Origin of the sequence: Blautia marasmi, assembly GCF_900258535.1 — a bacterium.
Taxonomy (GTDB): domain Bacteria; phylum Bacillota; class Clostridia; order Lachnospirales; family Lachnospiraceae; genus Blautia; species Blautia hominis.
Genome location: NZ_OIWX01000001.1, coordinates 1007501 through 1065171 on the forward strand (window position 1 = coordinate 1007501; position 57671 = coordinate 1065171).

General features: G+C 46.7%; 52 protein-coding genes (2 of these 52 running past the window's edge). 11 read left to right on the forward strand and 41 right to left on the reverse strand.

From position 1 onward, the window contains the following. The 6 genes from tsaD to tsaE form a co-directional block, all read right to left on the reverse strand. Nucleotides 1-756 carry the 5' portion of a tRNA (adenosine(37)-N6)-threonylcarbamoyltransferase complex transferase subunit TsaD gene (gene tsaD / locus C6P39_RS04490; RefSeq protein ID WP_095176161.1) on the reverse strand. The gene continues 276 nt to the left of window position 1, outside the view, so 756 of the gene's 1032 nt are visible here — the first part of the coding sequence; it begins with the start codon at nucleotides 754-756; its stop codon lies beyond the left edge, outside the window. 61 nt (nucleotides 757-817) lie between these two features. Continuing rightward, on the reverse strand, nucleotides 818-1729 hold the full coding sequence (locus C6P39_RS04495) for a ribonuclease Z (protein ID WP_104802960.1): 912 nt from the start codon (nucleotides 1727-1729) through the stop codon (nucleotides 818-820). A gap of 140 nt (nucleotides 1730-1869) precedes the next feature. Next, entirely contained in the window at nucleotides 1870-2118 is a 249-nt protein-coding gene (locus C6P39_RS04500) for a hypothetical protein (RefSeq protein ID WP_104802961.1), read from the reverse strand. A 128-nt stretch (nucleotides 2119-2246) separates the two neighbouring features. Next, nucleotides 2247-2681 (reverse strand): ribosomal protein S18-alanine N-acetyltransferase, encoded by a 435-nt coding sequence (gene rimI, locus C6P39_RS04505; RefSeq protein ID WP_104802962.1) that lies wholly within the window; start codon nucleotides 2679-2681, stop codon nucleotides 2247-2249. Continuing rightward, nucleotides 2668-3396, reverse strand: coding sequence for a tRNA (adenosine(37)-N6)-threonylcarbamoyltransferase complex dimerization subunit type 1 TsaB (tsaB, locus tag C6P39_RS04510; RefSeq protein WP_104802963.1), 729 nt, complete (start codon nucleotides 3394-3396; stop codon nucleotides 2668-2670). The genes rimI and tsaB overlap by 14 nt, the downstream gene beginning before the upstream one ends. A 14-nt stretch (nucleotides 3397-3410) precedes the next feature. Beyond that, on the reverse strand, nucleotides 3411-3845 hold the full coding sequence (gene tsaE / locus C6P39_RS04515) for a tRNA (adenosine(37)-N6)-threonylcarbamoyltransferase complex ATPase subunit type 1 TsaE (protein ID WP_330397483.1): 435 nt from the start codon (nucleotides 3843-3845) through the stop codon (nucleotides 3411-3413). Between the two features lie 540 nt (nucleotides 3846-4385). Between tsaE and C6P39_RS04525 the strand changes: the two genes are divergently transcribed. Beyond that, the gene (locus tag C6P39_RS04525) at nucleotides 4386-4904 is read left to right on the forward strand and encodes a peptidylprolyl isomerase (RefSeq protein ID WP_065540694.1); all 519 of its coding nucleotides are present in this window, start codon (nucleotides 4386-4388) and stop codon (nucleotides 4902-4904) included. A gap of 219 nt (nucleotides 4905-5123) precedes the next feature. On the opposite strand, the gene C6P39_RS04530 is transcribed toward C6P39_RS04525, so the two are convergent. The 11 genes from C6P39_RS04530 to C6P39_RS04580 all read right to left on the reverse strand — a co-directional run bounded on the left by C6P39_RS04530 (nucleotide 5124) and on the right by C6P39_RS04580 (nucleotide 15660). Beyond that, a complete protein-coding gene (locus C6P39_RS04530) occupies nucleotides 5124-5780 on the reverse strand; it encodes a YigZ family protein (RefSeq protein ID WP_104802965.1) in 657 nt (218 codons plus the stop codon). Nucleotides 5781-6030: 250 nt separating this feature from the next. Continuing rightward, the gene (locus C6P39_RS04535; protein WP_104802966.1) at nucleotides 6031-6948 is read right to left on the reverse strand and encodes an RraA family protein; all 918 of its coding nucleotides are present in this window, start codon (nucleotides 6946-6948) and stop codon (nucleotides 6031-6033) included. Nucleotides 6949-6950: 2 nt separating this feature from the next. Continuing rightward, nucleotides 6951-7421: a RidA family protein gene (locus C6P39_RS04540; RefSeq protein ID WP_104802967.1), complete on the reverse strand. Its 471-nt coding sequence runs from the start codon at nucleotides 7419-7421 to the stop codon at nucleotides 6951-6953. A 16-nt stretch (nucleotides 7422-7437) separates the two neighbouring features. Beyond that, nucleotides 7438-7905 carry a RidA family protein gene (locus C6P39_RS04545; protein ID WP_104802968.1) on the reverse strand — a complete coding sequence of 156 codons (468 nt, stop codon included), beginning with the start codon at nucleotides 7903-7905 and terminating at the stop codon, nucleotides 7438-7440. A gap of 68 nt (nucleotides 7906-7973) precedes the next feature. Next, nucleotides 7974-9005 (reverse strand): LacI family DNA-binding transcriptional regulator, encoded by a 1032-nt coding sequence (locus tag C6P39_RS04550; protein WP_104802969.1) that lies wholly within the window; start codon nucleotides 9003-9005, stop codon nucleotides 7974-7976. A 188-nt stretch (nucleotides 9006-9193) separates the two neighbouring features. After that, nucleotides 9194-10336 carry a mandelate racemase/muconate lactonizing enzyme family protein gene (locus C6P39_RS04555; RefSeq protein ID WP_104802970.1) on the reverse strand — a complete coding sequence of 381 codons (1143 nt, stop codon included), beginning with the start codon at nucleotides 10334-10336 and terminating at the stop codon, nucleotides 9194-9196. After that, nucleotides 10333-11451, reverse strand: a complete 1119-nt coding sequence (locus C6P39_RS04560) for a Gfo/Idh/MocA family protein (RefSeq protein ID WP_104802971.1) — start codon at nucleotides 11449-11451, stop codon at nucleotides 10333-10335. Before C6P39_RS04560 ends, C6P39_RS04555 begins: the two co-directional genes overlap by 4 nt. A gap of 30 nt (nucleotides 11452-11481) precedes the next feature. Further along, nucleotides 11482-12348 carry a carbohydrate ABC transporter permease gene (locus tag C6P39_RS04565; protein WP_104802972.1) on the reverse strand — a complete coding sequence of 289 codons (867 nt, stop codon included), beginning with the start codon at nucleotides 12346-12348 and terminating at the stop codon, nucleotides 11482-11484. Next, entirely contained in the window at nucleotides 12345-13220 is an 876-nt protein-coding gene (locus C6P39_RS04570; RefSeq protein WP_242986926.1) for a carbohydrate ABC transporter permease, read from the reverse strand. The genes C6P39_RS04565 and C6P39_RS04570 overlap by 4 nt, the downstream gene beginning before the upstream one ends. An 80-nt stretch (nucleotides 13221-13300) precedes the next feature. After that, on the reverse strand, nucleotides 13301-14632 hold the full coding sequence (locus C6P39_RS04575) for an ABC transporter substrate-binding protein (protein ID WP_104802973.1): 1332 nt from the start codon (nucleotides 14630-14632) through the stop codon (nucleotides 13301-13303). Nucleotides 14633-14646: 14 nt separating this feature from the next. Beyond that, nucleotides 14647-15660 carry a Gfo/Idh/MocA family protein gene (locus C6P39_RS04580; protein ID WP_104802974.1) on the reverse strand — a complete coding sequence of 338 codons (1014 nt, stop codon included), beginning with the start codon at nucleotides 15658-15660 and terminating at the stop codon, nucleotides 14647-14649. A 524-nt stretch (nucleotides 15661-16184) separates the two neighbouring features. Between C6P39_RS04580 and C6P39_RS04585 the strand changes: the two genes are divergently transcribed. Beyond that, entirely contained in the window at nucleotides 16185-18803 is a 2619-nt protein-coding gene (locus C6P39_RS04585; RefSeq protein WP_104802975.1) for a transglycosylase domain-containing protein, read from the forward strand. Between the two features lie 64 nt (nucleotides 18804-18867). Here C6P39_RS04585 and C6P39_RS04590 read toward each other — a convergent pair whose 3' ends face one another. The 4 genes from C6P39_RS04590 to ftsH all read right to left on the reverse strand — a co-directional run bounded on the left by C6P39_RS04590 (nucleotide 18868) and on the right by ftsH (nucleotide 24902). Beyond that, complete coding sequence (locus C6P39_RS04590) at nucleotides 18868-19809, reverse strand: ROK family glucokinase (RefSeq protein ID WP_095176153.1); 942 nt, start codon at nucleotides 19807-19809, stop codon at nucleotides 18868-18870. Further along, nucleotides 19809-20753 (reverse strand): HPr(Ser) kinase/phosphatase, encoded by a 945-nt coding sequence (gene hprK, locus C6P39_RS04595; protein ID WP_065540690.1) that lies wholly within the window; start codon nucleotides 20751-20753, stop codon nucleotides 19809-19811. Before hprK ends, C6P39_RS04590 begins: the two co-directional genes overlap by 1 nt. Nucleotides 20754-20871: 118 nt before the next feature. Continuing rightward, entirely contained in the window at nucleotides 20872-22749 is a 1878-nt protein-coding gene (uvrC, locus tag C6P39_RS04600; RefSeq protein ID WP_104802976.1) for an excinuclease ABC subunit UvrC, read from the reverse strand. A 143-nt stretch (nucleotides 22750-22892) separates the two neighbouring features. Continuing rightward, a complete protein-coding gene (gene ftsH, locus C6P39_RS04605; RefSeq protein WP_104802977.1) occupies nucleotides 22893-24902 on the reverse strand; it encodes an ATP-dependent zinc metalloprotease FtsH in 2010 nt (669 codons plus the stop codon). Between the two features lie 403 nt (nucleotides 24903-25305). Here ftsH and C6P39_RS04610 point away from each other — a divergent pair, with 403 nt between their 5' ends. Beyond that, nucleotides 25306-26781, forward strand: coding sequence for a DUF1846 domain-containing protein (locus C6P39_RS04610; RefSeq protein ID WP_095176151.1), 1476 nt, complete (start codon nucleotides 25306-25308; stop codon nucleotides 26779-26781). 106 nt (nucleotides 26782-26887) lie between these two features. Here the strand turns inward: C6P39_RS04610 and galE are convergent, their stop codons facing one another. The 3 genes from galE to C6P39_RS04625 all read right to left on the reverse strand — a co-directional run bounded on the left by galE (nucleotide 26888) and on the right by C6P39_RS04625 (nucleotide 30045). Next, entirely contained in the window at nucleotides 26888-27904 is a 1017-nt protein-coding gene (gene galE, locus C6P39_RS04615; RefSeq protein WP_095176150.1) for a UDP-glucose 4-epimerase GalE, read from the reverse strand. Nucleotides 27905-28011: 107 nt separating this feature from the next. Then, the gene (locus C6P39_RS04620; protein ID WP_187144058.1) at nucleotides 28012-29118 is read right to left on the reverse strand and encodes a phosphotransferase enzyme family protein; all 1107 of its coding nucleotides are present in this window, start codon (nucleotides 29116-29118) and stop codon (nucleotides 28012-28014) included. Nucleotides 29119-29121: 3 nt separating this feature from the next. Continuing rightward, nucleotides 29122-30045: a nucleotidyltransferase family protein gene (locus tag C6P39_RS04625; protein WP_104802978.1), complete on the reverse strand. Its 924-nt coding sequence runs from the start codon at nucleotides 30043-30045 to the stop codon at nucleotides 29122-29124. A gap of 570 nt (nucleotides 30046-30615) precedes the next feature. Between C6P39_RS04625 and C6P39_RS04630 the strand changes: the two genes are divergently transcribed. Together C6P39_RS04630 and nagB are read left to right on the forward strand one after the other, a co-directional pair. After that, nucleotides 30616-31512: a helix-turn-helix transcriptional regulator gene (locus C6P39_RS04630; protein WP_084043377.1), complete on the forward strand. Its 897-nt coding sequence runs from the start codon at nucleotides 30616-30618 to the stop codon at nucleotides 31510-31512. 108 nt (nucleotides 31513-31620) lie between these two features. After that, nucleotides 31621-32349, forward strand: a complete 729-nt coding sequence (gene nagB / locus C6P39_RS04635; protein ID WP_095176148.1) for a glucosamine-6-phosphate deaminase — start codon at nucleotides 31621-31623, stop codon at nucleotides 32347-32349. A 150-nt stretch (nucleotides 32350-32499) separates the two neighbouring features. Here the strand turns inward: nagB and C6P39_RS04640 are convergent, their stop codons facing one another. From C6P39_RS04640 to C6P39_RS04670, 7 genes are all read right to left on the reverse strand, one after another. Beyond that, a complete protein-coding gene (locus C6P39_RS04640) occupies nucleotides 32500-33783 on the reverse strand; it encodes an ABC transporter permease (RefSeq protein WP_095176147.1) in 1284 nt (427 codons plus the stop codon). Continuing rightward, the gene (locus C6P39_RS04645) at nucleotides 33780-34676 is read right to left on the reverse strand and encodes an ABC transporter ATP-binding protein (RefSeq protein WP_095176146.1); all 897 of its coding nucleotides are present in this window, start codon (nucleotides 34674-34676) and stop codon (nucleotides 33780-33782) included. Before C6P39_RS04645 ends, C6P39_RS04640 begins: the two co-directional genes overlap by 4 nt. 132 nt (nucleotides 34677-34808) lie before the next feature. After that, nucleotides 34809-35555, reverse strand: a complete 747-nt coding sequence (locus C6P39_RS04650; RefSeq protein ID WP_158661458.1) for a DUF3169 family protein — start codon at nucleotides 35553-35555, stop codon at nucleotides 34809-34811. Continuing rightward, nucleotides 35542-35760, reverse strand: coding sequence for a helix-turn-helix transcriptional regulator (locus C6P39_RS04655; protein ID WP_065540626.1), 219 nt, complete (start codon nucleotides 35758-35760; stop codon nucleotides 35542-35544). The genes C6P39_RS04650 and C6P39_RS04655 overlap by 14 nt, the downstream gene beginning before the upstream one ends. Before the next feature lie 186 nt (nucleotides 35761-35946). After that, nucleotides 35947-36780 (reverse strand): CPBP family intramembrane glutamic endopeptidase, encoded by an 834-nt coding sequence (locus C6P39_RS04660; RefSeq protein ID WP_104802979.1) that lies wholly within the window; start codon nucleotides 36778-36780, stop codon nucleotides 35947-35949. A gap of 6 nt (nucleotides 36781-36786) precedes the next feature. Next, entirely contained in the window at nucleotides 36787-38079 is a 1293-nt protein-coding gene (locus tag C6P39_RS04665) for a glutamate-5-semialdehyde dehydrogenase (protein ID WP_095176167.1), read from the reverse strand. 234 nt (nucleotides 38080-38313) lie between these two features. After that, the gene (locus C6P39_RS04670; protein ID WP_095176143.1) at nucleotides 38314-39018 is read right to left on the reverse strand and encodes an ABC transporter ATP-binding protein; all 705 of its coding nucleotides are present in this window, start codon (nucleotides 39016-39018) and stop codon (nucleotides 38314-38316) included. 1420 nt (nucleotides 39019-40438) lie between these two features. On the opposite strand from C6P39_RS04670, the gene C6P39_RS04685 reads away from it, so the two are divergent. Then, nucleotides 40439-42820, forward strand: coding sequence for a heavy metal translocating P-type ATPase (locus tag C6P39_RS04685; RefSeq protein ID WP_104802981.1), 2382 nt, complete (start codon nucleotides 40439-40441; stop codon nucleotides 42818-42820). 78 nt (nucleotides 42821-42898) lie between these two features. On the opposite strand, the gene C6P39_RS04690 is transcribed toward C6P39_RS04685, so the two are convergent. After that, nucleotides 42899-43087 carry a DUF6472 family protein gene (locus tag C6P39_RS04690; protein WP_065544566.1) on the reverse strand — a complete coding sequence of 63 codons (189 nt, stop codon included), beginning with the start codon at nucleotides 43085-43087 and terminating at the stop codon, nucleotides 42899-42901. Between the two features lie 216 nt (nucleotides 43088-43303). On the opposite strand from C6P39_RS04690, the gene trkA reads away from it, so the two are divergent. Both trkA and C6P39_RS04700 read left to right on the forward strand, forming a co-directional pair. Then, nucleotides 43304-44665 carry a Trk system potassium transporter TrkA gene (gene trkA / locus C6P39_RS04695; RefSeq protein ID WP_104802982.1) on the forward strand — a complete coding sequence of 454 codons (1362 nt, stop codon included), beginning with the start codon at nucleotides 43304-43306 and terminating at the stop codon, nucleotides 44663-44665. 15 nt (nucleotides 44666-44680) lie between these two features. Continuing rightward, complete coding sequence (locus C6P39_RS04700; RefSeq protein WP_104802983.1) at nucleotides 44681-46123, forward strand: TrkH family potassium uptake protein; 1443 nt, start codon at nucleotides 44681-44683, stop codon at nucleotides 46121-46123. Nucleotides 46124-46174: 51 nt separating this feature from the next. Here the strand turns inward: C6P39_RS04700 and C6P39_RS04705 are convergent, their stop codons facing one another. Then, a complete protein-coding gene (locus tag C6P39_RS04705) occupies nucleotides 46175-46786 on the reverse strand; it encodes a manganese catalase family protein (protein ID WP_104802984.1) in 612 nt (203 codons plus the stop codon). Next, on the reverse strand, nucleotides 46786-47205 hold the full coding sequence (locus tag C6P39_RS04710) for a spore coat protein CotJB (RefSeq protein ID WP_242986930.1): 420 nt from the start codon (nucleotides 47203-47205) through the stop codon (nucleotides 46786-46788). The genes C6P39_RS04705 and C6P39_RS04710 overlap by 1 nt, the downstream gene beginning before the upstream one ends. Before the next feature lie 179 nt (nucleotides 47206-47384). Between C6P39_RS04710 and C6P39_RS04715 the strand changes: the two genes are divergently transcribed. From C6P39_RS04715 to C6P39_RS04725, 3 genes are read left to right on the forward strand one after another with little or no spacing between them, the layout of a single operon-like run. After that, entirely contained in the window at nucleotides 47385-47738 is a 354-nt protein-coding gene (locus C6P39_RS04715) for a PadR family transcriptional regulator (RefSeq protein ID WP_104802986.1), read from the forward strand. Further along, the gene (locus tag C6P39_RS04720; protein ID WP_095176134.1) at nucleotides 47728-48390 is read left to right on the forward strand and encodes a permease prefix domain 1-containing protein; all 663 of its coding nucleotides are present in this window, start codon (nucleotides 47728-47730) and stop codon (nucleotides 48388-48390) included. The genes C6P39_RS04715 and C6P39_RS04720 overlap by 11 nt, the downstream gene beginning before the upstream one ends. A gap of 6 nt (nucleotides 48391-48396) precedes the next feature. Continuing rightward, nucleotides 48397-49350, forward strand: coding sequence for a DUF4097 family beta strand repeat-containing protein (locus C6P39_RS04725; RefSeq protein WP_104802987.1), 954 nt, complete (start codon nucleotides 48397-48399; stop codon nucleotides 49348-49350). Nucleotides 49351-49619: 269 nt separating this feature from the next. Here C6P39_RS04725 and C6P39_RS04730 read toward each other — a convergent pair whose 3' ends face one another. The 7 genes from C6P39_RS04730 to C6P39_RS04760 form a co-directional block, all read right to left on the reverse strand. Next, a complete protein-coding gene (locus C6P39_RS04730; RefSeq protein ID WP_095176132.1) occupies nucleotides 49620-50948 on the reverse strand; it encodes a sensor histidine kinase in 1329 nt (442 codons plus the stop codon). Beyond that, nucleotides 50945-51619 carry a winged helix-turn-helix domain-containing protein gene (locus tag C6P39_RS04735; RefSeq protein WP_095176131.1) on the reverse strand — a complete coding sequence of 225 codons (675 nt, stop codon included), beginning with the start codon at nucleotides 51617-51619 and terminating at the stop codon, nucleotides 50945-50947. Before C6P39_RS04735 ends, C6P39_RS04730 begins: the two co-directional genes overlap by 4 nt. Nucleotides 51620-51691: 72 nt before the next feature. Then, a complete protein-coding gene (locus C6P39_RS04740) occupies nucleotides 51692-53461 on the reverse strand; it encodes a Na/Pi cotransporter family protein (RefSeq protein WP_104802988.1) in 1770 nt (589 codons plus the stop codon). A 352-nt stretch (nucleotides 53462-53813) separates the two neighbouring features. Next, nucleotides 53814-54560, reverse strand: coding sequence for an N-acetyltransferase (locus C6P39_RS04745; protein WP_095176129.1), 747 nt, complete (start codon nucleotides 54558-54560; stop codon nucleotides 53814-53816). Nucleotides 54561-54800: 240 nt separating this feature from the next. Beyond that, the gene (locus C6P39_RS04750) at nucleotides 54801-55946 is read right to left on the reverse strand and encodes a Gfo/Idh/MocA family protein (RefSeq protein ID WP_104802989.1); all 1146 of its coding nucleotides are present in this window, start codon (nucleotides 55944-55946) and stop codon (nucleotides 54801-54803) included. Nucleotides 55947-55958: 12 nt separating this feature from the next. Further along, on the reverse strand, nucleotides 55959-57518 hold the full coding sequence (locus C6P39_RS04755) for a response regulator (protein ID WP_104802990.1): 1560 nt from the start codon (nucleotides 57516-57518) through the stop codon (nucleotides 55959-55961). Nucleotides 57519-57536: 18 nt separating this feature from the next. Further along, nucleotides 57537-57671 carry the 3' portion of a carbohydrate ABC transporter permease gene (locus C6P39_RS04760; RefSeq protein WP_158661460.1) on the reverse strand. It continues 699 nt past the right edge of the window, so the window shows 135 of its 834 coding nt (coding positions 700-834); its start codon lies beyond the right edge, outside the window; the stop codon is at nucleotides 57537-57539.

Here is a 57671-nt window from a genome sequence, read left to right on the forward strand (position 1 = left end):
AACACAACGCTGAAAAGAGGCCGCAACATCTGCCGCCACAATCTCTTCCCCCTGCATTTTGCATTTGTTTAAATGATTCAAAACCGCTGATTTGACGCCGCTGAAACTAAAATCATATGGCGCTTCGTCCACTTTCGCCTTTGGAAAATCAAACGCATAGGCATTTCCCTCTTTGGAAAGCCTGTCTATTTTGGGTCCTCCCGGATAGCCAAGGCCAATAGCCCTTGCCACTTTATCAAAGGCTTCACCAGCCGCATCATCTCTCGTCCTGCCCAGGATTTCAAACGTACCGTAATCTTTTACGATCACCAGATGGGTATGTCCTCCGGATACTACCAGACAGAGAAACGGCGGTTCCAGATCAGGATGCTCTATATAATTCGCTGAAATATGACCTTCTATATGATGCACTCCCACAAGAGGGATATCTTTTGCAAAGCTGATAGCCTTTGCCTCGGCCACACCCACAAGCAGTGCGCCCACAAGCCCCGGCCCGTAAGTGACACCAATCGCATCTAAGTCATCCAGGGTCACATCCGCCTCTTTCAGGGCTTCCTCAATAACCTGGTTGATTTTTTCAATGTGTTTTCTGGACGCGATCTCAGGAACAACGCCCCCGTATAACTTGTGAAGCTCTATCTGGGACGAAATAATATTAGATAATATAGTCCTGCCGTTTTTTACCACAGAGGCGGCCGTCTCGTCACAGGAGCTTTCAATCGCCAGGACAAGTACATCCTCATTTGTCTTCTCCATCTTACATTCTCCTTTTTTACAGAACTTATTCGGAATCGTTCAGACGACTGAACGATCACACTTATTCTTCCTCAAACTGCAGTTCCACGGACTGTCTGTCCCTGGCTGCAATGGTATTCGGAAATACTTTCGACGCCTCCGGAAGCGCTTCCTCCGGCCGCACAAGGGATGGGCTGTAATGTGTGAGCCATAGCTCTTTTACCTGCGCTTCTTTCGCCAGAAGTGCGGCCTCCCTGAAAGTCATATGTTTGTGCGCTTTAGCCTTTTCCTCTTTGTCCTGCTCTCCGTACATGCCCTCACAGATAAACAGATCAGAGTCTTTTGCATGTTCTGCAATGGATCTTACAGGACGGGTATCTGTGGTATATGTCAGTTTTATGCCTTTTCTGACAGGTCCCAGAACCATATCCGGTGTATATATTCTGCCGCCCGCCTCTATAGTCTGGCCTTTTTGAAGGGGATTCCAGTATTGCAGGGGAATTCCCTGTTCTTTTGCACGGGAAGCGTCAAATTTGCCGCCTCTCTTGATTTCTATTGAGTAACCATAACAGGTCACATTATGGTTTACCCGGAATGCCGTAATATGGTATCCGCAGAGTTCTATCTGCTCCTCCGGCTGTGTCAACTCTATACATTGTATATCAAATGGAAGCTCCGGAGCAATGACACGAAGAGCCTGAACTACCCGAACCAGCCCCTTAGGGCCGATCAGTGTCAGCGTTTCTGTCCGCTCTGCATTCCCCATGGTTAAAAGGAGTCCCGGAAGCCCGCTGATATGGTCTGCGTGATAATGTGTAAAACATATCACATCGATCGGCTTGAAACTCCATCCTTTTTCTTTTACTGCGACTTGTGTGCCTTCGCCGCAGTCTATCATAAAATTACTGCCGTTATAGCGGGTCATAAGTGAGGTGAGTTTCCGCCTTGGGAGCGGCATCATTCCTCCTGTACCCAATAGACAAACATCCAGCATCTGTCATATCCTCATTTCTCTTCCATATTGACTTCGGCAACTGTTCACTACCTGCACAGTACCTGGAGTCTGTTTGAAAATTCATGCAGGATCGCCTTTGGCGAGGACTGCGCTTCTATCTTAGCACACATTTTTTTCCACTACAACAATTCCTTTTCATTTTTCTTATCAACGGGTATGGCAAATCCCCGGATAATCTCATCGTAACAGTCCTCACACAGGTCAAACTGGTGGCGCTGCGTGTCTTTTTTGGAAAAATATCCCCAGGCTATGTCTACAGGAAGAACCCCTTCCATAGCGATACCGTTTTCCACATGCAGTTTCTTTCCGCAGCGGTTGCAGTATAACTCTGTGAGCATGCCCGTTTCCTTTTTTTCGTATTTTCGCATAATCTTTATCCTCCTGCTTTGAGCTTGTACGCCAAACCATATCTGTCTCTTCTCTGTCATTATACAAAAAATATGTGCAGAAACCCAGTGGGAAACAGTTGCAGATATAGAAAAAGATAGCAGCTCTGCTATCTTTTGCACATTACGACGGCGTGTTCCGTGGGAGCCTCGTAGAAGTTTTTTCTTAGTCCTGCCTCTTCAAAACCACAGGAACGGTACAGAGCGATCGCTCTTTTGTTGCTTTGGCGCACTTCCAGAAAGAAGGAGGAGACCCCTGCTTTTCTGCCTGCCTTCACAAGTGCCTCCACAAGCTGACGCCCTATATGTTTTCCCCAGCAGGAGGATCTTACGGAGACATTGGTTATTTCGCCTTCGTCCAGGGCTGTCCACATGCCTGCGTATCCTGTGACAACGCCGTCAAGCTCCGCCACAAAATAAATTGCATGGGCAGAGTGCACAGCGTCCAGAAAACCGGATGCCATCCAGGGGCGTGAAAAATTTTCCGCTTCAATCTGCGCCGCTGCTGTGGTGTCTTCAGGGCGCATATCTCTAATTATCAGCATTTTTTTCTTTTGCAAGACGTTCCGCGCGTTCTCTCTCAGCCTGTGATACTCTCAGATAATCCGGCTGATGCTCTGCGGCGTCTTCCATTTTTCCTTCCTTATAGTAAATCTCGGCAAGGGCAGCAACAGCGGCTGCTCTTTGTTTGTTCACATGAGCCGGGGCAAAGGAATAGGGGACCCGGCATGTCTCCTCTATGAGCTCACGGTAGACAGGGACGCCGTCACCCAGGAAGATAACAGATTTTCCTCTCCGGTTCAGTTCCTCTATCAGGTCGGTCATAGGGAGGGCGTCCTGGGGTCTTAATATTTTCAAGGTATGGTTTTCAAAATAGTATAGGCCTGTGTAAACCTGTTTTCTTCTGGCGTCCATGATGGGGCAGATCAGCGTGTCCGGGGCTGTGTCGTATAGGTTATAGGCAAGGGCATCTACAGTGGGAATACCTATCAGAGGTTTATTCAAGGCAAGTCCCAGGCCTTTAGCTGTTGCGGAACCTATTCTGAGTCCGGTAAAAGAGCCGGGGCCGGCAGCTACTGCTATGGCATCAATGGAATTTAAGTCCAGGGATATGGCTTTTTTCACCTCGTCCAGCATGGGAAGCAGGGTCTGGGAATGGGTTTTCTTGTAGTTCATGGTGTATTCAGCCACCAGTATATCGTCTTCCACTACGGCAACGGATGCTACCAGTCCGGAACTGTCAAGTGCTAAGATTTTCATTTTTTGTCATCTCCTTATTTATTTAGACCTTCTATGGTTATTTTTCGGTAATCAAAGCCTTTGGAGGGGTCTTTTTCTATGTTTATTTTTATGATATCCGGAGGGAGAAGTTCCTCTATAAGCTCTGCCCACTCTATGAGGCAGATGCCTTCACCGAAAAAGTAATCATCGTATCCGATTTCTTCCATCTCTTCTATGTCACCAATGCGGTAAACGTCAAAATGGTAGAAGGGCAGACGGCCGCTTTCATAAATCTGGACTATGGTGAAGGTTGGGCTGTTGACAGGCTCGTCTATGCCCAGACCTTTGGCTACGCCTTGGGTGAAGACGGTTTTGCCGGTGCCCAGGTCACCGTTTAAGGTGTAGATTTGGCCGGGGGTGGCTTTTTGGGCCAGGTGTTGGCCTAGGGCGAAGGTTTCTTGAGGGGTGTTGGTTTCTATTGTCAGCATGTGGGACAGCTCCTTTTTTGGTTGATATGGGGACGGGACGGGTAAGCCGGAGTGGCGGCGGGGCGTGTGTCTGTGGGAGCGAAGCATTTCGCTTGGTCAGAAGCTAACCTGCTCCCAGCCACTAAATTCGTCAGCAGAGGCTTCCTCATTAAGTGTCTGGGGCAGGTGGATCTTCTGCCCGCTCCACTATACATCGCTCCCACAGACACACGCCCCGCCACCACTCCGGCTTACCCTGGTTTTCACAGGCGGTACAATGGCATGCTAAAGTTTAATGGAAATAATATGTGCCTGTTTGGTGCAGTAGTATTGTATGATACATGTATTAAGTGGAATAATGTATGGTTTTATCATTTCATCTGTGATAAATTTAAAAAATAATTTAAAAATATATTTATTCTGTGGATATTTAATTTTGGAGATATCCTAAATTATAATATAAAATTATCTTTTATGCTACAAGTATAAAAAAGAAATTTCTTGCACCTTTTATTTTTAGAGATTATAATAGAGGAAAATGTTTAAAAGGAGATTTTTGATATGGCTAATCCTATTGTTACGATCACTATGGCAGATGGGGGCGTTATTAAGGCGGAATTGTATCCGGATGTTGCGCCGAATACTGTGAATAATTTTATTAGTTTGGTGAAAAATGGATTTTATGACGGACTGGTGTTTCATCGGGTGATCCGTGGTTTTATGATTCAGGGCGGCTGCCCTCAGGGAACCGGAATGGGTGGTCCGGGTTACTCTATTAAAGGTGAATTTAGTGGAAATGGGGTTGAGAATAACCTGAAGCATGATGCCGGAGTTTTGTCTATGGCACGTGCTATGGATCCGAATTCTGCCGGAAGCCAGTTTTTTATCATGCATGAGAATGCACCGCATTTGGACGGGCAGTATGCTGCTTTTGGTAAAGTGACGGAAGGCATGGATGTGGTGAATGCCATCGCTGATGTTCAGACAGATTATAGTGATCGTCCTATGGAGCCACAGACCATCCAGAGTATGACTGTGGAAACTTTTGGTGTGGAGTACGCTGAACCTGAGAAATTTTAATGTGTGAGTACCCTGTCGGCACAGACTGGAGTGTTGTATTTATTTGGCGTAAATAGTGAGTGCTAATTACAGCCAGAGTAATACAGCGCTGAACCGGGTTTTGTGCGGACAGGGTATTTTTTTGTACAAATGCTATTGCTCAATCCGACGGAAACAAGACCGTCAGTGCTGAATATTTTGTCAGTCTGCAAGGCGGAGGAGGGAAGCGGGTATTGCTGGTCAGTCATGGAAAGTCAGGTATTCACCGTCCAGGGCTGCGAAGTAAAGTTCTTTTAAGTCTGTGATGGAGGCACGGCCGTTGGTCGCTTCTGTCACGGCTTTTTTTATGGGATTTTCTTCGGACTTGGGGACGAGGACCTGGAGTTTCACGTTCTCGGTGTATTGAGAATCCGTGATGGGGATGCCGCGCTGGCCGAAAAGATATTGAAGTTTTCCCACACCGTTGTAGTCGGTTCCGATCTCCAGGAGGATACCGTGATGTTTTGTGATTACCCGGCTGCAGGCAAGGCCCTCTTGGACGGCTTTTGAGTAGGCACGGACAAGACCGCCGGTCCCTAAGAGCGTGCCGCCGAAATATCTGGTGACTACCACGGCTGTATCGTAAAGGTCCTCTCCTAAAAGTACATCCAACATGGGTTTACCCGCTGTGCCTGACGGTTCTCCGTCATCACTGCAGCGCATGGTCTCTTTTCTCTGACCTATGACGTAAGCATAACAGTTGTGGGCAGCATTCCAGTGTTTTTTCCGAACCTCTTCTATGAAGCTGAGGGCTTCCTCTTCAGACTTTACCAGCCTTACGGCAGCAATGAAACGTGATTTCTTTTCTGTGATTTCACCTTCGCCGCCCTCGTAGATTGTTTTGTATTGTTCCAGCATGGGAATCCTCCTTTTACTGCTTTTCTCTGTAATCCGGAATACTCAGTAACTATTCAGTAGGTCAGCGCATTCACTGCGCTGACCGTAAGAAAGTGTACCACGACCAAGCAAAAATCCCATCGCCAAAGGCGATTTTGCATGGATTTTTGCCTGTAACTGTAAGGATACTGAACAGTTTACAATTATCATATCACAAATCATAAAATGCGGGTAGTACAAGATATTTTTCCTGTACTCCCGCATTTTGTATTTATTCGAGACACCTTTTCATGATTTCTTTTTCTGCTGCAGGGTCACCGTTTGCTGCCAGTTTTTCCAGATTCCAGTCTAAGGAACGATACTTTTCTCCTCTTTCGTCCTCTTCCAGAAATTTTTCCATATTTTCCAACATGTCCATACTCCAAATGGTGCTGTCCACCTGGGCTGTAGTATAAATCTTCTTTTTCAGCATCTCAAATCCAAATATGTCTTTGGCGTGGGATTTGTTGGCCTCATTAATGACCGTTTCCACCATGTGGGAGGGAATGAACAGCACACCGCTCTCAGTGGCAAATACTACATCTCCTGGCATGCAGACTGCTTTGCCTATTCTGGTTGGACCGTTAAACCCTGTCATAACACATTCCCGGATAGGCGTTGGGTCTATACCCCTGTAGCACACTTGGATATCTTCTATCTCCCGCATCTGCTCCACATCCCGAATCCCGCCCCAAATAACAGCTCCGCCGTTTTTTGTCCTGGCTTTTATGGCAGTGGTGAGATTTCCCCCGATAAAAGTTCCGTTGTAAACTTTATCGTACATATCTGCAACTACCACATCCCCCTTTGTCAGGGAGTCTATGACCCACTGGTTGCAGGTGCCATTCCAGCCTCGGCCTGTTCCGTACTCTTTTACTGTTTCACAGAGATCCGGCCTTGCTGGTACAAAGGTACAGGTCACAGCTCGCCCCACCATTTTCTGCGCCGGGTGCAGCCTTTTTAAATCCCCCTCAAACTGGAAATGGTATCCTTTTATATACAGCGGCAGCCAGACCTCCTCCAGTGTCATTCCTCTCAGGATTTCCAGGTATTTGTCCGGAACACGCGGCCTTCCATCTTCAAACCGCTCCTGGCTCCACTGTCTTGTAAGTCCAATAACCTGCTCCCGTTCATTTAAATTTGTCATCATCTCTATCCCCTTACAGACACTATCACTTCGATTTCTACCGGTATATTATTGTTTGGAAGATTGTGGGTGCCCATAACTGTCCTTGCATGAAATCCCCGCTCTTCCAGCGCCTCAGTCATTACATCTGAAAATCCATTCATGATCCCCTCTAAGTCAGTTTCCGCCCCTTCACAATTCACCATACCGAAAGCTTTTACAATTCCCTCTATGCGCTCAAGACTTCCCAGGGTGTCTTTTAACGCACCTAAAATAATGATCCCGCATTCACGCGCTGCCAGATACCCTTCCTCAGGGGTCAGTTCTTTTCCGATCCTTCCGCTATATAAAGGTACACCTGTGACCTGGTCCTCTGGACCGTGGCCTGAAACAAAAATCAGATTATCTGATCGTCTCAGAAGGATGATCCCCTTTTTCTTTTTGTACTGCGGTTCAATTTCCATATCATTTTGCATGACTTTATTGATTTTATCCATAAACACTGCCCTCCTGTCAGCTGCGAATGCGAACAATAGCCTCCACGGACACCGGAACGTTCAGAGGCAGTGCATACGCTCCCATGGCGCTTCTCGCATGCTGCCCCCTTCTTCCGAAGACCTCCACCATGAGATCTGAAAATCCATTCATCACTGCAGGCTGGCCGGAAAATTCCCCTGTACTGTTCACTAACCCAAGAGCCTTGACTACACACTCCACCCGATCCAGCTCCCCAATATGATCCTTGATAGTTGCCAACATATTGATGCCGCATAGTCTGGCCGCCTGATATGCTGTATCCACGTCAACTTCACCGCCGACTTTTCCCGTATATATTGCTTTCCCCTCATTATCTACGGGCAAGTGCGCGGAAAGAAAAAGCAGGTTTCCGCTTAACACTGCATCCACTGCCCCTGTACCTTTCCGGTTTCTAACAGGAAGACTGATTCCCAAATGTATCATTCTATCTCCGGTTTCTCCCATAAAAATTACCTCCGTCATCCTTCCGCCGCTTCACATAACAGCGGATAATATGTTCTTTCATTTCCACTTCATTTTCCAACTGCCGCAACAGTCTCTTTTTCCACAATCCTGGTCTCGTAAGTCTTTCTCACATTTGTGACAGTCTTCTGGTCCTCCAACTGCTGGCTCAGCAATGCCACACTGTCATATCCGATTTGATGCAAGGGCTGTTCCACAGTTGTGATCCGGGGGCCCCTGTAGCAGTCCGGAAGGATGGTCTGATTATCAAACCCGATGACCGACACATCTTTCGGAACACACAGGCCCATATCTGTGGCAGCTCTGATCGCGTAGCTTGCTATGGCATCATCAGAACAGAAAACAGCGCTTGGCCTGCAGGGCAGCTCCATCATCTCCCGCATTCTTTCATAACCACTTTTATAATCTGTTGATGTGTGTCCAATATAACCATCATGGATCTCCAGTCCTGCCAGTCTCATTTCATTGAGATATCCGTTCAGCCTGTCTATCGTTACTTTCTTATTTGGATTCCCGCAGATATGTGCTATACTGTGGTGTCCTTTATTTTTGAGATATCTTATTGCTGACTGCGCACCCCCGGTATTGTCGATCAGCAGCTTATTGCAGGAAAAATCGGGAATATCATTTTCAATCATGACATATTTCATGGCATCTCTGTCTTTCAGATAGCGGGTCACCGATTCGTCTGTCAGATATGAACCATAAAGGATGATACCGTCCACTACGCCGTTTGTCAGATATTTCAGATACTTTTCCTTGCTCTTGATATCCGAACCGAGAACACTGCAGAAAATCACATTATATTTTGTCTGCTGGGCCCCTGTCTCAAAGCCTCTTATCAAATCATAAAAAAATGGATCATGCAGATTATGTACAACGATACCGATTGCATTTGTCTTATGGCTCACCAGTGCTCTGGCCGCATTATTGGGATTGTATCCAAGGCTCCTTACAGCCTCCATGACTTTCTCTTTTGTTGCTTCACTTACCATATCAGTCCCATTTACAACTCTCGAAACCGTTGCCAGTGAAACACCGGACGCTTTTGCAACATCCTTGATCGTGATTCCATTTCCCATCTTTTTAACTCCTTCAGATATTTAATTCGTAACCACTCAGCACCTTCCCATTTGCGGGCAAAAATCCATACGGAATAGTTACTATGATTCACAGATATTGGGTTCATTATATTCCATATTTCCTTTTTTTTCCATATGGAGACAGTAAAACCCTTTATCTGTTTTTTCCCACGGAGTTTACCAAAGTATCAAAATACAAATCGCAATCTACTGTCATCGCAGCGGTATTCCTGCAAAGCCTCCTCGTTTACCTCCACCCCCAGTCCCGGCCCCTCCGGAACCAAAAAATTTCCATCCGATACAACGAGAGGCCTGGATAAAATATCGCCCCCATGGGCTGTATATGTAGTATCCATTGCCATTTGAAATGCAGGAAGAGCGCTTGTTGCCTGCAGAATGGCTGCTGTTTTAACCCCCATATCCCAAGCACAGTGGTGTGCCAGAGGTATCCCTGCCGCCTCCGCAATGTGTGCCGCTTTCTGCAGTTCCCCTATTCCTCCCAAGGACTCCATATCAACCACTAGCGCATCCGCCGCGCTGCACCGGAGTGCCTCCCATATACCGCCCGGAATATAACTGTCCTCATTGATCGCAAGAGGCGTACTGCTTCTGCTGCGAATCTGGCGGTACTCGCTCAGCATTCTGACTCTCACAGGCTGCTCTACATACTGAAACCTGCACGGTTCCACTGCATTCATATATCTTACAGCCTGATCCATCCGGTATGCCTGGTTCATATCCACACGGATTTCCACATTCTCGCCTGCTGCCTCCCGGAGCCAAAAAGCCCGCCTGATATCCTCTGTCAAAGAGATACCACCTTTTGTCTTTATGGTTTTAAAACCATTTTTACACACTTCTTTTACTTTCTTTATTGTATCCTTTTCATCTAAATATCCAAAAGCATAGGCTGCCGGTATGGTATTCCGTACTTTTCCTCCAAGGAGTCTGCTGATAGGACATCCAAGAACTTTGCCAGTTAAATCCCACAGTGCCATTTCTGCTCCGGACACCAGATGGAGTGTATTGATATCTGGGTTATATAAAGACCGCAGGGATTCCATGATCTGATTTCTATCCCATATCTCTGCTCCTTTGAGGGCTGGTTCCAGCAAATCTTTTATAATGCTCATTGTCATGTTCAGGGAATGGATCATATTCATCTCACCCCATCCCACCAGACCATCCTCTGCCGTGAGCTTATAAATCACCCCTGTGACCCAGGATGTTCCTTTCGCCTCACGGCTTCCGCGGTATGGTGCCACACCACCCTCTGCGAGAGGTTTGATCGGCAGTCTTACAGGATATGCCTCTACTTTTCCAATTCTCACGGCTCCAATATCACTTCCTTGTCCTCTCTTGCGGAATTGAGTATGGCCTCTACCACTGCAACCTGCCGGATACCTTCCTCCAAATCTGTGAAAGGCACTTTACGCTCCCCATTTTCCATAAAGGAATCCGCATAAAGGCAGACTCCCTCATTCCAATCAAAATCATTTTTATCCTGTGCCTTTAGATCGAATCTGTATGCTTTCATTTTTTCACTGTAGGAAAACTTTGCATGTATACCTTCCTGCTCCAGAAGGCCGGCTGCCTCCTCTGCTTTTTCCTTTGGAATTTCCAGATAGATCCTAAGTCCCTGTCCTGCCTCATATCCTGGTGTCTTATTATAGGCAAACCCGCCTTTTTCGGCCGTAAGCTGTACATAATTTTCCACCAGTTCTTCCATGCGCTTTGTCCATTCTGTCTTAAGACGGATGATCATCCCATTGTCAAAGGTTAGCAGGCAGTCCAGAAAATCAAACTCGCTGCCAATCACGCTTCTTTTACCTTTTGCGTATACTCTGGCCACTTTTCCCGGAGCAAAGTAATAATGCAGTAAATCCACCGCATGGCTGAGGAGAAAGAACGCAGGGGAAGAGATCGCTGAGAATTTTTTGCTGTCCTTTCCCCATAAGTTCCTGGGCACATCAATGGAATCATCCATACGCATTTCTCCGAACTGAGGTGTCCCCAGATACCCCTTTCGCAGAAGCAAACGTATACTGCGGTCCAGAGGATAAAAACGATTGGGGAACAACACCTTGATACAGGTTCCTGATTTTTGGGCCGCCTCTCGTATTTCATACGCGTCCGCCAGAGAAGTAGTAAGCGGCTTCTCACTGATGACATAGGGAACGCCTCTTTCACAGGCCCCGAGTATAGGCGCTTTGTGATAAGGGTCCTGGGTCGCAACCACTACCAAATCCAATTCTTCTTTTTCAAGCATCTCTGTAAAATCTTCATACCAGGAACAGGCATGTGCTTCTGCCCAAACCCTTGCTTTCTCTGCCTTCTGGTCACACACTGCTGCCACGGATGTATTTTTGTGACTAAATAGATGGTCTGCGTGCTGGCTCCCCAGAAGCCCCATACCTATGACTGCACATCTCAAATTCTTTTCCATTTATATTACCGCCTTTCTTTTTTCTTCTTGTTACCCTTTGACTGCCCCTGATGTGATTCCCTTAATGAAATACTTGTTGCACAGCAGAAAAATCAGCAGCACCGGGACAGCGATCACAACAGCCGCACTCATCATCCCGCCCCAGTCGATGATAAACTGCCCTTTGAATTCTTTCAGCGCAATGGACAGTGTTTTATATTGTGCAGAATTCGTAAAATTAAAAGCAAATATAAACTCCTCCCAGGTATTTAAAAATGTATAGATACAGACTGTGACGATTCCCGGTGAAATTACCGGTACTAAAATGCGGAATAAAGCTCCGGGACGATTACATCCGTCAATCAGTGCCGCTTCATCAAGCTCCCTGGGCACTCCGGATAAAAATGCAGTCAGTGTCATCACAGCCATTGGTACATTTAACGCGATATTAGAAATAATATTTACTTGATATGTATCAATCAAATGTATCCTGCTGTAAATTTTATAAAGAGGCAGAAGAAGAACAATTGCAGGCATCATCTGCCCAAAGAGCAGTGAAGCAGATAAAGTCCTGCTGCCCTTGAACTCAAACCTGGAAAATCCGAAACCTGCCAGCAGTGAAACCACCAGTGTAAACACGGTCGCTGCCAATGCAACCATCAGACTGTTAAGAAAAGACCTGGGTATAGAAGTCTCAAATAAAACGCGGGCAAAGTTGGAAAATGTAGGGTTGTCTGTAAAAAACCTGGGCGGCGAGATAAATAGCTCAGATGCCGGTTTTATAGATGACAGGACCATCCATACAGCTGGAAACAACGCTGCCAGACAGCAGGCTGCCAGAAATATATAGGCACAGAGAATCCCGGCCGTTTCCAGCGGTTTTGTCCCGGATGTCATTTCTGTCTGCATACTTCTCATGAATTCCTGTCCCTCCTTATCACATACCTGTTATACAATAGCGCAATTGCTGCCGTGACCACGAACAGCACCGAAGCCGCCGCACTTGCTGTTCCGAAACTATAATTCTTAAATGCATCTCTGTATATGTACAGGGATAATATTTCCGACGCATGGGCCGGTCCCCCTTCCGTGAGCAGATAGATAAAGGTAAAAGAATTCATAGTCCAGATACTCAGAAGCAGGATAACCGTATTTACCGATGAACTGATTTCGGGTATTGTAATATGAAAGAACACCTGATACCCTCTGGCCCCATCGACTCTGGCCGCTTCCTTCAGGTCCTGGGAAACACCCTGCAGTGCTGCCTCTGTCATGAGTACCACGAACGGCACCATTTTCCAGACATTAACAATGATCGCAGATAAAAGCGCTGTATTTGCTGAGGATGTCCAATTCAAGCTCTCCGAAATAAGACCGATTCTTTTTAGTATCTCATTGATGATCCCATAATCCGGATGGTAAGACCAGTCCCATACCATAGCACTCACTACACTTGGCAAAACCCAGGGTATCATCAACAGTATTCTGATGATATTTTTCCCCCGTAAACGGCTTGCATTTAATATATTTGCAATAATAAACCCTATCAGAAACTGAAAGACAACACTTCCCACGGTCCAGACAAGTGTATTTTTCAACGCCAGTCGAAAGACGGCATCCTGGAATATGTCCGCAAACTGGGAAATACCCGCAAAAGTTATACTGCCTGTAAAGAGATCTGTCTTAAAAAATCCCATTACCAACGTGTATACAAGAGGCACCAGCATAACTATAAAAACAAATAGCATCGCCGGGGCAATATAAAGATATCCCCAATTCTGTTTCTTCATTATTCTCCTTTTTTTCACCATCTCATATGCCGCCCCTTCCTTTGGGAGCCTGCCTTCCAAACAGGCTCCCAGCTCTTTTGCTAATTCTGCAGTGCTTTGTTTACACTTGCCTCCGCGTCCGCAAGTGCTGTTTTTGCGTCTTTACTGCCGGATAACACTGCCTGCGCTTCATTGTAAAGAATGTCTGTGATCTGATTCATATAAGGGCTGCCCGGAAGCGGGACGCCGTAATTGATAGCTTCTATAAATACTTTCAGCTTTTCATCCGCATATTTTTCATTGTCTACCGCTGACTTACAGGAAGAAAATGTGCTGCTAAAATCCACGGATACTTCCGGTGAAGCCAGGTAACTCATCAGCGCAAAGGCTGCATCCGGATTTTTACAGGTGTCCGACATGCCAAGATTCCATCCTCCCAGCTGTGCGGCACTTGTCTTACCTTCAAATCCGGGACACAGCGCAAATCCCATATTCATATCAGGATTTGCCTCCATAATGGGGTCAATGTCATAACTTCCGGATACGAACATGGCCAGTTTCCCCTCTGCAAACAGGTTTCTGTTGGTGGTATTGTCATTTTCCAGCACACTTTTCGGCACTACATTGTCTTTCAGATAAAGGTTTGACCAAAAAGTAAACGCATCCACCCCATCCTGTGTATTGAATGCGGCGGCTGTCATGTCCTCATTCAGCAGGGATACCCCCTTTGAAAACATCATGCTATAAAACTGGGCTGTAGTATTTCCCGCATTGCTGCCGCACAGACCAAATCCATAGACATCCCCGCTGGTCAGTTTAACCGCGTCCTCCCGCAGTTCCTCCCAGGTAGCAGGTGGTGATTCCGGGTCCAGGCCTGCTGCTTCAAACAAATCCTTATTATAGAACAAACACATAGTTTCGCTTCTGTACGGCAGTGCATAATAACTGCCGTCTTTGTATAAAGTCTCTACCGCACCTTCATAATAATCTGATACATCAATCTGATTTTTCTCTATGTATTCGTCCAGTTTCTGAAGCTTTCCCATAGATGCGTAAGGAATTGTCCAGGCAATGGCCATATCCAGCACGTCAGGGCCCGCGCCTGCCTGAAGCGCGGAGAGATACTTGTCTTCCATACCATCCCAGGGAAGATATTCAAATTTGACTTTGACATCCGGATATTTTTCATAAAACCCCTCCAGCAGCGTATCCATCAGGCCATCATTCCAGGTACCTGTCCACATGGTGATCTCTCCGCTTATGGTATCCTCTGCGCCGCTGCTCTCCCCTGTGTCCTGGCTTTTTTCTGTTACTTCCTTATTTTCTTTGCTACCTGTTTCCGTTTCCTTCTGCTCTCCTCCTGTGCTTCCGCAGCCTGCCAAAGCCGTCATAACCATACACCCGGCCAATAATACAGCAATTCTTCTCTTCATCTGGTAATACCCTCCTATTTCCGCTCATTTGCGTCTCTGCTTTTCCTCCTGCAGCAAATCTTTTTCCCTTGTTCTGCCGATTCCTGTTCCCTCTCCAGTATCCATATGGTATCAGCAGCGCTTTCGGCAGATACCAGGGAAATCACATTTCTTCCTTCTGTTTTTGCCTCAAATTCCTTCAGTTCCCTGATAACCCCCACAATATCTGAAGGGATCCCCATACTTCCCTGTAGATCAACTTCCCTTGCCCCCTCATTTGCAGGGTATTCTTTTACCACTCCTTCCTTGTATTCCAAAACTCCATGCTCAAACACCGCCCTGTATCCCGCCGCAAATTCCAGCGATGAGTCACTCCAGCCTGCCTCCGCCTGCATCACTGCTTCAGCCCCTGCATACAGGTACCTGGTGGAGATATAGCTTAAATGAATCCCCGGTACTTCCCGGCCCACGCTATCCACATAATCAGGGAGACCAAACATACTGTTGATAAAATCCGTATCGTGTATGTGCATTTCAAAACAGGCCATCCTGCACTTTTCCGGATCCATATACCAACTGCCCGCTTCATGCGTACCGTATTGGCGCTGCATCAGTAAATGGCATAATCTGCCGTATTTCTCATTGCTGATAGACTCCTTCAGATACTGGTATTCCGGCCAGAACCGCAGGACTTGCCCAACCTGGATCACACGCCCTCTTCTATCTGCTTCCTTCAGAATCTGTTCTGCTTCAGTCGATGTATGGGCCAACGGCTTTTCACAGAAAATATGCAGATTCCTCGCCAGGCATTTCATAACTGTCTCAAAATGGAGAAATGACGGTAGGCAGATATCTACAGCATCCGGTTCACAGATATCCAGCATGGCATCCATATCAGTAAAAGCCCTACACCCCATTTCTTTTCCTGCATTGGATGCTGCATTGCTGTCAATATCACAGACAGCAATTACTTCCAGCATCGGAATCCTCTGATATGCTTTGAAATGAGATGCAGCCATTCCCCCCGCTCCAATCACAGCAACCCGCATAACAACCTCCTTCTATATTTACGAAAACGTTTACATTTATAATGTATCCTCTATCTTGCTTTTTGTCAATATGTTTTTGTACAATTTGACTTTTTATACAATAATTTTATTTACATTTTGAGCATAAGTTACATATTCTTACATACATTAATTGAAAACATTTTCGTAATATATTTGTAGTTATTTTATTTTTTCTTTTCTTATTATGTAATTAGCCATATATAGAAAATACGCCCCTTATATCTGCAAACGTTTACAGTTTCATAACTGTCTATTCTACTATCAGACAAACCATTTTTCCGCCTTGACAGCCGCCCTGTAAGTTATAACTTTTCTCTTAAATTCCATTAAATTTATAAGTTCTACTTTATTTCGCTATGCCATTTTGCTATAATAGGAACGTATACTGCTTATATTGCCCTCTTATCTTTACCGGAAAACAGGCAAAACCAGGCGCGGACAAGCTGGTCTTCTGTATAGATGGTATGGGTATGGTATATAATCAGGAAAAGGAGGCAAACTACATGAATTTTGGAAAACGTGCGACTGATAAGAAGCGCAATTCGCTTTCCTCCCGCTCTACTATGATGGGGAAGAAGGCACACGTTTCTTTTATACGCATCATTTTCATTTCCCTGATTGCCATAATGGTAATCGGCGGCTGCGTAGGTTTTGGTGCCTTCAAGGGTCTGCTGGATAATGCGCCGGATATTGATGACGTAAATATAATGCCAATTGGCTCAGCAACCTTTGTCTATGATTCTGACGGCAATCAGCTTCAGAAACTGACAGCACCTAACTCAAACCGTATGCCGGTCACTATTGATAAAATTCCTCTTGATCTGCAGCATGCAGTAGTCGCCATTGAGGATGAACGTTTTTATGAACACAACGGTATTGATTTGCGCGGTATTGTCCGTGCAGGGGTAAAAGGCATCACCAGTGGTTTTAAATTTTCAGAAGGCGCCAGTACCATTACCCAGCAGCTTCTGAAAAATAATGTATTCAAAGACTGGACCAATGAGTCTGTAGTAGAACGTTTCAAACGTAAATTCCAGGAACAGTACCTGGCTATCCAGCTGGAAAAACAGCTGAAGGACAAGGATCAGATTCTGGAAAGTTATCTGAATACCATCAACCTGGGCAATGGCAATTATGGTGTTCAGGCAGCCGCGCACGGCTATTTCAATAAGGACGTCAGCGAGCTGACACTATCGGAATCAACCGTTATCGCCGGTATCAGCCAGAACCCCACGCGTTTTAACCCGGCTGTGAACCCGGAAGAGAATGCGAAAAGACGCCAGGATGTCCTGGAGCATATGCTGGACCAGGGTTATATCACAAAGGAACAATATGACGAATGTCTGGCAGACAATGTTTATGACCGTATCCAGGCAGTGGAAGCGGAATCCTCCGAGGAGGACGATACTTATTCCTACTTCATTGACGAGCTGACAAGACAGGTGATTGATGATCTGATGACCCAGAAGGGTTATTCCGAACAGCAGGCCTACAATGCGCTTTACAGCGGTGGTCTGCGCATCTACACCACACAGGATCCTCAAGTCCAGCAGATATGCGATGAGGAGTACGGCAATCCGGAAAACTTCCCTGCCGGTACCCAGGTGGGACTTGATTATGCGCTGACCATCGCGCATCCGGACGGGACAGAAGAAAACTTCAGCAAGGAAATGATGACCACTTATTTCAAAGAAAATGAAGATCCCAATTTCTCTCTTCTCTTTGACAGTCAGGAGCAGGCGCAATCCTATATTGATGCTTTCAAAGCAGCAAAGACGGAGGACGGAAGTACCGTTATCGCGGAACAGGCATATTTTACACCGCAGCCCCAGTCCTCTTTGTGTATCATGGATCAGCACACAGGATATGTAAAAGCAATTGTGGGAGGACGAGGCGAGAAAGCCACCAGTCTATCCCTGAACAGAGCGACCAGAACCGTAAGGCAGCCCGGTTCTACTTTCAAAATTGTATCCACCTATGCACCGGCGCTGAATGAGTGTGACAAGACACTGGCAACCGTTTATGATGATGAACCTTACGAATACGCTAACGGAAAACCTGTAAAGAACTGGCTGACCGGCAGCTATGGCGGTCCTACCACCATCCGGGATGCTATCGTAAATTCTGTCAATGTAGTTGCCGTAAAATGTATTACCGATGTAACACCTCAGCTTGCATACGATTATCTGCTGAAATTCGGTTTTACCTCTATTGTTGATACTCTGACTGTGGACGGAAAGGTCTACTCCGATATCGGACAGCCTACCGCACTTGGCGGTATCACAAGAGGTGTGAGCAACCTGGAACTGACTGCCGCATATGCGGCGATTGCCAACAACGGAACATATATCAAACCAATGTTCTATACCAAGATCCTGGATGAGGATGGCAATGTATTCCTTGATAACACACCCGAAAAGACAAAGGTCATCAAACCCAGCACAGCTTATCTGCTCACCAGTGCTATGGAAGATGTTGTGGACCACGGTACAGGTACCAGACTTCAGCTTGACAACATGCATGTAGCTGGTAAGACAGGTACCACAGAGGGCTACAATGACCTTTGGTTTGCAGGATATACCCCTTATTACACCTGTACGGTGTGGTCAGGATATGATGATAATACAAAACTGCCATCCGGTGATTACCGAACCTATCATCAGGACTTATGGCGTAAAATTATGCAGAGGCTCCACGAAGGCAAGACAGATACTGATTTCAAGATGCCGGCAACTGTGTCAAAAACCACAGTCTGCAGCGAGACGGGCCTGCTTCCAAACTATAACTGCCCAACCATCACAGAGTATTTTGAAACGGATGAGATACCAAAGAAACGGTGTAATGTCCACTCCAACAAAGTATACACGCCTCCGGCTGAGGAAAACAACGAGCCGACTGACACACCTACGGATACACCTACAGACAATCCGGCTAATACGCCGCCGGATAATAACGGCAATACACCAACGGATAATCCCGGTGATACCCCCACGGATACACCCGGAGGCGATACACCAACGGACAATCCTGATACACCCGATACTCCGGACACGCCGGATACGCCCGATACACCGGATACGCCCGACCCGGCTCCCCCTGAAGGCGGCGGAGAGACTGAATAGTTTATAAAAAAGGAGCATTTCCAATCGGTTCAGATTGGAAATGCTCCTTTTAAGTTGTGCCGGATCATTTACTCAAGATCAATTTTGCCGCTCCATAGATCCCGGCATCATTGCCCAGAGTTGCCAGCTTTATTTTTGTATCCTTGCAGGCTGTAAATGCATACTGTCTGAAGTATTTTTCCACACAGTCAATCAGCACTTGTCCCGCTTTGGAGACACCGCCGCCGATCACGATAACATCAGGGTCTGCAACGCAGGAGAAGATTGCCAGGGCATTGCCCAGGTAACGCGCAAATTGATCCACCACTTTGGCTGCCAGTGCGTCCCCATCCTTGTAGGCGTCAAACACGTCCTTTGCTGTCACATTCCGAATTCCCCGCAGTACTGAATCCTCTTCACAGGATGTCATGGCACGCCTTGCCAGTCTGGCGATCCCTGTGGCTGAGGCGTACTGTTCCAGACACCCCTTGTTGCCGCAGTTGCAGGCTTCCTCCTCGTCCATCTCCACAGAGGCATGTCCGATCTCGCCGCCGGCTCCGTGGGCACCTGTCACCATTTTTTCATTGACAATAATACCACCGCCTACACCGGTTCCCAGCGTGACCAGGATCAGGTTTTTAGACCCCTGGCCGCCGCCCTTCCACATCTCACCGAGGGCTGCCACATTGGCATCATTTCCGGCTTTTACCACAAGACCGGTCAACTCTGCCAGCTCTTTTTCGATGTTCTTTCTTCCCCAGTGAAGGTTGACTGCACAGGCGATCTCCCCGTATTCATCCACCGGTCCGGGAATTCCGATCCCTACACCTGCCACCTCTTCTTTTGCAATCTTTCTTTCTTCCATCTTGGCAAGGATCGTTTTCGCAATATCAGGAAGGATCTCTTTTCCCTCATTCTCCACGCGGGTTTTGATCTCCCACTTTTCCTCCACTGTGCCGTCTGTCTGAAACAGTGCACATTTTACGCTTGTTCCTCCCAGGTCTATTCCAAAACACCATGCAGTCATCAGTCTTCGTCCTCCTCGCTTCTCTTCTTTGCCATATTCTCCTGTACACGGCGGTACAGTTCCTGTGCCGCATTGTAGCCCATCTTTTTCTGCCTGTGGTTAACCGCAGCGGATTCCACAATAACAGCAAGATTTCTGCCCGGGCGGATAGGGAGGGAATGGCATACGATCCGGTTGCCCAAGAACTCCGTATATTCTTCCTCCATGCCCAGACGGTCATATTCCCTGTCTTTGTTCCACTCTTCCAGTTTGATGACTAGATCAATTGACTGGGTGTTTTTCACACTCTCCACACCGAACAGGGTCTTCACGTCAATAATGCCGATACCCCGCAGTTCGATAAAATGACGGGTGATATCCGGTGCTGAACCAACCAGCGTCACATCACTGACACGGCGGATCTCTACCACGTCATCACTGACGAGGCGGTGTCCTCGTTTGATCAGTTCCAGAGCCGCCTCACTTTTTCCAATACCGCTCTCACCCATGATCAGTACACCTTCACCGTACACGTCCACCAAAACACCATGGATGGAGATACACGGCGCAAGCTGAACGTTCAGCCAGCGAATGATCTCTGCCATAAAGGTGGAGGTTGTCTGCTCTGTCACCAGAATAGGCACCTCGTATTTCATAGCCAGCTCCAGCATATCTTCGTCCGGCTCTGTCATGGTGCTGAAGATCACACAGGGGATCTGGCTGGAGACAAAACGCTCAAAAGCCTCTATTTTCTTCTCACGCCCCAGATGAAGCAGGTATGTGTATTCTACATATCCGATTATCTGTACACGCTCATTCTCAAAATGCTCCAAATATCCTGTCAGCTGCAGTGCTGGACGGTTAATATCAGGTGTGGTGATTCTTTTCTTGGAAATATCAATATCCGGTGTCTTATTATACAGTTTTAATTCCTGTATCAGCTTTTTCAGTTCTACACCTTTCATATGGCACGCTCTCCTTTTCAACATTTCTTGTAACTGTTCCGTAACTTACCCGTACCGCTACAATTCTTCTTATCTAGTTTATCATAAGGCATTTGGAAGTTCAACAAGCCTGCCCAAACTATTCCTTTTTTTCTTGCTCCTTGTGGAAGAATCCATACACTGCTTCCGCTGCGCGCTCATTCATGGAGGGGACTGCCTTCAATTCCTCCACGGAAGCCTCCTTGATCTTATCCGGCCCCGGAAACTGCTTCATAAGGGCTTTTCGTCTGGCAGGACCGATACCGGGAATATCATCCAGGATAGAATGTACCTGGCCCTTACTTCTCAAAGAACGATGGAATTCAATGGCAAAGCGGTGGGCCTCATCCTGGATCCTTGTGATCAGCTTGAACCCCTCGCTGTTCCTGTCGATGGGAATCTCTTTATTATTGTAATACAGCCCTCTGGTCCTGTGCTTATCATCCTTTACCATACCGCAGACCGGTATCTGCAGATTCAGCTTGCCCAGTACCTCCAGCGCAATGTTGACCTGTCCCCTGCCGCCGTCCATCATGATTAGATCCGGAAAACGTGTGAAACTTCCGAACTCCTCATCCAGATTTTCTTTTCTTCTGGCTTCCTGCTCATCCAGTCCATGCACAAAGCGGCGTGTAAGGACCTCCTCCATACTGGCGTAATCGTTTGGTCCCTGAACAGACTTGATGCGGAATTTGCGGTAGTCACTGCGTTTTGGCCTGCCTTTTTCGTAGACGATCATGGAACCAACTGACTGGAATCCGCTGATATTGGATATATCATAGGCCTCTATCCGCTCCATTTTTGGCAGTCCCAGCATACCGGCAATTTCTTTGGATGCGCCGATCGTACGGCCCTCCTCACGTTTTATGCGCTCTTTATCCTGGTTAAGTACAAGTTCCGCATTCCTCTGGGCCAGTTCCACAAGCTTTTCCTTAGTGCCCTTCTTTGGTATCCGTATGTGTACTTTTCTTCCCTTTCTCTTTTCCAGCCACTGGGATATGACCTCCCGGTCTTCAATCTCCTCCTGGATCATGATCTCTTTTGGGATAAACGGAGTCCCCGCGTAAAACTGTTTCAGAAAACTGGACACGATCTGGGCACGCGGGTCCTCCTTGGCAACCTTCAGATAGAAATGGTCTCTTCCTATAAGTTTGCCGCCCCGGATAAAGAATACCTGTGCCACAGCATCCTCCCCATCTTGGGCAACTGCCACAACATCCTTGTCCTCCCCGTGCTGGTCCGTGATCTTCTGCCTTTCACCGATCCGTTTCACGCTCTGGATCAAGTCTCTGTACTGGGCTGCATCCTCGAAATTCATTTCCTGAGATGCAGCAAGCATTTTTTCTTCCAGCTCTTTTAAGATTTCTTTGTGATTGCCGTTTAAAAAATCCAGCAGTTCATCCACTTTTTTCTTATATTCTTCCTTGGAAATATACCCCTGGCAGGGTGCATCGCACTGGTGGATCTGATGGTAAAGACAGGGACGCTCTTTCCCTATATCCCTGGGAAGATTTCTGCTGCACGTCCTCAGCCGGTAAAGCTTTGTAGTCAGCTCCACCACGTCTTTTACAGCCATAGCACTGGAATAAGGGCCGTAATAACGTGATTTATCCTTCTTAACCCTGCGGACGATCTGTATTCTCGGGTAATCCTCCCCAACCGTAACCTTGATAAAGGGATATGTCTTGTCATCCTTTAAAAGAATGTTGTATTTTGGTGTATGCTCTTTTATTAAATTGCACTCCAGGACCAGAGCTTCCAATTCGGAATCCGTGACGATGTATTCAAATCTGGCGATCTGTTCCACCATCTGCTCCTTACGGATACCCAGGTTCCGGCTGCCCTGAAAATACTGGCGCACCCGGTTCTTCAAGCTGATCGCCTTGCCCACATATATAATGGTGTCGTCCGCATCATGCATGATATAGACCCCAGGTCTGGCGGGCAGCTTTTTCAGTTCTTCCTCTATGTTAAACATCTATTCCTCCTTACTGCTATTACCTTTTCTGATGGACTTTCTTGATAAATAAAGAAAAAGAAGTTACCGCCATGCGATAACTTCCTTTATTCATGATAATGGAAAACTCGCAGCGCGTGTTTTCTATTATTCTATCATATCATTCAGCTAAAAGGAACAGGTGTACGATTATTTTTTTCTTCCTCCTCTGTGGGGACATTGTCCCCGGATGAAGCTATCGTATCGTCCGGAGCCTCAATGACAGGCACTGACGGCGCTCCGTCTTTTTCCGCGATCCTTTTTTTCTCTTCAGGCTCTGCGATTCCCTTGATCTCCCTGAAGATCTTCATAAATTCTTTGCCGGTGATCGTCTCCCTCTGAATGAGGAAATCCGCTATTTTGTCAAGGGCTTCCCGGTTGGCAGCCAGAAGACGTTTTGCTTCGTCATAAGAAACCTTCAGAAGCTTCATCACTTCATGATCAATCTCTGTTGCCGTGGCATCACCGCAGTTTAATACCGCACGGCCATCCAGATACTGGCTCTGGGTATCCGCAAGCCCCATAAGGCCAAAACGGTCAGACATACCATACTGGGTGATCATGGCCCGTGCCACTTTTGTTGCCTGCTCAATATCATTTGCAGCACCGGTGGTCACTGTGTCAAACACAATCTCCTCAGCAGCACGGCCGCCCAGGTATCCCACCAGCATGGCTTCCAGTTCTTTTCTGGTATTCAGGAATTTTTCTTCCTCCGGCACATGCATCACGTATCCCAGAGCACCCATGGTACGGGGCACAATGGTGATCTTCTGAACAGGCTCAGAGTCTTTCTGAAGGGCACTTACAAGGGCATGGCCCACTTCATGGTATGAGACGATCTTACGCTCCTCAGCGCTTAAGATCCTATCCTTCTTCTCTTTACCAACCAGCACAACCTCCACAGCCTCCAGCAGATCTTTCTGGGCTACTGCCTTTCTGCCGTTCTTGACAGCTAGGATGGCCGCCTCATTGATCATATTTGCCAGGTCAGAACCTACAGCTCCTGACGTTGCAAGGGCAATTGCTTCCAAATCCACCGTTTCGTCCAGAGAGACACTCTTTGCATGTACTTTCAGAATGTTTACCCTGCCTTTTAAATCGGGTCTGTCCACAATAACACGTCTGTCAAAACGTCCGGGACGCAGAAGCGCCGGGTCCAATACCTCCGGTCTGTTGGTGGCTGCCAGGATCAAAAGACCTTTCGATGTGTCAAATCCATCCATCTCAGCCAGAAGCTGGTTCAGGGTCTGTTCACGCTCGTCATTGCCGCCGAACCTGGTATCACGGGTTTTGCCGATGGCGTCCACCTCATCAATAAAAATGATACAAGGGGCATTCTTCTTTGCCTCCTCAAACAGATCACGCACACGGGAGGCACCTACACCTACGAACATTTCCACAAAGTCAGAACCGGACAGGGAGAAAAATGGAACATGGGCTTCCCCGGCTACCGCTTTTGCAAGCAGTGTCTTACCGGTTCCCGGAGGGCCTACTAACAGGGCACCTTTTGGGAGCTTTGCACCGATGGCTGTATATTTGCCGGGGTTGTGGAGAAAATCAACAACCTCCTGCAGGGATTCTTTTGCCTCATCCTGACCGGCCACATCCCTAAAGGTGACACCGGTCTCCTTCTGCACATAGGCCTTCGCCTTGCTCTTGCCTACACCGCCCATCATGCCGCCGCCTTTGTTCATCCGGCGGAACATAAAGCTGAACAGGGCCACCATCAAAACAACGGGTATGAGAATACTCAGCAAACTGTAGATCAGCTCTCCCGCTATATTGGGCTGCTCCTTATCAAAGTCTTTGATACCTGCTTTCTCAAGCCTTTTGGTAAGTTCGCTCAAATCCTCCATCAGTGTGGTGGTCTTGGTCTGCGCTGCAACTCCCGCGCCATGCTTCAGGGTGATGGTGAGTGTATCGGACTTGAGGACTACACTCTCTACTTCCCCCTTGTCCAGCATAGTGATAAATTCACTGTATTTTATTTTGCTGGAATCTCCTCTGCCTATCTTTGTCATCATATTCATGCAGAGCAGCATGACTATTATACAAATCAGGAGCACCAAAAGGGACTGCTTATTTTGAGGACTTTTTTTGTTTGGGTCCTGGTTTCTATTTTGGTTTTGATCCATCTCTTTCCTCCTATTATTATCTCTTCTATTATACGGATTGGGACTTGATAAATCAATAAGAAGATTATGAAAAAGACGACACATTTATAAAACTTTTGTTAATTTACCTGTTATTCTGTGTAATCTGAACAAAATAATATATTTTTCCCTAAGCCACTGGAATTTCCTCTATCTTTTGTAGTATACTATGGAAGGCGACATCACATGTCACTATTCATAGCCCTGCAAAAAACGCAGTTCTGTGAACAGTAACACGCTTCGCGATGCACACAAAATGCAATAAATTGCATTTCGGCGCTGGCCAACTCGGGATTTTGCTTTGCAAAACACCTGGCGGGACAGTGACTATGAATAGTAACTATCACATACCCCAATATTTTGTAGAATAGAGGCATAGAAAAAAATGAAAATCGGATTTGATAATGACAAGTATTTATCCATGCAGTCAGAACACATCCGCCAGCGGATCAACCAGTTTGACAACAAACTGTATCTGGAATTCGGCGGCAAGCTCTTCGACGACTACCACGCATCCAGGGTTCTGCCCGGCTTTGCCCCTGACAGTAAGCTGCGCATGCTGATGCAGCTCAGTGACCACGCAGAGATCGTTATCGTTATCAGCGCCGGCGATATTGAGAAAAATAAAGTCCGCGGGGATTTAGGCATTACTTACGATATTGATGTACTCCGCCTGATCGACTCTTTCAGAGGCAGAGGCTTTTATGTGGGAAGCGTTGTCATCACCCAGTACTCCGGACAGAACAGTGCCAATAAATACAAGGACAAACTGGAAAAACTGGGAATTAAAGTGTATCTTCACTATCCCATTGAGGGATATCCAAGCAATATTCCCCTCATCGTCAGCGATGAAGGCTATGGCAAAAACCAATACATTGAAACCACCAGACCCCTTGTGGTCGTCACAGCACCGGGGCCCGGAAGCGGCAAAATGGCTACCTGCCTGTCCCAGCTCTACCATGAGCACAAAAGAGGAGTTCACGCAGGCTATGCCAAGTTTGAGACCTTCCCCATCTGGAACATTCCGCTGAAACATCCGGTGAATCTGGCTTACGAGGCGGCAACTGCTGACTTAAATGACGTGAACATGATCGACCCCTTCCATCTGGATGCCTATGGTGTCACAACCGTCAATTATAACCGGGATGTGGAGATCTTTCCTGTCCTCAGCGCCATATTCGAGCGCATCTTCGGTCAGTGCCCTTACCAGTCACCAACGGATATGGGCGTCAACATGGCCGGAAACTGTATCTTTGACGATGAAGCGTGCAAGGAGGCATCCAAACAGGAGATCCTCCGCCGTTACTATCAGGCCATTGACGGACTGGCAGAGGGCACCCGCACCCAGGAAGAGGTATTCAAATTAGAGCTTCTGATGAAACAGGCCCACATCTCCACAGATGACCGGAAAGTCACCTCAGCAGCACTTATCAGGGCAGAAGTCACAGGTGCCCCTGCCGCTGCACTGGAACTGGAGGACGGACGAATGATCACAGGAAAAACCTCTGATCTGCTGGGCGCTTCCGCGGCGCTTCTGCTCAACACCTTGAAGGAACTGGCAGAGATTCCTCATGAGACCCATGTCATTTCCCCGGCTTCTATTGAGCCTATCCAGAAGCTGAAAACAGCTTATCTGGGCAGCAAGAATCCGCGGCTGCACACAGACGAAGTGCTTATCGCTCTGTCAAGCTCTGCTGCAACCAGCGATGTGGCAAAGAAAGCACTGGAACAGCTCCCCAAACTGAAAGGCTGCCAGGTGCACTCCTCTGTGATGCTCTCCTCTGTGGACAGGACCATTTTCCAGAAGCTGGCTGTCCAGCTTACCTGTGAACCGGTTTACGAGCATAAAAAATTGTATTAATAATAGAAAGACAGCGCCTCACCATTCTATATGGCAGGCACTGTCTTTGTTTTTGTGCATAATAAGAGACGGACACAAATGATCCGCCCCTCAAAAACTTTATTTCTTACTCATCATAGCCATTCGGGTTATTAGACTGCCATCTCCAGGAATCCGCACACATTTCCTTGATTCCGAATTCCGCTTTCCATCCCAGTTCTTTTTCTGCTTTCTCAGCGCTGGAATAGCAGGTGGCAATATCGCCCGGGCGGCGGTCTTTGATCACATACGGGATTTTCACGCCGGTTGCTTCCTCAAAGTTATTGACAATGTCAAGAACACTGTAACCGATACCGGTTCCCAGATTGTATACTTTCAGGCCTGCTTTCTCCTCAATTTTCTTCAGGGCTTTCACATGGCCTTTTGCCAGGTCTACCACATGTATGTAATCACGCACACCGGTTCCGTCGGGCGTATCATAGTCATTGCCGAACACGCCCAGCTCTTTTAATTTACCCACAGCTACCTGTGTGATATATGGCATCAGGTTGTTAGGAATACCGTTGGGGTTCTCACCGATCATGCCGCTCTTATGAGCACCGATTGGGTTGAAATAACGCAGAAGCACTACATTCCACTCCGGGTCAGCTTTCTGGATATCCATGAGGATCTGCTCCAGCATGGATTTTGTCCAGCCATATGGGTTGGTACACTGGCCTTTTGGGCACTCTTCTGTGATAGGTACAAAAGCCGGATCCCCGTATACGGTTGCGGAGGATGAGAAAATGATATTCTTCACGCCATGTTTTCTCATGACATCCACCAGAGTCAGGGTACCGGCAATATTATTCTCATAATATTCCCAGGGTTTCTGTACAGACTCCCCTACCGCTTTAAGACCTGCAAAATGGATACAGGAATCAATGCTCTCTTTTTCAAAAACAGCATTCAGTGCATCCCTGTCAAGAATGTCTGCCTTATAAAAGGTAACCGGTTTGCCTGTGATCTTCTCCACTCTCTGTAAAGATTTCTCACTGGAGTTACTGAGGTTGTCCAGTACCACTACATCATATCCTGCAGTCTGCAGTTCCACTACCGTATGGCTTCCGATGTAACCAGCACCGCCTGTCACTAAAATTGCCATTTTAACTCCTCCTTCTAACTATCCTGTTTTAAAACATATTTTCTGTTCATAACTACTGTAACACTTTTTTTGTGAAAAGAAAAGGAAAATTTTCTCTATCTTTCACCCTACCTGTACTTGTCCACAATGGCATTCATGGCAGAGAGCTTTTTCTCCATATCCGCAACCAGCTTAAACTGTGTACGGCACCGGTCCAGGTTATGTCCCTCCCGGTGTGTCTTGAAATACACATCCCCGTCCAGATGATCAGCCAGAAAACGCATGCCGCATTCGTATGTCATAACCATGGCACCGATAGGCAGCATGTCCAGCTCCTCATCTGTCAGGCTGCCTGCGCAGCCCTCCACGAACCCTTTCGTGTACAGCTCAAACAATTCCATGTCACATGAGACTTTCGCCAGATCCCTCTCGTCCTCATCCGCAGTGCTGGCGCCGAAACGGATGGAATCTCCAAAGTCATTGACCGCCAGTCCCGGCATGACTGTATCCAGGTCAATGACACAGATGGCCTTGCCGGTCTTATCATCAATCATAATATTGTTGAGCTTTGTATCATTGTGGGTAACCCGAAGAGGCAGTTTCTTCTCTGCCTGCATCTCTCCCAGCACATAGGCCAGGTGCTCCCGCTCCAGAACAAACCGGATCTCCCTCTGCACATCCCCTGCATGACCGCAGGCATCCCGCTGTACGGCTGCCTTAAAATCATCCAGGCGGCTTGCTGTATTATGGAAATTTACAATGGTTTCATGCAGGGTTTCCGCCGGATAATCCGCCAGCAGTCCCTGGAAATGCCCGAACGCAACTGCACTCTGGTAAAAATCTTCCTTTTTCTCCACCTTATCATAACAGCTTGCGCCTTCGATGAACAGATACGCTCTCCAGTAGTCACCGGCAGAGTCCAGATAATATGGCCTTCCATCTCCGGCCGAGACAATGTTCAGGGTCTCCCGGTCGGCATCCCCGCCGTTTTCCAGGATTTTTTTCCTGAGCCAGGATGTGACCCCAACAATATTCTCCATCAGCTCCACAGGCTTATGGAAAATGCTCTTGTTCATCCTCTGAAGGATATATCTTTTCCTGCCCTGTTCCGTCTCAAAGACCAGACGGAAGGTATCATTTATATGTCCGCTGCCGTATGGGATCTCCTCCACCAGCTTCCCCGGAAATGTAAAATTCTCAATTACCTCTCTGCGTATCAGTTCCTCGCCGCTCACTTGTTATTCCTCCCAAAGTTTCTCCGGATATAGGCCGCTTTCTTTTAATTTTCTGATGGCAGCAACTACCACCGGCTTATCCTCTTTATATGTAACGCCGTACCATTTATCCATGGATTTGAGGACTTCCACGGTAGCCTTATCTTCAGCCAGAAGCTCTCCAACCACTGAGGGAAGGAAATATTCACACTTCATGGGATTACTCTGCAGATTTTTCTCAAGGAACAGAGGAAATCTGTTTCTCAGTTCCTTCAGCATACTGACTGTAAAGCCCCACATATTCATGGACACTGTGCTTCCCTTTGGGATCTCTGTCCAGGTTCTGCCCTCATCCTCCGTGTAAGCAGTGCCGTCTGCCCGCTTCTCAATATGGGTCCTCTCGTGGATCCCCACAAGATGATGATCCTCATCTGTCTCACAGACGCCTCTTGCCACATGCCCGTTCTCTGTAAGCGTATTCTCAAGCACATAGCCCACCATGGTATAACGGTATTTATCATCGTCCTCATGAGTAGTCAGGTAATCATAGATCATCCGGAATGCATGGGCACCGTAATAATCATCTGCGTTGATCACCGCAAAAGGTGCATCCACCACATCCATGCAGCTAAGGACCGCGTGTCCGGTACCCCATGGTTTCTCCCTGCCCTCAGGCACGGCAAAACCTTCCGGGATATTCTCCAGATCCTGAAATACATATTCCACCCGGATCTGTCTGCCCAGCCTGTCACCGATGGCCTCCCTGAAATCCTTCTCATTGGCTCTCTTTATAATAAATACTACTTTCTTAAACCCTGCCTTCACTGCATCATAGATGGAAAAATCCATAATGATATGTCCCTGTTCGTCGATCGGGTCAATCTGCTTCAGCCCGCCGTAACGGCTTCCCATCCCTGCTGCCATAACTACTAATACCGGTTCTTTCATCTTCACTGCTCCTCCTTATGAATGCGTTTTCCGGACACAGGATACCCTTGTATTCCTGCCTGTTAAACATTATACTACACATCCCTTTTTTTCACCACAAGTAAAAGCAATTTCAATGCACAGCACTCCCTTTAGGAAAATGCTTCCCGGAACAGCACCTGGCGGAAAAGCAAAAGGCAGGACTGTTATGTGAACAATAACTTTAGTATATCATATTTGTACAATTGTTCTTTACACAATTTAATATGTTATTTATCTTAATAATATCTTAAATTTATAATTCCGTATTATACCACAATTTTTGACGATTTTTTTATGCATATAGCACTATAAATAAAGTAAGTGTATCTATATTCAGCAACACATATCCTACAGGCGACATAATAACTTTACTGATATGGCAATCTGATTGTACAAATGCATTTTCGGTTCAGCCTGGTGATATGTCTCATTACAGACAGCATCCCTGCATTTCTTGCTGTTTTTTTTCCGTAATAGTCCAACTGGCGAAACGATATGGTTTTTCTGGAAAAGTTGTTTTATAATGTATTCATGCTATGGAGGTGTTTTATGCCATTTGAAAGTCTTGAATTAAGAGAAGATATCAGTATCTCCAAAGTTGTCACCATACACTATTTTGAATATATGAGTGACTTTAATTTTCCCGGGGAATCCCATGATTTCTGGGAATTTGTCTGCGTTGATAAAGGAGAGGTGGATATCATGGCCGGCGACAGGCCCCACACATTGAAGAGGGGGCAGGTTGCCTTCCACAAACCGAATGAATTCCACAGCCTGAAGGCCAATGGCCGGATCGCGCCGAACCTGGTGGTTATCTCATTTGAATGCAGTTCTCCTGCCATGCAGTATTTTGAGGGGCTTATAACCGAAATCGGTGAAACAGCCCGTTATCTCATGGCTCAGATCATTTACGAAGCCAAACACTGCATTGCCACACCCCTTGATGACCCGTATACTACCCATATGGAACGGCACCCAGGGGCAGATTTCGGTTCCGAACAACTGATCAAGCTTTATCTGGAACATCTGCTCATACACCTTGTGCGGGAGCAGTTAAAAGGCCGCAGCACTGCACCTGCTGTAGTCAAATCCATCAAACAGAAAAATGATGCCATCATTTACAAGCGGATCACCGCTTATCTGGAGGAACATATCCGTGAGCATCTGACCATTGATGAGATCTGCAGAGAAAACCTGATCGGCCGCTCCCAGCTTCAGAAGCTTTTCCGGGAGCAGAACCAGTGTGGTGTCATTGAATACTTCTCACGGCTTAAGATCGAGCTGGCAAAACAGCTCATCCGGGAGAATCACCACAATTTTACGCAGATATCAGATTTCCTTGGCTATACTTCCATCCATTATTTTTCCAGGCAGTTCAAAAAGCTCTCAGGCATGACCCCGTCCGAATATGCCTCATCCATTAAACTGCTTGCCGAAAGGCCATAATTCTGAAACTTCTTTCAGAATTTTATCATTGTTTTACAAGACTATTCATATTATAATGAAGAAAAAGAGCACGGTGAAACGGGGGCTCGCAATAAAGGAGAATGTGTTATGAAAATCTACAGAACAAAAGACTACGATGAAATGAGCAAAAAAGCAGCACACATCATTGCTGCTCAGATTGTATTAAAACCTGACTGTGTTCTCGGTCTGGCAACCGGCTCCACACCGGTAGGCACATACAAGAACCTGGTTGAATGGTATAAAAACGGGGATTTGGATTTCTCCACACTTTCCTCCTGCAATCTGGATGAATACAGAGGATTAAGTCCTGAAAATGACCAGAGCTACCGTTACTTTATGAATACAAATCTGTTCGACCATGTAAATATCCGCAAAGACCATACTTTTGTACCGGACGGACAGGAAGCGGACAGCAACAAAGCCTGCCAGATGTATGAGCAGATCATCCAGGATCTGGGGGGCATTGACCTGCAGCTTTTGGGCCTTGGACACAACGGACATATTGGCTTTAACGAGCCTGCAGAGGAATTCCCCAAGATCACACATTGTGTTGACCTGACAGAGAGCACGATCCAGGCCAACAAACGTTTCTTTGAAAAAGAATCTGATGTACCGAGACAGGCCTACACCATGGGTATCGGAACCATCATGAGTGCTAAAAAAATCCTTGTTGTGGTAAGCGGTGAGGATAAAGCGGAAATCCTTAACAAGATCATCAACGGACCGATCACCCCTCAGGTTCCTGCATCCATCCTGCAGCTTCATCCTGATGTGACAATCGTTGCTGATAATGCGGCACTTTCCAAAGTTAAATAATTTGTAACGGTTTAAAAATCCCATCGCCAAAGGCGAATCTGCATGGATTTTTTGCCTGAAACTTTGAGGGTACTTGACAGTTACAATAATTTCATGAAAAAGAGGGAACGACCAGCCGGCTGTTCCCTCTTTTTTACTGCATTCTATTGATCATCTCATTTTTAAAAGTTCTTTCATTTTCAGCTTATTGCCGTAATGGAGAACAGATGCACTGTACACCCTGATCGACACTGCCGCGATCACAATGATAAAGAGAAGGAGAAGGCCCATGGAAACCAACAGATCCCCTGTCTTCATCCCGCCTGTCAGCAGAGTAAACGGTACGGAAAACGGTGAGGAGAACGGCAGATACATGGCAAATTTGGCCAATCCGCTGCTTCCGCCTCCGGCGATAGCTGTAAAATATCCCAGATAAAAGCTGCCAAGACTGATAAACATTACAGGCATCATAGCTGAGTTCAGGTCTTCCACCTTGCTCACAGCCGCGCCGCATACAGAATTCATCACCGCATACAATGCATATCCGAGTATAAAATAAACCAGTAAAATGAAAACCGTGAACGGTGTGATGCTGGAAAAACTAATTGCAACTCCGCCTATATTAAAGTTCGCAGGCACAAAAACCGTGTAGCATATAACTGCAAAGGCAATGATAACCACCATCTGGATCAGTCCTAGGACGCCCATTGCCAGACATTTTCCGATGAGGATCCTGGATGGTTTTGCTGAGACCACCAAGGTCTCCATAACCCGGGAGGTCTTTTCCGATGCCACAGACATGGCAACGCCGTAGCCGTAATAATATACTGCAAAAAACATGATAAATACCACGGCCAGGCCCAGGATGTAGCCTGTAACATCCATATCACCTACGGATTCCTCTGTGTATGGCAGAGACAGCGTGGATTCTTCAATGGTCCGGCTGTCCACACCACTCTCCTCCAGGACATTCTTCTGCCATATTTTATTACACTCATCTGATATTTTCTGAGCGCTTATTCCCTTCATGAAATTAGCATTTACCACATGGATAAAGGGAACTCCGTCCTTCTCCTCAATGGAGATCAGAGCGTTATTTTCATTTTCTCTGATCTCAGCACGGATGCCTTCCTCCTCCTCTTTTGAGGCAATCTTAAAATTCCTGTCCATATATATCTTTCTCAAGGAATCCAGATTTTTCTCAAAGATCCCGGTCTGGTCGATCAGGTAACAGACGGGTGCATCTTCGTCCACAGCGATCTGTTCTGAAGAATTTTCCGTGCCTGCCGTGCCCGTCTCTTTCTCGCCGCCGCTGCCCTTCACGGCTGATATGATCCGCGGAGCCAGACACAGACCCAGCACCATGACCATAATGATCACGGTTGATACAATAAAAGCTTTCTTTCTGGCTGCCTCTTTTAAGGTGTATGAAAATACTGTTGTTACCTGTCTCATTCTGTCTCCCCTGCCTTTCTGACGAAAATCTCCTGTAAAGATGGTTCCCGGATTTCAAATTTGTTTGGGTAGATCCCTGCATCCAGCATTCTTTTCAGGAATCTGTGAGCCATCTCATCCCCATTGATTTTATACTCTGTCTCAGCGGCACGCACTTCAAAAACGTCCAGTCCTTCTTCTCTGGCTATCTCCTCCACCTCTGCATTTACAGAAACACATAGATTGGTATGGCCAAACGCCGATTTAATCTCTTTTAAATTCCCCTGCAGGATTGTTCTGCCCCTGTTCAGGATCAGAAGGTTCTTACAGTATTCTTCTACGGTCTCCATCTGATGCGTACTCAGAATAATATATTTCCCCTCTTCCACAAGCTCAGACACCAGATCCCTCAGCATTTTGCCGTTCACCGGGTCCAGGCCGGAAAAAGGTTCATCCAGAAAGACAAGCCTCGGATTATGGATAATGGCAGATATCAGCTGCACCTTCTGCTGGTTTCCCTTTGAAAGCTTTTCTGCGGGCATATTTCTGTACTCCATCACCCCAAGGCGTTCCATATAGCCAAGGGCTGCTTTCTTCGCTGCTTCCCGCTTCATGCCGCGCAGCATCCCGAAATAAATAAGCTGTTCCAGAACCTTTGTCTTCATATAGATGCCGCGCTCCTCCGGCAGATAGCCGAAAGCCAGTGTCTCCCTGTTGATCTTTCTTCCATTCCACTGGGCTTTTCCTTCATCAGCTTCCATAATCCCCAGTATGGTCCGGATCGTGGTGGTCTTGCCCGCCCCATTGGTTCCCAGAAGGCCAAATACCCCCGGTGTCTCCATGGAAAAGGACAGATGGTCAACCGCTGTTTTCTCTCCAAACCGCTTTGTCAGATTTTCCACTACTAAACTCATATACTCCTCCTCTTCTGCCGTTCCATCCCATCAGAAACAAGACTGTCAGTGCCGGCGGCCTTGTTTTTGACAGGATGGAACACCAGTTTCCTTAACGTCAACTGTCCACGAAACCGCAGCGGATCGTTACCCTTAACGTCTTTTTTCATAGTTACACATATATAGAACAATCTGGTACGTCCAGATAATTCCTAGCATAAGAAACGGCAGTACACCGATATCCACTGCCACAGAACACATAAGCAAAACTATATAGATGCCCGCATAAAGCCAATTGGACTTTCTGTATACCACATAAGCAGCCCCATACATCCTGGCCTTCTCCTGTTCATCGCAGCTTTTGTCCCAGTCCCGGTTAAAATGCAGCGACAAAGCATTTCCTTTCTTTTCAGGATTCATCTTCTTTGTCTGTTCGACCAGAATATGTTCCGAGAAGGCGGACCATAAACAGTATCCCACAAACAAAGTGGGGATGACTGCAAGACTGGCTTTACTTTCACTTCTGTGAAGTCCGTAAACAATGTTAACACCGCTTAATACCATTGTCATTGTGGCGCAGCATGAAATGATGCCCTGGCAGCGATTGTTATATCTTTCAATCTGTTCTGCTGTCTCATCGTCTTCTCCATCCCATTCACGGAATTTCTTCCGGACTGTGAGTACCATGTATGTATTGGCAATACTCCCCAGGATGGACATAAGGACTATGAGCCAAAAGGCGCCCTTACCAATGAATGCCTCCAGGATGCTTCCCAGTTTTTCCACATCCCCGCCGTGCTTTCCTATGATCATAGTACCTACCCCGCCCATAAGACCGCTGACCAGAATGATCATAATAAATTCCAGATATCCTTTTTTCTCTTTTTTATGCTTCTTCATTCCCGTCCTCCACATACCAGAAAATGTCCTCCACGGATGCCCCGCACTCTTTGGCTATTTTCAATGCCAAAGTCACAGATGGGGAATAATCTCCTCGCTCAATGAGGCTGATGGTCTGCCGGGATGCTCCCACGCGCCGCCCCATTTCCTGCTGGTTGATATCCAGCTTTGCCCTGTATTCCTTCAGGCGGTTGTGTAGCGACATTCCCATCCCTCCTTTGTGACAAAATTTTTTGTCATTTTGACAACTTTTCTTGTCACCAATTATAGCACTTGACAAGGATAGTTGTCAACTGTTTATACAAAAAAGACGGGGCTGTTGTTTTTAGCCACCGTCTCTTGCAATCATATTTTGCCACAAAGCTGATTCGTCGGTTTACCTGCTGTTATATCATTTATAGAGATACTCTTCGTTTTTTCTTTTTTCCCAAATAAATAAAATCACCAGAATTGCCGCGCATACCAGCGCCCCTGTGAAAATTCCCATTATGCTGAAATTTATTACAGACATCACCTGTCCGCTGAAATTAATAATAAAGTGACAGAGTATGGATGCCTTCAAGGTACCGTATTTCTTTACCAGCCTGCCCAGGATCAATCCCATCACAAAAGCATAACACCCCTGTACCAGATTCATATGATAGATGCCGAAATACAATGCCTGAAGGAAATTTGCAGCCCAAAAAGGGAAACTATTTTCCAATATTTTCAGGCAAAGCCCTCTCATAAGCAGTTCTTCCGCCAAAGGCGCCATAATGATCACATACAGCATGGAAATGATGGATGGCTCTGACATTCCCAGTCCTTCCATCACTTCCATGTATTGTCCCATCAGGTCCGGGGCCACCACGGCAAGAATATTCAAAAGGCTGCTGACTGCAAACTGGATAAATAAGGCCACAAAAAAGATACCCAGTATTGCCCCTGAATCCAGGACCGGCTTATGCCCCCGCTCCAGATAAACAGCCCGTCTGTCTGCCATCACTCTGCGGTACCAGAAATACCCCACCAACAGAAAAAGCCCATAGGATGCAGCACTTATGATATACACATATTGATTTATCACATACTGCAGCACCGGCGACTGGTATATGTGGATCATGGTCAAAAAACGGTCAGCAAAAATGATCAGAAACTGCACCCCAAATACCACAAGGATCTGGATGATATACATAAGTGCAATTGGTGTCAGACTCAGCAGAAGTGTCTTTGCTTTTTTTACCATTCCTTATTATGCCTCCAGGTCTTTAAAATGAAACTGCTTTGTACCGCCTGCATACTCTCCCACCGTCTGTCCGCTGCCAAACAGCTTATATTTGTAAGTTACCAGACCTTCCAGCCCCACAGGACCCCTGGCATGGATCTTCCCGGTACTGATCCCCACTTCCGCACCGAATCCGTAACGGAATCCGTCGGCAAACCTTGTAGAACAATTCCGGTAAACACCTGCGGAATCCACAAGCTGCATAAAGGTCAGGGCTGTCTCTTCGTTTTCTGTAATGATACAATCCGTATGGTGGGAGCCAAATCTGTTAATGTGTTCCACTGCCTCCTCTACATTGTCCACCAGTTTCACTGAGATCACCAGGTCCAGATACTCCGTATCAAAGGCCTCCTCCTCCATAATTTCACAGGGTATGATCTCTGACACTTCCGCGGTTCCCCTGATCTTCACATGGTTCTCTTCCAGGGCTTTGCTGATCACTGGCAGAAACTCCTGTGCAATCTTCCTGTTGACAAGCAGGGTCTCCACAGCATTGCAGGCCGCTGTATACTGTATCTTAGCATCAACGATGATTGGCACTGCCTTCTGTTCTTCAAAGGATTCGTCCACATATATATGACACACACCGTCAGCATGACCCATGACCGGTATTTTCGTATTGTTCATAATATATTGTACGAACTGATTGGAGCCTCTTGGAATGAGGAGGTCAACTGTCTCATGGCAGGACAAAAGCTCATCAATTTCATTATGCAGTTCGGCCTGCAGCATACATCCCTGGGGCGCACCTGCTTGGACAGCGGCCTGATAGATGATATCAAACAGAACTTTGTTTGTCCTGGCTGTTTCTTTCCCACCTTTTAGGATGGCACAGTTTCCGCTTTTTAAACAGAGGGAAGAAATCTGCACCAGGGCGTCCGGCCTGGCTTCAAATATAATACCGATCACACCGATAGGACATGTCACCCGGTATAATTCCAGCCCTTCATCCAGCTCTCTTGCAAGCTGTACTTTTGAGAGCGGATCCGGCAGATTGATAAGTTCCGCAATCCCTGCGGTCACATCCTGGAGCTTATGTTCATCAAACTTGAGTCTTTTCATCACAGCAGCTGCAATTCCCGCTTTCTCTGCCGCTTCCATATCTTCACGGTTTGCTTGGAAGACAGCCTCCTGATTTGCAAGAAGTGCGGTTCTCACTGCCTCCAAAGCAGCATTTCTCTGTTCCTGGCTGAGAGCTGCCATGCGGAAACTATCCTGTTTCATTTTTTTTGTTGCTTCTTTTATATTCATATGATGTATCCTCCTGTTATTCTTTACTATTATATATGTGTGAAATTTCTGTAACGTCTCGTAACCGTTCAGACAAGTCTGTGCATTTACTGCGCTGACTGTATGAAAAAGCAGTGCCAGCTTTATCCAACCCATGGCGAAGCGATTTTTAATGGCTGGATGCGTAACGGTTCAGCTTATCTGAACTGTTACAACGTCTCAGCAGGCCTGTAAATTCACTGCATGAAAGGCTTTACATTTACGCTACCATTCAATCTTTTCCACCGGAATGGGGGATGGATTTTTTATGATCTCCGTCACTTTTCCGCTCCTGAACCGGATGACCCGGTCAGCCATGGGCGCCAGCGCAGAATTATGGGTAATAATGATGACCGTCATATGCTCCTTGCGGCAGGTATCCTGCAGAAGCTGAAGAATTTGTTTGCCCGTATTGTAGTCAAGAGCGCCTGTTGGTTCATCACAGAGTAAAAGCTTGGGATTTTTGGCTATAGCCCTGGCTATAGCTACCCTCTGCTGCTCACCGCCGGAAAGCTGTGCCGGAAAATTCGAGGTTCTCTCTGCAAGCCCTACTTTTCCCAAAACTGTAGCCGGATCCAGGGAATCCCTGCATATCTGAACAGCCAGTTCTACATTTTCAAGGGCTGTGAGATTTGGAACAAGGTTGTAAAACTGAAATACAAACCCCACATCATTACGTCTGTATGTGACTAAATCCTTTGCCTTTAATTCATTTACATGTTTTCCGTCTACAATGACTACTCCCTCAGTGGCACTGTCCATACCGCCCAGAATATTGAGGGCAGTGGTCTTTCCCGCGCCGGATGCTCCCAGGATCACTGCAAGCTCCCCTTTTTCCACGGAAAAACTGGCATTGTCCAACGCTCTGATCTCCACCTCATTCTTGCTGCCGTATATTTTTTTTACATTTTGGAATTCTATAAATGACACACTTCTATCCTCCCGGCTTCAGAGCGTATTTGATAATTGCTCTAATGTTAGTTCTCATTATATCGCCATTTTAGCTGTACCGCAATCAGGTTTTTTATGCCTGGAAATATTTTTGATAACTTTATTATTGGTCACAGTATGTTTCACCCGTGGTTTTTTGAATCGTAACACCTTTTAATATGAACAAGTTCTACCATCTGTATCTGCCGTGTGTGATGTCTTCTTTCTTTGGGATACTTCCTTCCTACCAACTAGTTCCAGCCTTTAGGGTAGTTCCTCTATGCAGGGGGAGTTTGCATTACAGGTGTGTTTCACCTTACAGGGGCAGTCCGCCTTGCAGGGTGAAAAACACAGAGCATTTTGGCATTGACCGGATATGGCGTTTACTTCGCATGGAGCAGCATCCTCTTGGGTAAAATGTTTCCTGAACAGTGACCTGTGAACTATAGCAGAACTTTTACTTTTTTCTGTATAAGTATTGACTTTTCCACTTTTTCATATTAATATATGAACAGATATTCATATGATTAATATACTATCATTACATAGGTAAAAAATATATTTGGAGGGTCCGAATATGAAACAAGATAAAAAAAATTCTTCCATAAGTCAGCAGAGGTATGAAAAAGAACCTAATCATGAACATCTGCATGATGAACACTGTGAGTGCGGATGCGGACATGACCATGGCGAGCATTCCCATGAGCACTATCACGATGAGCAACAACACCATGAACATTGCGACTGTGGGTGCGGACATGACCATGGCGCGCATTCCCATGAGCACTATCATGACACCCACCACCACGATGAACATTGTGATTGTGGGTGCGGGCATGACCATGACGAACATTCCCATGAGCAATATCATGACACCCACCAACATGAGGAACACTGCGACTCTGAATGCCAGCATGACCATGACGGGCACTCACATGATCATCTTAACGACAGCCACCAACATGAGGAACACTGCGACTGTGGGTGTCAGCATAACCATGACGGGCACTCTCATGATCATCTTAACGACAGCCACCAACATGAGGAACACTGCGGCTGCGACCATGACCATGACGAGCACTCCCATGAACACCTTCACGACAACCGTCATCACGAGGAACATTGTGACTGTGGTTGCGACCATGACCATGACGAGCACTCTCATGAACACCATCACGACAACCGCCACCACGAGGAACATTGCGGCTGTGATCGCGACCATGATGAGCATTCCTATGAACACAATCGCGGCAACCATCACCACGAGGAAAACTGTGACTGCGGCTATGAGCATGAACACGGACATGAGGAATCCCATCACACGCCTGGTCATCCCAAGGACTGCCAGTGCGAATTGTGCCACCCGCATGAGGATTACTGTGATATCTGCGGCGAGAGTCTTGCAAACTGCAAGTGTCATATGCCGGATGCCGACTGTGAAAAGAAAGTCTATATCCTGAAAAACCTGGGCTGTGCAAACTGCGCCGCTAAAATGGAAGCCAAAATCAAAGAACTTCCCGGTGTAGAGTATGCCACTATCACTTTTGCCACGAACCAGCTCCGCCTATCAGCCAGGGACCATGCATCCCTTTTACCGCGGATCCAGGAAATCTGTGCCTCTATTGAGTCGCAGGTAGATGTAGTGCCCCGCTTCAAAATGCCCGGTGCATTTACCACCAAAACATACCTGATAGAAAATCTGGGCTGCGCCCACTGCGCGTCCAAAATGGAGGAAAAGATAAACGCTCTCCCGGAGGTATCCAATGCCACCCTGACTTTTGCCACACACCAGCTCCGCGTCACCGCAAAACGTGACCCTGACATTCTGCTGGATCGGATCCAAAAAATCTGTACCGACATTGAGAGCGGTGTAACGCTCAAGGCAAAGGATACTACCCCCAAAAGTGCAGATACCCTGCCGATCGGGGACGTAGTCCCCCCCACAAGGGTGCTCTCACAGGATACAAAAACGATCCTTGCCCTCTGTACCGGCGCTGTCCTGTTCGTTGCAGGGGAAGTGCTGGAACATATGGGTATGGAGATACCGTCCTTTTTAGTGCTTCTGACCGCCTATGTACTGTTGGGCGAAAGAATTGTCCTGACTGCCCTTCGTAACCTGACAAAAGGCCACGTGTTCGATGAAAACTTCCTGATGAGCGTCGCCACCATTGGCGCCATCATCATCCGGGAATACCCTGAAGCTGTGGGTGTAATGCTGTTTTACCGTATCGGAGAATACTTTGAGCACAAAGCTGTGGAGAGAAGCCGCTCCCAGATCATGGACGCGGTCGACATGAGACCGGAAACCGTCACCCTGGTTATCGGGGATGATACAAAGACCATCGCAGCCGGGGATGCAGTGGTTGGCGATATCATCCTTATCCGACCCGGCGACCGGATTCCTTTGGACAGCGTGGTGATCGAGGGTGAAAGCCGTATCGACACCTCCCCTGTGACCGGAGAACCCGTGCCTGTCAAAGCAGGATTCGGAGATGAACTGACCTCCGGATGCGTCAATACTTCCGGCCTCTTAAAGGTACGTGTTGAAAAAATACTGGAGGAATCCATGGTGACACGTATTCTGGATTCTGTGGAAAACGCTGCTGCCAACAAGCCCAAAATTGACCGGTTCATTACACGTTTCGCAAGAGTATACACACCATTTGTTGTATTTCTTGCACTGGCAACCGCAATTATCCCCTCCCTGATCACCGGTGACTGGAACCATTGGGTATACACAGCGCTTACTTTCCTGGTGATCAGTTGTCCCTGTGCCCTTGTTTTAAGTGTACCCCTTGCATTTTTCTCCGGGATTGGGGCCGGCTCCAAGAGAGGCATTCTTTTTAAAGGCGGCGTGTCCCTGGAAGCTATGAAGGGTGTAAATGCAGTTATTATGGATAAAACAGGAACCCTGACAGAAGGAAATTTTGTCCTGCAGACAGTTCTTCCTGCCGGCCATATGAACGCGGACGACCTGCTGGAACTCTGCGCTGCTTGTGAATCCACTTCCTCCCATCCCATTGCGAACAGTATCGTCACTGCAGCACAGGGAAAAGGTCTTCCCATCAAACGTCCCGATTCTGTGGAGGAAATCGCAGGCTGCGGGATCCATGCATTTATAAACGGCTCAGAAATTCTATGCGGCAACCGCAAACTGATGGAAAAGTTCCATATCCCTATGGAAAATATCTCCACTGAAGGCCTGGGTGCAGAAGTCTTTGCCGCAAAAGATAAGACCTATGCAGGCTGCCTTGTCATCGCCGATACCCTGAAAGGGGACGCCAAATCTGCGGTTAAAAAGATAAAGGATATGGGAATCACCCCTGCCATGCTGACCGGTGACGCCCAGGAGACGGCTCTGGCAGTGGCCAAAGCAGCGGGCATTGAGGAAGTGCGCGCCCGTCTCCTGCCCCAGGATAAACTAAATGAACTGACACGGCTGCGCAACACATACGGCTCTGTCATGTTCGTAGGTGACGGTATCAACGATGCACCGGTACTGGCAGGTGCCGATGTGGGCGCTGCCATGGGAAGCGGTGCGGATGCTGCCATAGAGGCCGCCGACGTGGTATTTATGAATTCTTCCATGGAGGCAGTACCCCAGGCATTATCCATTGCCAGAGCCACCAGCCGCATTTCCTGGCAGAATGTTATCTTTGCCCTGATCATAAAGGTTTTGGTCATGATACTCGGTCTTTTTGGATTTGCGTCCATGTGGATGGCTGTCTTTGCAGACACCGGTGTTGCTATTTTGTGCGTACTCAATTCCATCCGTATTCTTTATAGAAAGAATCTTTCGTAACACATAAACAGGTCTGCCTGTAAAACCAATAGAAGCTGTACCCTGACTGAATATCCTGTCTGGGCACAGCTTCTTCTTTTACATCTGCTTTCTTACAATTTTATACTCATCATTCATCTGGAAGTAAGGACAGTTTTGGAATGTATTGGTCATAAATCTGCCCATCTCGTCCTCGTCCAAATTCACGTCGCAGCTATAATAGCCGTATTCCTCATCATAGACATAATTACTGCAATATTCGCAGTTAGCTGTTTTCTTTTTTTCCATAATCCGCTCCCTTTTTCTATCTTTTGAATTATGTATAGCAGAATCTTCTCTTTTTGTCAAATTTCACTATAAATTTCCTATAAAATACAGAAAAATTTATGATTCTATGATTTAAAAAAACTGCAAGTGGTGTTATAATGATTGGACGATATCCCTTTATAAAATCTTTATGTCAGGTATATTTTTTTTATACAATTTTAATTACTGGAGGAAGTTATGAAAATCATCATTTTAGGCAGTGGTAAAGTGGGCCGTACCCTTGCCGAACAGCTCAGCAACGAAGGACACAATATAGTTATGGTAGATATAATCGCCAAAAAGGTCCAGGACATTTCAGAAGACGCAGATATCATGGGCGTACTGGGCAATGCATCCAGTATCAATACCCTGCTGGATGCCGGAATTGAAACCGCTGATATCCTGATTGCGGTTACCGGTTCCGATGAACTGAATCTTCTCTGCTGCCTGATTGCCAAAAAGGTCAGCAAATGTCACACGATTGCCAGGGTACGAAACCCTGTATACAGCAAAGAAATTGGATTTATTAAGGAGCGTTTGGGTATTTCCATGATCATCAATCCGGAACATGCAGCCGCTATCGAAATTTCCAGGCTTCTGCGTTTTCCCTCTGCCATCAAAATCGACACCTTTGCCAAAGGCAGGGTTGAACTTCTGAAATTCAAGTTAAAACCCGAATTTAAACTGGACAAGATGACTGTCATGGAAGTAGCAGAGCGCTATAAAAACAGTATCCTCATATGTGCGGTAGAGCGCGGAGACGAGGTAAGCATTCCCTCCGGTAATTTTGTTTTGAGAGATAACGACATTATTTCTATCGTTGCCTCCCCAGTGAATTCCGCACTGTTCTTTAAGCGGATCGGCATTCATACCCACCAGGTCAAGAGTACCATGATCGTGGGCGGCAGCACCCTTTCCTTTTATCTGGCTAAACTGCTGCTGGCTATGAAGATCCGGGTATTGATCGTGGAGGCCAGCCAGGAGCGCTGTGAACAGTTGAGCGAACTTCTTCCTGAGGCCACAATCATTAACGGTGACGGCACCGATAAAAATCTTCTTCTGGAAGAAGGCCTGACACGTGTTGAATCCTTTGTAACACTCACCAATCTGGATGAGGAGAATATTCTTCTGGCTTTGTTCGCCAAGAAGAACAGCAATGCCAAGCTGATATCAAAAGTAAACCGTATCGCTTTTGACGATATCATTGAAGGTCTGGACATCGGCAGCGTTATATATCCCAAATATCTGACCGCAGATTACATCCTGCAGTATGTGCGGGCCATGCAGAACAGCATCGGAAGCAATGTGGAAACTCTCTACCAGATCCTGGACAACAAAGCGGAGGCCCTTGAGTTCTCTGTACACGAGGACTGCACTTTCTTAAATATACCGCTTGCTGACCTGAATATCCGGGACAATCTGCTGATCACTTGTATAAACAGAAAAGGAAAAATCACCATTCCCCGGGGACAGGACAGTATTCAGCTTGGGGACACCGTGATCGTGGTCACCACTGTGAAGGGGCTGCACGACATTAAAGATATACTGAAAAATAAATAATTTACGAGGGATGAAATGAATTACTCAATTATTTCCTATATTATAGGATGGATCTTAAATTTTGAGGCACTTTTTATGCTCCTTCCCTGTATTGTCGCCATGATATACAAGGAATCCAGCGGGTGGGCTTTTGTGCTGGCCATGCTTCTGTGCCTCCTCATCGGCATACCTCTGACTCAGAGAAAGCCAAAGAACAAAATATTTTATACTAAAGAAGGCTTTGTCACCGTAGCGCTGAGCTGGATCGTGCTCAGTATCATGGGAGCGCTGCCGTTTATATTCAGCGGCTCCATTCCTAATGTTATTGATGCTGTTTTTGAAACCGTGTCGGGATTTACCACCACAGGTGCCAGCATTCTGCCGGAGGTGGAATCCCTTTCCCACTGTATCCTGTTCTGGAGGAGTTTTACCCACTGGATCGGAGGTATGGGTGTACTTGTATTTCTGCTCTCCCTGCTTCCTCTGACCGGCGGCGGCTACCATATGAATCTTATGAAAGCGGAAAGCCCTGGCCCCTCTGTCAGCAAACTGGTTCCAAAAGTACAGTCCACCGCAAAAATCCTGTACGGTATTTATCTGGCCCTCACTCTGCTGGAGATTCTTTTCCTGCTCTGCGGCGGTATGCCTGTGTTTGATGCACTGACCACTGCCTTCGGAACGGCTGGTACCGGTGGATTTGGTATCAAAAATGACAGTATTGCCAGCTATTCCACCTACATTCAGGTGGTTGTCACGGTTTTCATGATATTATTCGGTGTCAATTTCAGTGCTTATTTCCTGATAATAAGCGGCAAGCTTAGACAGGCCCTCCACATTGAGGAAGTGCGCTGGTATCTGGCTATTATTGCCATTGCCATCATTACGATTACATTTAATGTATACCACATTTACGGAAGTATCGGCGTATCATTGCAGCAAGTGTCCTTCCAGGTAGCTTCCATCATCACAACCACCGGATTTGCCACCACTGACTTTAACACATGGCCGGAAATGTCCCGAACGATTCTGGTCATCCTGATGTTTGTGGGTGCCTGTGCAGGCAGTACCGGAGGTGGTGTGAAGGTATCACGTTTTGTCATTCTGATGAAGACCATCCAAAAAGAACTGCGCCAGTTCCTGCATCCGCGCAGCATCAAGAAGATTAAAATGGATGAAAAACTGGTCGAGCATGAAGTAGTCCGCTCCACCAATGTATTCATGATCGCCTATGTACTGATATTTGCGTTTTCTGCATTGTTGATAAGTTTTGACAATCATGACCTGATAACCAATTTTACCAGTGTTGCTGCCACTTTGAACAACATTGGACCTGGACTTGAACTGGTTGGCCCCACCCAGAATTTCTCTATCTTCTCCGGCGGAGCCAAATTGATTCTAATCTTTGATATGCTTGCGGGAAGGCTGGAATTATTCCCCATGCTCCTGCTGTTTACCAGGGATACCTGGAAAAAATTCTAAAAAAGGCCGTTATCTGATAAGCTTAAATGTTTCAGATAACGGCTTTTTCTATTATTTCTGAAGAAACTTCTTATCAAACTCCGGATTAAAATAATAATAATTATTGGAATCCAGTCTCTCTTTTGTCCTCTCCAATGCCTCTCCAAAACGCTGAAAATGCACGATCTCTCTTGTCCTTAAAAATTTCAGCGGTTCTCTCACTTCCGGGTCTGTTATCATGCGCAGAAGGTTGTCATATACTACCCTGGCTTTCTGCTCGGCCGCCAGATCCTCTGTCAGATCCGCAATGGCATCGCCTTTTGACTGAAATTCCAACGCAGTGAAAGGAACGCCTGCTGCTGCCTGAGGCCACAGGGCTTTTGTGTGGTCAATATAATAGGCATCAAAACCCGACGCCTGGGCCTGCTCCACTGTCAAATCCCTGGTAAGCTGATAGACCATGGCACATATCATTTCCATGTGGGCCAGTTCCTCCGTGCCGATATCGGTCAAAAGCCCGCCCACTGACTTGACAGGCATAGTGTAACGCTGCGCCAGATATCTCATGGAAGCGGATAATTCACCGTCAGGGCCGCCGTACTGACTGATAATCAGCTGAGCTGTTTTGGGACACGTTTTCGTAATCTTCACCGGAAACTGCAGTCTCTTCTCATAAGTCCACATCAGATACACGCTCCTTCCCATGGCATTGGGCCATCTCCCCAACACCCAATACAGTCTTTTGTCAGAGCATAGTATTTCTCATCAAAATCTTTCAAAAGACATTTTCTCTGTTCAATGAGATTTTTCCTAAGTTCCGTAGCCTCTGCGGATTCCGGATGGGTATCCAGATACAGGACTGTGTCATCCAGGGCAAAGCTCAGCGCGCTGATTTCCTTCATCAGCTTCTCTCTCTCCTGCTGCTCGGGTGACGCATTTTCGTCAGGCTTAAACCCTGTCTCAAAGGGGGTTTCTTCCAATACATAGAAAGGTTTGTTCAGGCCCGGAAAAATAGTTCCAGTTGCCAGTGCCTGTTCCCAATCGTATAGAGTCTCCCAACTCTGCATGGGAACGGAGGCAATTGCCAAGTGCTGCTGTTCCATATCATCGTCTCCTTTCTGATACAAAGACATTGTTTGACAAAAACCATCAAATTTTCTCTGCATTGTTAGTATGCGCAGAAAAAATCGTTTCACAAAGGTAGTTTTTTCAATTTTAAATATACCTTGACAGGCGAGGTATATTTATGTTTAAATGTAACTAAGAAAAGGAGGTATGCTATATGTCAATCGCTTCTGATTTGATCCGCGGTCATACCGATACTATTATTCTGGCACATCTGCTGGAAGGCGACAGCTACGGATATAAGATCAATAAAGAGATACAAAGAAAGACAAATCAACAGTATGAACTAAAAGAAGCTACCCTCTACACTGCATTCAGACGTCTGGAAGAGGCTGGCTGCATATCATCCTATTGGGGCAATGAGCTGACAGGTGCCCGTCGGCGCTACTATTCCATCACCCCTGAGGGAGAACGGACTTATGAACGTCTGAAGGAAGAATGGGACACAGCGAAACAATTAATTGATGTTCTGATCCAATCAAAAAAGGAGGAAGTAAAAGATGGAAAATAGACTCAGGGAATATATGGACAATTTATTCGGGGAAATTCCCCCCACCAAACAGGCTGTGGAGCTAAAAGAGGAGATTCTTCAGAACCTTATAGACAAATACCATGACCTTCTGGCTGAAGGCAAAAGCCCGGAAGCGGCATTTAATATTTCTGTAGCCAGCGTAGGAGACGTGGATGAGCTGCTGTCCAGTCTGACTGCCGGCTACAATCCCAACCCCTTCCCTGATGAAGAAAGCCATAAAAAACAGAAGCGCAAATCCGCCATCCTGTTCTCCTCAGCCATTATGCTTTATATCACATGTGTGGTCCCTGTCATCATTGCGGACAGTTTAGGCCACGATACCGTAGGTGTATGCCTCATGTTTCTAATGATCGCCGCTGCCACCGGTCTGCTGCTCTATAACAATATGACCCGCCCCCGCTATACTGCCAATGACGGCACTATCGTAGATGATTTCAGAGAATGGCAGGAATACAACGGCGGCAGCCGCCAGACTTTCCGAGCAGTCAACAGTGCCTTATGGAGTCTTGCCACTGTACTGTATATTATCATCAGTTTCACTACCATGCGGTGGAATGTAACCTGGATCATTTTTTTGATCGCCGCTGCGGTACAGTCTATCATCCGAGCAGCCTTTGAGCTGAGAAAGTAGGTAACCATGAATAGAAAAACATCTGCTGTTATACGCATAGTTTCCTGGTCTATTGTGGCTGTTATCCTGACAGTTGTACTTATCATGGGTATTTTAGGCAACTGGAGTGTCACCCTGTTTCCTTTTGGCAATCACACCTCTTCCGGAGGCTGGACCTACGCGGAAAGCGGCAAGTACACGGCCGGGCCCGCCGAATTGCCTGCGGATAAAATAAAGAACATAAGGGTAAACTGGTTAGACGGCAGCGTCACTTTGTCTGCCGCAGATACCGATCAGGTCATTGTCAAAGAGACATCTTCACGGAAATTAAACACCAAAGAACAACTGCACTATTACCTGAAGGATGACACGCTTCTTATTGAATACCGCGGTGCCACCAAAAATATCATAACCGCTTTTGCCAACGGCCTTTCAAAAAAACTGGAGATCCAGATTCCGAAGAAATACGCGGACTCCTTCCGGGAAATTCTTGTGGATGGTGTCTCCTCAGATATCAGCCTGGATAATTTGAAAACAAAAAAACTGTCCCTGGATAATGTGTCAGGAGATATCAGTCTTAAAAATGTGGAGTCCGACACCCTTTCCGCGGACACCACCAGCGGCTCCCTGAATTCCGCAAATCTGATCGTCAGCGAAAATGCGGTTACCAATACTACCAGCGGCGACGTTATCCTGGATGGTTCTCTGACTGCTGTGCAGCACGACAGTGTATCGGGAGATTTACAGATCACATCTGCTGCCTGCCCTGAAACTATCCAGGCAGACACCACCAGCGGAAGCGTAACCCTGAACATCCCCGACAATTCCGGTTTTACATTGGAATATGACACCGTAAGCGGTGACCTGGAGAGCGACTTCCCGACTACCGGTTCAGACTCCCACCGCACCTACGAGTCCGGCAAAAGCCACTTCCGGATCGACACGGTAAGCGGCAGCATCAAACTGAGCAAAACAAAATAAGTTACTGTTCACAGTATACTAAAAACGTAGCTCTTTGCACAGTAACGCGCTTCGCGATGCACAGATATGGAGCATTCTGCCCCATATCGCGCTGGCTAACTCGGGATTTTGCTTCGCATCGCGCAGCATCCCTTTGGGAAAACGCCTCCCGGTACAGTGGCCAGTGAACAGTAACCAAAATAATACTGCGCACATACAAAATAATACTGCGCACATACAAAATTGAGGAGCCCGCCAATACAGACGGTCTCCTCAATCTTTTACAGCCTCTAAAATCTCAATACTATCTTACTGCCCTTCCCAGGCTCACTGTTCAGCACGATCTTGGCGTGATGCAGCGCGGCTCCATGCTTCACGATGGAAAGCCCCAGCCCTGTTCCCCCGGTCTTTCTGGAATGGCTCTTGTCCACACGGTAAAACCGCTCAAAGATTCGCTCCTGCTCCTCTTTTGCTATGCCGATCCCGTTATCCTCCACGCTCCACCGCACCCCGTCTTTTTCCCGGGCGAGCAGAACCTTCACGTATCCACCTTCTTTATTATATTTAATGGCGTTATCCACAAGGTTATACAGCATTTCATATAAAACGTGCCTTACCCCCTGGATCGTCACGCTCTTTCCTTCCATCAGAACCGTCACTCGTTTCTTTTTGGCAGGGAGCATAAGGGTCTGGCAGATATCCTGGGTCATTTCATACAGATCCACCTCTTCCAAAGGCATATTCCTGCTCTCATCCAGCTTTGAGATTTCAATAATGTCCTGCACAAGACTGGTAAGCCTGCTTGCCTCATCGTAAATCCTGCCTGCAAATTCCGGCACATCCTGAGGCTGTACCAGCCCGTCACGCATGATCTCCGCATAACCTGAAATGGACATGAGCGGGGTCTTCAATTCATGGGAGACATTTGCCGAAAATTCCTTTCGCACCAGCTCCGCCTGTTTCAGTTCCTCTACCTGCTTGGCGATCTGCACATTCTGCTCATCCACCCGATTCAAAAGAGGCCGCAGTTCCTCATACGCCACATTCTCCAGCGGATGCTCCAGATCCAATTCATTGATGGGCGCGATCAGCCTTCTGGTCTGCTTCTCGACTACAAAAAAAGCCAGCGCCAGAATCGCGATCAGCAAAAGCCCCAAAAGCGTGAAGCTTGACATCATGGTAGACAAAACACTGTCTGTTGTCTTCGCCACCCGCAAAATATTTCCGTCATTTAATTTGACTGCATAATAAAAGGTCTGCTTTGACAGCGTCTGGGAAAACCGTACCACTTCCCCGGTCCCCTTTTCCAATGCCTGGATGATCTCAGGTCTGTCCTTATGGTTCTCCAGATCAGAGGCATCTTTTTCTGAATCATACAGGATCGTCCCGTCAGGCCTTGCCAGAGTAATACGGCTTGTAGTCAGATCACCTGTGGTTTTGTTCAGATACTCCTCCCCCGTATTCTCCACCGCGTAGCGGATGTACTGGACTTCATTCCTGACATCCTGCTTCATATAATGATTGTATTTCCCGTACATAACAGCACTGGCCGCGAAAAAGGTCAGTATCACGGAAAGAACCACCATGATCCCTACGTGGTTCAGTATACGTTGTTTCATCTTCCATCTCCAATCCGATAGCCCACTCCCCGGATGGTCTCAATCAGGTTTCCGCAGTCTCCCAGCTTCTGCCGCAGTGTCCGGATATGTACATCCACTGTCCTTGTCTCACCGTCAAAGTCATATCCCCAGATATGTTCCAGCAGCCGGTCACGGCTCAGCACGATCCCCTGATTCTCCATCAGATAGCGGAGCATTTCAAATTCTTTCAGTGTCAGTTCCACTCTCCGCTGCCCATCCAGCACTTCATGCCTGTCCACATTTACGGAGAGATCTTCACAGCGCAGGATTTTGTCCTGATACTGCTTTTTACTTCTGCGGAGCACTGCCCTGACCCGGGAAATAAATTCCATCATACCAAAAGGTTTGGTAATATAGTCATCCGCCCCGCCGTCCAGCCCTCTCACCTTATCGTATTCCGCCTCCTTGGCAGTTACCATAATAACAGGGATGTCTCTGGTTTTGTGCTCTTTTTTCAATTTTTCCAGAATCGCATACCCGTCGTCACCGGGCAGCATAATATCCAGAAGTATCAGCTCCGGTATCTCACCCTCCAGTGCTGCAAACAATTCTTTTCCATCACTTAATCCCTTTGCCTGAAATCCGGTAGTGCCCAATGTATATACAAGAAGTTCCCGAATATTTCTTTCATCCTCCACACAATAAATCATATGCGCTCCCTTCTTCTGCCATCCTATCCTATAGACAGTATACGCATTTTTCAGGGAGCGCACAAGAAAAATTTATGGAAGCTGATAATGACTGCGGGAAAGTTCCATTACCCGCTGGAACTCGGAGTTATCCTCACGCTTCATATGCTCCAGATAACTGTGGGTATCAAACGCATCATCCGGAACCTGGGTGATACAGACTGCAATGTTGGAACAGTGGTCTGCGATCCTCTCCAGACTGGTTGTGATATCAGAAAGGACAAAGCCCTGTTCAATGGTGCATTTGCCTTCCCTGAGCCTGCGGATATGACGGGCCTTCAGCTCCATATTCAGCTCATCTATTACCTGTTCAAGAGGTTCCACACTTTTTGCCAGCTCCTGGTCCTGCCCTGCAAATACTTTGTAGGCAGAATCAAAGATGTCCTCAACAGCTTTGGCTATCACGTGCAGTTCCTGTATTGCCTTATCTGAGAATTTCATGTTTTTTGCATACATTTCTTTTGCTGACTGCATAATATTTACCGCATGGTCAGATATACGCTCAAAATCACCGATGCAGTGGAGCATAATGGACAAGTCATGGCTGTCCTTCTGATTCAGATCTTTCTGGCTTAATTTCACCAGATACGTTCCCAGCGCATCCTCATAGCGGTCCACATGATCTTCCAGGCTGACCACATCCTCCGCCCCTTTCTCATCGTAATTATCAATCAGAGACAGGGCTTTGCGCAGAGACTCCTGTGCATCTCTTGCCATACTGTCCACCACGTGGCGGCTCTGCTCCATGGCGAACGCCGGTTTATCAAGAAAACGCACATCTAAAAGCTGTGTCTGAATATCCTGTGGGGATGTTTTTGCCTCCTCCTCTTTGTTCCGGATCGTAAGGGTGGCAAGCTTTTCCAGGCCTCTGGAGAATGGCAGCAGGACCAAAGTCGCAAAAACATTGAATGTGGTATGCACGATGGCAATACCTGCCGCATTTGCCGCATGTCCCATAAATCCAAAATGGATAAAGGAGTTAAGTGCATAGAAAAGGATCATGAATGTAACCGTACCGATCACGTTAAAGTACAGATGTACCATAGCCGCACGTTTTGCATTCTTATTAGCTCCCACAGCGGAGAGAAGCGCGGTCACACAAGTACCGATATTCTGTCCCATAATAATGGGGATGGCAACATCAAAGCTCACCGCCCCTGTCACACAGAGTGCCTGCAGAATACCCACAGACGCGGAAGAACTCTGGATAACTGCTGTGAGGATCGTACCTGCGATCATGCCCAGGATGGGGTTGGAAAACTGTGTCAGAATACCGGTGAATTCCGGAACGTCCGCCAGCGGCTTCACAGCGCTGCTCATACTCTCCATACCAAACATAAGCACCGCAAATCCAATAAATATCATGCCAATGTCTTTTTTCTTCTCACTTTTGGCAAACATAAGGAAAGCGACACCCACAATAGCCAGGACGGGTGAAAATGTGGATGGTTTGAAAAGCTGTATAAAGAAGTTATCACTCTGAATTCCGGAAAGACTCAGGATCCAGGATGTAATTGTTGTACCGATATTGGCCCCCATGATAACACCCACTGCCTGAGAGAGCTTCATGATGCCGGAGTTAACGAAACCTACAACCATGACTGTGGTTGCTGATGAAGACTGAATGACCGCAGTGACAGCGGCTCCCAGTCCCACGGCTTTTAAGGGATTTGAGGTCAGTGTTTCCAGAATCCTCTCCATCTTGCCGCCTGATACCTTGGCCAGACCGTCGCCCATGACATTCATTCCGTATAAAAACAAAGCCAGACCACCGACTAAGGTCAAAATACTAAAGAAATCCATACTTTTTCTCCTTTTCCTTTTGTAGCAAGGCAAACTTGGTTACGGTTCACTCCGTTCTCAGCAACACGCTCCTAGGGATCGTGGCAGTGAGCAGTAACAGCTTATTACCTTTTATTCTGTCCTTATTGTAGGGGAGGTATGTAAAATCTTTTATTGGGGTTTTGTAAAATCTATGTAAAATTTTCTGATACCTGAAATACAGGCTTATAGATTCACAAACCGCTGCCTCAACCTCCGGCAGCGGCCCTTGAACTGACTATTAGAATTGACGATCGCCTGGGCAATGGGATTATGCCTGGCTGTTGGACTTGTTCTCACGGTCAGCGAAATAAATACGATGACCGAGGAGTCATTACTCTGCAAGAATCTTTTCAAATTTCTTTTCAGATAAGATTTCATTTGTCAAAAAAGCCCCATTATAAAAAAGGCTGTATGACGTAAAAGGTGCCGGGGCATTTTGTGCCTGTTCTTTCGTCTCAAAACGTATGGCCCGGAAGGGCACCCCTTTGTTTTTTGCCAAATTCTCAATGAGCGGAACGTATTTTGCGGTAAAAGGACATTGATGCGTATAATATAGAACAAATCCCTCCTGCTCTATGTGCGGGGATTTTGCCTGTTCCCTGAACTGTGGCTTTTCCGCATTCTCCTCAAAAGGCAGATAAAGCAGCTCATAATGCGGCTTAGCCGTATCTGCAGTGATAAATCCTTTATAACGGAGATAGCCGGGATCAGACAAGTATGGCATTTTTTTAGGGGAGGAGAGGACTGCCAGTCCCTTTTTTCCTTTTGCCTTGCTGTCCCTGATGCATTCGTCCAAAAGGAGATTAGAATACCCAAGTCCTTTAAATTTCCCTGATACCCACAGACAGTCAATGTACATATAACCCTCCGCTAAAACCGGAGCCCACGCGTTCTCCGCAGGAATGTATTCAATAAAACATTTCCCCCGCACATCACATTTTTTGAACATCAGACCAGCATCCAGCTGCCGGGAGATCCATTCCTTCTTTGCCGCCACCTGACAGTCCTTATTGTTGGAGATCGCACAGCAGATATGCTCCTTTTCCAGGTTTTCCTTTGTCAGTGTAATAATATCCATATAAATTTTCCCTTTTCCTTTCTGAACTAATGCCAGTATAACATATTAAACATGACACGGTATGTCATATTTTTATGGGAAACAAATTTATCTGCCCCGGCCTGCAAAAGACATATCCGGCCAGAGGCATATACAACAGACGGGAAATATTTTTATATAGTTGACAAAGCCACTGATTGCTGTCTCTTCCTGCGTGCGGCTTGTGTTATTCTGCCAAAGCTGCGGCATGGCGGATCGCTTTCATCTGAAATCCGGAATTTCAACTCCCTCACCTTGTTTCATGGCTGACAGATGCCCACAGATCCCCGCTGCCGTCCAGTTGGCTGCCGTATATACGTCGATCAGAGGTTCCCGCTCCTCCACAATACTCCGTACAAATTCATTCACCAGATGCGGATGGGAGCCATGGTGCCCTCCCCCTTGTTTCATATACATTTCAGGGTTATCCGGATCCAGGATAGCAAACTCCGTGGTATACTTTCTGATCTCTTCCGGCAGAAGTTCTTCTCTGTTTGGACAGTGTACAGCCTGCCTGCTTATCATCCTGCCTCTGTTTCCGATATTTGTCTCTGCCATCCCCTCCTCAAACGCATACACGTAGGGGTCCTCATTTTCAAAATTCCACTCAAACGACATTTTATCCCCAAAGACACTGAATCCCTCCACATAGTCATGGGCCGTCTCAAACAGGGAACGTGTAACATCCGCTGAAGTCCGCCCGTCTTCCAGCTGAAAGACAGCCGTCTCCACAGGATAAGGATTCCCATAATGTTCCACAAGCTCCTCCCTCATGGTCCCGCTGCCGAAACAATGTACCTTTAAAGCTCTCTGTCCGCTTAGATACAGAAGCGGCGATACCGCGTGGGTGGCATAATGAAGAGGGGGAAGTCCCTTCCAGTAATCAGGCCATCCCTCCATATCCTGAAAATGTGTTCCTCTCAGATATTGGATTCTCCCCAGCTTCCCCTGTTCCATCAGTGCTTTCACGTACAAGCACTGATATGTATAGACACTGGTCTCCATCATCATAAATCTCTTCTGGCTCTTCTTCTTTGCCTGAATAATATCCCTGATCTCATCCAGCGTTGTTGCCATAGGCACCGTCACTGCACAGTGTTTTCCTGCATTTAATGCCTGCACTGCAAGATCTGCGTGGGTATGTATATTGGTAAGTATATGGACTGCGTCCACATCCGAGTTCAATAACTCCTGATAATCCCTGCAGCATTTGGTAAATCCAAACTTTCGTGAAAAACTGTCAAGCAGCTCTTCGTTCTTATCACAGATAACTACCTCCTCCACATCGGGATGGTCTCTGTAAATGGTGGGAAAGGCTCCTCCGAACACAAGTCCCACAATACCCACTTTTATTTTTTTACCGCCCATGATCCTTCTCCTTTACTCCTGTATTTTCCGGTATTCCTTTGGTGAATATCCGGTTGCTTTTTTAAATCCCATGCTAAAATAATACTGGCTGGAATACCCCAGCTCACTGCTGATCTCTCCGATCTTCTTGTCTGTTTCCACCAGAAGCTTTTTAGCCTGGAGGATCTTAAGACTGCTGATATAATTTACCAGCGTACCGCCTGTCTGCTCTTTAAAAATACGGCAGATATAATTTGGACTCATACAGAAGACCTTTGCGATCTGCCCAAGGCTCAGATCTTCCTCCCTGTAATTCTTTTCAATATACTGTTTGATCTTAGCGACCGTGTGCGTTGTGTCCTTTACCGTATAATTTCGTATCTCCCGGCATGAGGATATGAGGATCTTCTCAAAATACTCCAGGATATCCGAGGCATAGACCATAGCATTGAGTTTCTGCAGGCTTATCAGATCCTTAACCCTCTCCTCCGGAAGAAGGCTGCACATCTGTGTACTTAAAAAATTAGTGATGAAGAACAGCAGGTACGGCCTTTTAATGCGATGGTTTTCCACATAGCTGCGAATTTCCGTACACACTTTGTCGATTCCGCCAAAATCACCGCAGGTCAGACTGTCGGCAAGCTCTTTTTCAAAATAATCAAACCGTGTATAATCTGATAACTCTTTATCCGCATGATCATGGATGTGGAACACCTGATTCCTGCCCAGGACAAAACGATACTCCAGGGCCTGCATAGCAGTGTCTGCCGCATACTGCAGCTTTCTGATATCGTCCACCCAATATCCCACACCAATATCCATATACACGCCTGTCCCGTTGTCTGCAGAATCCCGAATATACTTTTTCAGCAGATGAATCAGGGTACTCACAAGAAAATTCTCCTTTTCCCCGAACACAATGCAGTACACACCCGTCTCCATAAAAAACGGCCCCCAAAATTCCTGGGTCTGATAATACTGAGACAGGTTTTTGCAAAGATCAGCACAGATCTCCTCTCCCGTCCTGCCGCTCTCCCCCGCCTCCACAGCTATCATTATGCAGTTAAACTGCATTTTCCGCAAATCCGATTCCAGTATTTCTTCCAGCTCCATCCGGTCCAGTTTACTGCTTTCCTTACTGTCCTTCAGCAGCTTACGGAAAAAAGCCTCCTGATAAATCCCGTGATTGTTTTCGTACACACGCTGCACCTGCTCCTCATGATGTTTTTCTTTGCCCGCCTGTAAAATGCGCTGGCTCAAAAATTCATAATCCACAGGCTTCTCCAGAAAATCGTAAACGCCCAGCTGAATGCCCTTCTTAGCATATTCAAATTTACTATATGCGCTGATGATTATAATTTTGATATTACATCCCAGCCCGTTAATATACTCGCAAAAACTAAGGCCGTCCATTCCGGGCATCACAATATCCGATATGATAACATCCGGCTTTCGCTCATCCAGGTTCTTCATTGCCTCCTGACAGTCAGCATAAAAGCCCACCGGATTCAGCCCGTACGCCTCCCACTGTATCTGTGTTTTCAGTGCATTCAAGGTTAAGATACGGTCTTCAATCACCATTACATTTATCATAACTCATCATCCTTTACGTTACTGCTTTATACTGCCCATCATCAGACCGCCCATAATATTCTTCTCAAAGCAGACAATAAACAAGATTGCCGGGAGCAGCATCATACATCCTGCTGCACTGATGGCCCCCCACGGCATCTGATATTGGTTCAT

What these genes read in the sequence shown, in the direction of transcription:
- C6P39_RS04495 (WP_104802960.1), bottom strand. Translation starts at nt 1,729, where the DNA reads ATGCTGGATGTTTGTCTATTGGGTACAGGAGGAATGATGCCGCTCCCA.
- C6P39_RS04500 (WP_104802961.1), bottom strand. Translation starts at nt 2,118, where the DNA reads ATGCGAAAATACGAAAAAAAGGAAACGGGCATGCTCACAGAGTTATAC.
- rimI (WP_104802962.1), bottom strand. Translation starts at nt 2,681, where the DNA reads ATGCTGATAATTAGAGATATGCGCCCTGAAGACACCACAGCAGCGGCG.
- tsaB (WP_104802963.1), bottom strand. Translation starts at nt 3,396, where the DNA reads ATGAAAATCTTAGCACTTGACAGTTCCGGACTGGTAGCATCCGTTGCC.
- tsaE (WP_330397483.1), bottom strand. Translation starts at nt 3,845, where the DNA reads ATGCTGACAATAGAAACCAACACCCCTCAAGAAACCTTCGCCCTAGGC.
- C6P39_RS04525 (WP_065540694.1), top strand. Translation starts at nt 4,386, where the DNA reads ATGGCTAATCCTATTGTTACGATCACTATGGCAGATGGGGGCGTTATT.
- C6P39_RS04530 (WP_104802965.1), bottom strand. Translation starts at nt 5,780, where the DNA reads ATGCTGGAACAATACAAAACAATCTACGAGGGCGGCGAAGGTGAAATC.
- C6P39_RS04535 (WP_104802966.1), bottom strand. Translation starts at nt 6,948, where the DNA reads ATGATGACAAATTTAAATGAACGGGAGCAGGTTATTGGACTTACAAGA.
- C6P39_RS04540 (WP_104802967.1), bottom strand. Translation starts at nt 7,421, where the DNA reads ATGGATAAAATCAATAAAGTCATGCAAAATGATATGGAAATTGAACCG.
- C6P39_RS04545 (WP_104802968.1), bottom strand. Translation starts at nt 7,905, where the DNA reads ATGGGAGAAACCGGAGATAGAATGATACATTTGGGAATCAGTCTTCCT.
- C6P39_RS04550 (WP_104802969.1), bottom strand. Translation starts at nt 9,005, where the DNA reads ATGGGAAATGGAATCACGATCAAGGATGTTGCAAAAGCGTCCGGTGTT.
- C6P39_RS04560 (WP_104802971.1), bottom strand. Translation starts at nt 11,451, where the DNA reads ATGGAAAAGAATTTGAGATGTGCAGTCATAGGTATGGGGCTTCTGGGG.
- C6P39_RS04565 (WP_104802972.1), bottom strand. Translation starts at nt 12,348, where the DNA reads ATGAGAAGTATGCAGACAGAAATGACATCCGGGACAAAACCGCTGGAA.
- C6P39_RS04570 (WP_242986926.1), bottom strand. Translation starts at nt 13,220, where the DNA reads ATGAAGAAACAGAATTGGGGATATCTTTATATTGCCCCGGCGATGCTA.
- C6P39_RS04575 (WP_104802973.1), bottom strand. Translation starts at nt 14,632, where the DNA reads ATGAAGAGAAGAATTGCTGTATTATTGGCCGGGTGTATGGTTATGACG.
- C6P39_RS04580 (WP_104802974.1), bottom strand. Translation starts at nt 15,660, where the DNA reads ATGCGGGTTGCTGTGATTGGAGCGGGGGGAATGGCTGCATCTCATTTC.
- C6P39_RS04585 (WP_104802975.1), top strand. Translation starts at nt 16,185, where the DNA reads ATGAATTTTGGAAAACGTGCGACTGATAAGAAGCGCAATTCGCTTTCC.
- C6P39_RS04590 (WP_095176153.1), bottom strand. Translation starts at nt 19,809, where the DNA reads ATGACTGCATGGTGTTTTGGAATAGACCTGGGAGGAACAAGCGTAAAA.
- hprK (WP_065540690.1), bottom strand. Translation starts at nt 20,753, where the DNA reads ATGAAAGGTGTAGAACTGAAAAAGCTGATACAGGAATTAAAACTGTAT.
- uvrC (WP_104802976.1), bottom strand. Translation starts at nt 22,749, where the DNA reads ATGTTTAACATAGAGGAAGAACTGAAAAAGCTGCCCGCCAGACCTGGG.
- ftsH (WP_104802977.1), bottom strand. Translation starts at nt 24,902, where the DNA reads ATGGATCAAAACCAAAATAGAAACCAGGACCCAAACAAAAAAAGTCCT.
- C6P39_RS04610 (WP_095176151.1), top strand. Translation starts at nt 25,306, where the DNA reads ATGAAAATCGGATTTGATAATGACAAGTATTTATCCATGCAGTCAGAA.
- galE (WP_095176150.1), bottom strand. Translation starts at nt 27,904, where the DNA reads ATGGCAATTTTAGTGACAGGCGGTGCTGGTTACATCGGAAGCCATACG.
- C6P39_RS04625 (WP_104802978.1), bottom strand. Translation starts at nt 30,045, where the DNA reads ATGAAAGAACCGGTATTAGTAGTTATGGCAGCAGGGATGGGAAGCCGT.
- C6P39_RS04630 (WP_084043377.1), top strand. Translation starts at nt 30,616, where the DNA reads ATGCCATTTGAAAGTCTTGAATTAAGAGAAGATATCAGTATCTCCAAA.
- nagB (WP_095176148.1), top strand. Translation starts at nt 31,621, where the DNA reads ATGAAAATCTACAGAACAAAAGACTACGATGAAATGAGCAAAAAAGCA.
- C6P39_RS04640 (WP_095176147.1), bottom strand. Translation starts at nt 33,783, where the DNA reads ATGAGACAGGTAACAACAGTATTTTCATACACCTTAAAAGAGGCAGCC.
- C6P39_RS04645 (WP_095176146.1), bottom strand. Translation starts at nt 34,676, where the DNA reads ATGAGTTTAGTAGTGGAAAATCTGACAAAGCGGTTTGGAGAGAAAACA.
- C6P39_RS04650 (WP_158661458.1), bottom strand. Translation starts at nt 35,555, where the DNA reads ATGAAGAAGCATAAAAAAGAGAAAAAAGGATATCTGGAATTTATTATG.
- C6P39_RS04655 (WP_065540626.1), bottom strand. Translation starts at nt 35,760, where the DNA reads ATGTCGCTACACAACCGCCTGAAGGAATACAGGGCAAAGCTGGATATC.
- C6P39_RS04660 (WP_104802979.1), bottom strand. Translation starts at nt 36,780, where the DNA reads ATGGTAAAAAAAGCAAAGACACTTCTGCTGAGTCTGACACCAATTGCA.
- C6P39_RS04685 (WP_104802981.1), top strand. Translation starts at nt 40,439, where the DNA reads ATGCCGGATGCCGACTGTGAAAAGAAAGTCTATATCCTGAAAAACCTG.
- C6P39_RS04690 (WP_065544566.1), bottom strand. Translation starts at nt 43,087, where the DNA reads ATGGAAAAAAAGAAAACAGCTAACTGCGAATATTGCAGTAATTATGTC.
- trkA (WP_104802982.1), top strand. Translation starts at nt 43,304, where the DNA reads ATGAAAATCATCATTTTAGGCAGTGGTAAAGTGGGCCGTACCCTTGCC.
- C6P39_RS04700 (WP_104802983.1), top strand. Translation starts at nt 44,681, where the DNA reads ATGAATTACTCAATTATTTCCTATATTATAGGATGGATCTTAAATTTT.
- C6P39_RS04705 (WP_104802984.1), bottom strand. Translation starts at nt 46,786, where the DNA reads ATGTGGACTTATGAGAAGAGACTGCAGTTTCCGGTGAAGATTACGAAA.
- C6P39_RS04710 (WP_242986930.1), bottom strand. Translation starts at nt 47,205, where the DNA reads ATGGAACAGCAGCACTTGGCAATTGCCTCCGTTCCCATGCAGAGTTGG.
- C6P39_RS04715 (WP_104802986.1), top strand. Translation starts at nt 47,385, where the DNA reads ATGTCAATCGCTTCTGATTTGATCCGCGGTCATACCGATACTATTATT.
- C6P39_RS04720 (WP_095176134.1), top strand. Translation starts at nt 47,728, where the DNA reads ATGGAAAATAGACTCAGGGAATATATGGACAATTTATTCGGGGAAATT.
- C6P39_RS04725 (WP_104802987.1), top strand. Translation starts at nt 48,397, where the DNA reads ATGAATAGAAAAACATCTGCTGTTATACGCATAGTTTCCTGGTCTATT.
- C6P39_RS04730 (WP_095176132.1), bottom strand. Translation starts at nt 50,948, where the DNA reads ATGAAACAACGTATACTGAACCACGTAGGGATCATGGTGGTTCTTTCC.
- C6P39_RS04735 (WP_095176131.1), bottom strand. Translation starts at nt 51,619, where the DNA reads ATGATTTATTGTGTGGAGGATGAAAGAAATATTCGGGAACTTCTTGTA.
- C6P39_RS04740 (WP_104802988.1), bottom strand. Translation starts at nt 53,461, where the DNA reads ATGGATTTCTTTAGTATTTTGACCTTAGTCGGTGGTCTGGCTTTGTTT.
- C6P39_RS04745 (WP_095176129.1), bottom strand. Translation starts at nt 54,560, where the DNA reads ATGGATATTATTACACTGACAAAGGAAAACCTGGAAAAGGAGCATATC.
- C6P39_RS04750 (WP_104802989.1), bottom strand. Translation starts at nt 55,946, where the DNA reads ATGGGCGGTAAAAAAATAAAAGTGGGTATTGTGGGACTTGTGTTCGGA.
- C6P39_RS04755 (WP_104802990.1), bottom strand. Translation starts at nt 57,518, where the DNA reads ATGATAAATGTAATGGTGATTGAAGACCGTATCTTAACCTTGAATGCA.